Origin of the sequence: Ensifer sp. Root127 (genome assembly GCF_001425225.1) — a bacterium.
In the GTDB taxonomy this organism is placed as follows: domain Bacteria; phylum Pseudomonadota; class Alphaproteobacteria; order Rhizobiales; family Rhizobiaceae; genus Ensifer; species Ensifer canadensis.
Window position 1 is genome coordinate 403,039 of the sequence record NZ_LMDX01000023.1, and the last position, 57,148, is coordinate 460,186.

Genomic DNA, 57,148 nt, shown 5'->3' on the forward strand with positions numbered 1-57,148 from the left:
CCAGTGCGAGTTCGCCGGCCTTTGCACAGGCAGGGACCGCGGACAGTTCTGCCTCAGTCCAGTCGAGCGATCGGCGAAAGCTTGGAACGCTGGAAGTCTCAAGCGTCGGCCTTGGTGTTCAGAACATGGGCCGGACCTATCAGATGACGATCCCGTCCCGGCTGGAGATGATCAACATCATCCGTGCGGCCCACGAGCGCGGCGTCACCTTTTTTGATACCGCCGAGGCCTATGGCCCGCATGAGTGCGAGCGGATTCTTGGCGAAGCCATCGAACCGTTCCGAGATGCCGTCGTGATCACCTCGAAATTCGGATGGAACATCGACCTCCAAACCGGCGAGCGCCGTCCCGGCCTCAACAGTCGTCCGGATCACATCAAGCTTGTGGTTGACGGCATGCTCAAGCGTCTGCGCACGGACCGCATCGACCTTCTCTACCAGCACCGCGTCGATCCGAACGTTCCGATCGAGGATGTCGCTGATGTAGTCAAGGACCTCATGGACCAGGGCAAGGTCCTGCATTGGGGCCTTTCCGAAATGGGGATTAACACATTGCGCCGCGCTCACGCCGCACTTCCCGTGTCGGCCGTCCAGAGCGAGTATTCGATGCTGTGGCGTGGGCCTGAAGATCAAGTGCTTTCGGTCTGCGAGGAACACGGCATCGGTTTCGTTCCATGGAGCCCGCTTGGTGTCGGTTTCTTGACGGGTGCAATCGACGCGCGGACGCGTTTTGCCGAGGGCGACATCCGCGGGATCGAATCGCGTTTCTCGCCGGAAAACCTGCCGGCGAACCTGGCGCTTGTGACATTGTTGAATAACTGGGCTGACCGGAAGCAGGCGACCCGGGCTCAAATTGCACTTGCGTGGCTGTTGGCGCAAAAGCCGTGGATCGTACCGATCCCTGGGACGACACAGATGCCGCACCTGCTTGAGAATATCGGCGCCACGTCGATCAGCTTCAGCGCCGAAGAGACCACAGAACTCAATGCCGCAGTCTCTGCCATAAAGGTGCGCGGCCAGCGCTTGCCCGATGCCGTTCTGGCCTACTCGGCCGTCGAGGCGCCTGAGAAGAAGTAAGGCATAAACAATGAAACACAGATATCTCGGAAATCTTGAAGTGTCGGCCCTCGGCCTTGGCTGCATGGGTATGACGGGCGTCTACGGCTCCGTTGGGGATAGGAGTGAGATGATCCAGCTCATCCACGACGCGCACGACCTGGGCGTGACGCTTTTCGACACGGCAGAAGCCTATGGACCTTTCGCCAACGAGGAATTGCTGGGGGAAGCCCTTCGACCAATCCGCGACAAGGTCGTCATTGCCACGAAGTTTGGCTTCGACATCGACCTTGAGACCGGCGCGCGCAACGGCGGCACCAACAGCCGCCCCGAACATGTCAAGGCGGTGGCGGAGGCCGCGTTGAAGCGGCTGAGAACGGATCGCATCGACCTCTTCTATCAGCACCGTGTCGATCCGGCCGTGCCGATCGAAGACGTGGCCGGCACCGTCAAGGAGCTTATCGCCGAAGGCAAGGTCAAGCACTTCGGTCTCTCGGAGGCCGGCGTCCAGACCATCCGCCGCGCCCATGCAGTCCAGCCCGTGACCGCGGTGCAGAGCGAATTCTCGCTGTTCTGGCGCGCACCGGAGGCCGAACTTCTGCCGGCGCTCGAGCAACTTGGCATCGGCTTTGTTCCCTTCAGCCCGCTCGGTGCCGGTTTCCTCACCGGCAAGATAGACGAGAACACGGCTTTTGATCCGACGGATTTCCGCAACCACGTGCCGCGGTTCACACCCGAAGCGCGCAAGGCGAACATGGCGCCGGTGGGCGTGGTCAAGGCAGTGGCCGATCGCAAAGGTGCTACGCCCGCGCAGATCGCGCTCGCCTGGCTGTTGGCGAAAAAGCCCTGGATCGTCCCGATTCCCGGCACCACCAAGCTCCATCGGTTGGAAGAAAACCTTGAAAGTGCCGATCTGGAGCTGGCGCCTAATGATCTTGCCGAGATCGATGCAGAGGTCTCCAAAATCGAGGTCCGTGGCGAGCGTCTTCCCGAAGCATCGCTCAAGATGACCGGGCTCTAATCAAAGGCAGGTGAACCGTCGTGACTGATTTCGGCAATCCGACCCGGAGGGGCCTTCTCACGGCGCCGCTGTTCCTCACCCTTGCGGCGGGCAGCGCGTCCGCCACCGTGGCCCAACAGGGCAAGAAGCCGCTCGTGGCGGTGTTTTCACGCAGCGGAAACACGCGGGTTGTCGCCCGGCAGGTCCGCCGTGCCCTGGGCGCAGATCTATTCGAGATCGAGCCGGAACAACCGTATCCCGACGACTATTTCGAGACGGTCGCGCAGGCGCAATCGGAACGCGACCAAGGCTATAAGCCGCCCTTGAGGGCGACGGTGGACAACGTCGCCAGCTATGCCACGATCGTCCTCGGTTTTCCGATCTGGGGCATGACGGCGCCTCCGGTGATACGGTCGTTTCTTTCCGCGCATGACCTATCGGGCAAAACCATTGTGCCACTCATCACCCATGGCGGTTACGGGCTTGGCGATAGCCTGTCGGTCCTCGCAACGCCCGCGCCGACCGTGAACCTGGTCGAGGGCTTCTCCATGCAGGCGCCGCAGGAACGACAGACGATTGAAAGGGTGACAGACTGGCTCGACCGCTTGGGTGCCCCCCAGTGAGGTCGGGATACTGCTTTTGGTACCGGCCGCCCAGGTCGGCTTCGGCCACAAAAGCGTGACGATTGTGATGGCCGCTGTTGGCCGACAGAACCTTAACAAAGAGGGCCATGGTCCTTGGCGTTCATGGCCAGCTCTTGTTGAGGATCAAATAATCTGGATCAGACCTCTTTAAGCTTCATCGCTCCATTCAGGCTCCCGATCAACGTGGCACTCGCCTCGTTCAGGCCCAATATATCCACGGCGATACCATGCGCCTTGTAACGTCCCACCACCTTATCCAGAGCATCGACGGCGGTGATGTCCCAGAAGTGTGCCTGTGATACGTCGATCAGAACAGCCATGCCACTTGCCTCTTCTATATCGAATGCCTCGACGAAGATGTCGGCCGACGCGAAGAACACCTGGCCCGACACGCGATATGTCAAACGTCCGGCAGCAGCGTCGACCGCGGTTTCAACCCGCAAGAGGCGGGCGACTTTGAATGTGAAGAAAACGCCACTTAGAAGGACGCCCACTGCCACGCCGAGTGCCAGGTTCGAGGTAAACACCGTGACGAGGACGGTCGCGATCATGACCGCGCTCGACACCTTGGGGTGAACGATCACACTGCGCAATGAAGACCAATCGAACGTGTCGATCGACACCATTACCATGATGGCCACCAGTGCTGCGACCGGAACCTGAGACACCCATGGCTTCAGCAACACCATCAGCACCAGCAGGAAGGCCCCCGCAAACAGCGTGGATAGTCGGCCGCGTCCGCCGTACTTCACGTTGCTGATGGTCTGGCCGATCATGCCGCAGCCTGCGATCCCGCCGAACAGGCTTGCCGCGGCATTTGCAATGCCGAGTCCCGTGCACTCCCTGTTCTTCGAACTCGGTGTTCCCGTCAGATCATTCACCACACTGGCCGTCATCATAGATTCAAGCAGGCCGACCATGGCGATGGCGAGCGCCGGCCCTGCGATAATCCTCAGCGTTTCCAGTGTCAGGGGAACGGTGGGCCAGCCAAAGATCGGAAGAGAGTCAGGCAACTTGCCGAGATCGGCAATGGTCATCACCGGGAGTTGTAACGAGATCGATACCAGGGTCAGAACCAAAATACAGATCAACGGCGATGGGATCGCCGTGGTGACCCTTGGGGCAAGGTAGATGACCGCAAGTCCTGCCGCCAGCATGCTGTAGGCAAGCCAGTCGCCGCCAATGATGTGCGGTAGCTGGGCTCCAAAGATCAGGATCGCAAGCGCGTTCACGAAGCCTGTGCGGACAGATTTCGAAACGAAACGCATGAGAACGCCGAGCCGAAGGAGCCCAAACAGTATCTGGAAGATGCCCGCGAGCAATCCGGCGGCAAAGAGATAGGGCAGCCCATGCGCGTGGACGAGGGGTGCTGCGACGAGCGCGACCGATCCTGCAGCAGCGGAAATCATGGCAGGACGCCCGCCCGTGAAAGCGATGACAATGCCGATGATGAAGGAGGCGAATAGGCCGACCTGAGGATCGACGTCGGCGACGAAAGAAAAGGCGATGACCTCGGGGATCAAGGCGAACGTCGCGACGGCCCCGGCGAGCATTTCGCGCATAGGGGCGGCGGACCAATCCCGGCGGATGGAGGAAAATTGCATCTGATGTGTTCTCGCAAAGCATGGCGAACGCGCTCGATCGAGCGGTTCTGAAGTTGGCATGCAGGTTTTGCGTGGTCTGGCGGATCGGCGGCCAGAAGAGCCACCCGGAGTTTCACCGGGTCCGTGGTGAGTGATTTTTTTATGACCTCATTTATTTCGCAATGCAACATGCAACGGAGCCTGCCGCGCATCGATTTGGGAGCTGCCGACCATGCTGGCTGTCGAGACCTCTGGTTCATCGCCGCTCAAGGCGTGAGTTTTGTGGCGGTCGGCGACATACGTTGCATCCGGCTATCTTCGTAGCGGACTTACCGTAGCTCCGTGAGGGAGTCCGCCAATGTGCGCACGTTGAACGAATGTGATCAGATCGGAGATATTCGCCGTCTGCGGTGCTTTTGACCACAGTCGGAGGAAGCCCGGCACATAGGCCGGGCTACAGTGGCTAATGGCGATGCTCGGGCATCTCCTTAAGCTGATCCTTGGTCCATGTCGTGATAGCGTGGACGTCGCCGTCCTCATCCCGCATGAAATCGAGATCGGTAAGGGGAACCGCGACCGGCTTGGCGCCTATGCCGAGGAAGCCGCCGACGTCAATGATAACGCTGCTGCCGGCGCCCGCTCCATGCACATGATCAACTTTGCCAACCTTATGGTCATCCGCTCCGTAAACTGTCGCACCTTCCAGGACTGCGGGCGTGAGTTCTGTGGCTGCGAGGCGGACGTGATTAGTGTGATCCATCTTCGTTTCTCCTTTGAAATGAACTGGTGAAACCTAATTGGAAGGAAAGTGTTCCATTCGAGCGCGATTGGTACTCGGCGTCTGAGTGCGATGGCGTGCCGCGCTTAACCCGCCGAGACGGGCGGACAGCGGCAAACAGACGCTGCTATCCACTAAAGCGTTCCAAGCGCCAGCGCGCCTCCTACCGCCAATAGCCCTGCCTAGTGTCCTCGATCGACGATCGCCCCATAATGTAGCCGATCGCGAAGGCAAGGGCGCCGATCGTAAGCACCAAACCCGTTGCGGTATGTGGGTGGTCCGCGGCCGCAGCAGCCACAGCACTGGTTTCGCGCTTCACCACATCTCCCGCTGTCTTTGCTACTTTGCGAACGCCAGTAGGTGGTTCGGTGGGTGTGCCGGTGAAGCCGGCTGTAAGGTCATTCTTTGCCATGGAGTTTCTCCTTGTTGGTGTGAAGGAGGAACTGACAATGGGGTGGGGAGGTTCCACAAATGGCCGACCGGCCCTTATCAATGGCGGTGCGTCGTCTGCGTAGGGCTGCGGAGCACCCGAAAAGCCGGATTTTCGATTGAGAAGTTTTGGAACGATTTTCCGAACACGGGGTTCATATTTCAGGCGTTCTGTGACGTCACCATCTTCGGTTTGAGGAATGCAATGATTGATCCTCCAAATCAGCCCCCAGGCACATCCGAGCGGAAGGTCGAACTCGACCAGGCGGTTGACTACGCGGTGCAGCTCCTTGTCGAAGAAGCCCACTTGGTCGGATGGGGCCGTGTAGAATTTCTGACGGCTATTTTGGACGCAACCAGTGCCCGACTTGCCGCGGCGGAAGAAGAAACAGAGCTAGAGGCCGGCGGCGTCACATTGCCAAGGGCCGCATACCCGACCGATTAGAGAATGCGCTTTTTCTCAATGGCCGACGAGCCGCAAGAAAGGTCGAACATGACGATTGCGATTGAGGAAGATTCGCAGGCATGGCGCGAGGATCTTCGACTGCGACTTGAGGGGTTGGTAGACCTGTTCGTCGTGGCAGGCATTCAGCAGGAAGATGTTTTCGCCGCCATCCTTGAGGATGTCGATGGTCTGCGCAGCGCCTGGATCCGCGATCCAGACCCCGCAGACGACGACACAGCGAAGACCACTATTGATGAACCTTCAAACGATTGGCCTGCGGCCGAGGGAAGGTAATCGTCCTGTTTTCTAGGGTTCACCGGGTCGCGGATGGGGCTTTTCCTCGTTGTCTGCTGCCACTCATTTTGGTGGTCGAGGATGAGTATCTGATCCCTATTTGGCTGCATATGGCGTAGGTCATAGCCCAAACGGACAACTTGTTTCGGAAAACCCGTCGTCCTATAAAACTGGTATACGCGCATCTGTCGAGCATGAGATAACTCCACGCCGGCAATCGCGCACTGCTTTCGACTCGTGACCACGGATGTACTGGCACTAGTCTTGGAAGCGACAAAGAAAAAAGGTCGGAGCCAGCGCGCCCCGGCCTTTTTTGTTGGGCCCGATGCTTATATTTACTCCGACGCATGCGCCTCTATTGAGCGGCCGCCGTTGGCTGGCGGCGTCGCTGTTTCAGTCGTCGTCTTTCCCGGAAGCACAAGCTTAGTGGCTTGAGCCTACTCGCCACTTCGAACCCGTTCAATATAGCGCTTCCTGTCTTCCTCGGACGCACTAGCCGACATGTCCTGTCCGAGTTCGGCCCTTTGAGATAGCGGGAGCCATGGTCGATTAGGGTTCTCTCTAACCCATAGCTGTCTGGCACGTCTTTCAATTTCAGCGTCTTCCAACGTCTCCTCCTTCGATTTGAGTTCGAGTACCGCAGGGCCAGGCTCTTGCACGACTGACCTTGAATCCTTTGCAGACCAGCGGGCAACCCGAAGTATCCTGGCCTGATAAGGATCTACGTAGTGCAGACACTCGATTGCTTCGATAGGCCGCCGTCGTCGCAAGGCCGTTGAGGCGGAATTTGACGTTGTCGTCAGCTCGCAGGCAGTCAAAGCTACGACCTGACCAAACTCGTGCATCTGGATCGGCGCGGCAACGGGAAGGCTGTTCGAATTCCTGGCGTGGATCCAGGGCCAGGTGTGATTGCAGCCGAAGACGAGGACCAACCGGATAGGAAAAAAACGTCCCGCAACCGGTTTGATTCGTCGCTGATGGTCATCCTGGCCATGTCCGCGTAACGCTCGAGACGCCGGTCCTTCCAAAGCTCTCTTTGCGCATAGCGCCGGCGCCCCTGTGCCAACCAGATCTTCGTTCGGTAGGGGATCCCTCCTGACGGAGCTCAGCTGGTCATCATCGTCTGCTGTCGCGGCGTCTCAATGGGCGAGAAGCCGAAGCGCTTCTTGTAGCAGGTGGCAAAATATTGGCTCGAGGAGAAGCCGCAGTCATAAGCAACGTTGGTGACGGACTGCTGGCCACTTTCGAGCAGTTGGCGCGCCGCGTTCAGGCGCAACATCTGCAAGTAGCGCACAGGCGTCATGTTGGTCAGCACCTGGCAATGCTGGGTGAACTGGGTGCGCGAGAGATTGCATTCGACAGCCATGTTCTCCAGGGTCCAGTCTTCGTCGAGGGCATGCCTCAAGCGCTTGAGGAAAATCTCGACCGTGCGCTTGGAACTTGCGAGTGCCAGATCCAACACCGGCGCCTGGCTTTCCAGCATTTGGCGGAACTGGAGCAGCATCATCGAGATCAGCAGGCGCAGGCGCGCTTCGCCGCCATGGATGTCACGGCTCGCCACCACCTCGTGAATATCCATGAAGGTGCGCGCGACTTCGCGCGAGGCGAGATAGGAGATCTGCTCGTTCTTGGACAGAAGCTCGCTCAGCCGCCTGCGATCCCGTTCCGGCCAGCCGATCCAATCGGGCCAGAGCCAGGTTTCATGCGGGCGGCGCACGCCCATGTCCATCAGCACCCAGACGATATGGCTTGCGCCGATATTGGGGTCGCCGAGCGCATGCAATTGCCACGGCCGGACGACGAACATCTGGCCTTCGCTGAGCGTGGTCTTGCGGCCGTCCATCGTAATGGTGAGAGAGCCGCGTGCGAGATAGGCGATCTTGACGCCTTCGTTGCAATGTTCGCGCAGACCCCAGTCCTGCGGGTTCGTCGCATCCCAACCGCCGACGGAACAGACCTGCGGTAGGGCGTGGCCGAGGTCGATGCCCGGATAGCCGCGTCGCGTCCATGCGTTGAGTGAGACCTGTCCGGCAAGAGACGCCTTCATCAGGTCCTGGCAGTTCCCGGCATAGAGCAGGGCACCCGGCTCACGGAAAACCGCCGGCCGGCCGACGGCTCGCTCATTGTTGACTTTGCTCATCGTTCTCCCCCGCCGATGTTCAAAATTTACCAGTCCTCTATTTCGAACGCGGACGCTCCTTTATTGCGCAATGCTGCGTCATCATCAAGCGGCAAACGGAGGCGCTTCGTGATTTGTCGTTGAAACTCAACGGCATGGAGGAGAATCAGGGAGGATTTGCCGGTGCGGATAGGTTTCCACACGGACGCGTTCAACTCGGCTTATTGGTCGTTCGAAAAATGCTTGCAGTGGGCGAGCGACAACGATGTGCACTTCATCGAGTGTGGCCTGATAGACGGGGTCAGCTGGATTCATGGGCTCGGCTACCAGCCGCATGTCGCGCTTTACGAGGATCCCGCACTGCTGCGTCGGAAGATGGATCGCTACGGCGTGCGCTTCTCCCAGGTCGATGCCGCCTATCCGCTTTCCGGCGAAGATGGCCCGTTGCGCGGCGTGCCTTACGTGCTGAAATCGATTGCCTGGGCCGCGCAGGCCGGCAGCCCTTGCGTCGACACGACCGACGGGCTCCATATGCCGCCGGGGCTGAGCGAAGAAGAATCGATGGCGCTCATGAAGCGCAGCTACGAGAAGATCATCGAGGTCGCGGAAGCGCACAAAATCATCGTCAATATCGAGCCGCACGGGCATTTCACCACGCGCCCCGAATTCATGGAGCGCATGCTTGCCTTCGTCGATTCCCGATGGCTGCGCATGAACATGGACACCGGCAACACCTTCATCGCCGGTCAGGAGCCGACGGAGTTTCTGCCGCGCTTCGTCGACAAGGTCAGCCACGTTCACGTCAAGGATGTTTCGCAATCGCTCGCCGCTGCGGTTCGTGGCGGGCAGACCGGCATCGCGGTCAGCCATTGCGCGCTCGGCGATGGTGTCAATGCCGACAACATCAAGGCCTGCCTCGCGATACTGCGCGATCACGGCTACGACGGCGTGCTCAGCCTGGAATGCGAGGGAGCCGCCGGCCCGATGATCGAGAAATCCCTGTCTTGGATTCGCGCGACCTGCCGCGACCTCGGCATCAAGCTGCACTGAGCGCGCCATGAACCTAGGCATCAACCTTCTCTGTCTGACTGACTTCGTCGAGGACAGGCACTTGGCCAGCATCGGACGGCTGCGCGACCTCGGTTATGACGGGGTCGAGGTCCCGGTCCTTAAAGGTGCCGTCAGCCACTATGAGCGCCTGGGCAAGGAGCTCGACACGCTCGGCATCGGCCGATCGACCACGTCGATCGTTCCGACGCCGGACGCCAACCCGGTCAGTTGTGACGCGGACGTACGAGCGCGCGGCCTTGCCCATCTCGACTGGGCCCTGGATTGCGCCATCGCCCTTGGGGCCGAAAGTATGGGTGGGCCCTTCCATGCACCGATCGGGTTCTTCACCGGGGCCGGGGCCAGCGAGGACGAGCTCAAATACGGCGCCGACGCACATCGGGCACTGGCGGAGCGGGCTGCGGCAAACGGTATGCATCTGAGCCTCGAGCCCCTCAATCGCTTCGAGACCTATTACCTGAACACCATGGAGCAGGCCCGCTCCTATGTGGACCGGGTTGGGCATCCAGCCTTCAAAATCATGTACGACACCTTTCATGCCAACGTCGAAGAGCGTCGGCCGGAGGCGGCCATTCGCCTGATCGGCAGCGACATCGGCGTCTTTCACGTCTCCGAGAACGATCGTGGCATCCCGGGACGGGGACACATAGACTTCGCCGCAATGTTCAAGATCTTGAAGGAGATCGGTTATGACGGCTGGCTGACCCTTGAAGCATTCGGCGCCGGACTTCCAGCAATCGCGACGGCAACCCGCGTCTGGCGGCCGCTGTTTCCCGATTTCGAGACGCTCTTTTCCGAAAGCGCGACGTTCATTCGCAAGACATGGGCACAAGCATGACCATTCCTTCTCCCGCAATCGAGATGCGCGGCATCACCAAGAATTTTCCCGGCGTCAAAGCGCTGAAAGGTGTGAGCTTCGTTGCCTATCCGGGTGAGGTCCACGCACTGGCCGGCGAGAACGGCGCCGGCAAGTCTACGCTGATGAAGATCCTCTCCGGCGTCTACCGACTGGATGGCGGCGCCGTCGTCGTGGGCGGAGAGGAGCGACATTTCACTCATCCGCTCGATGCGATCCGCGCCGGCATCGCGGTGATCTACCAGGAATTCTCGCTACTACCCGAGCGCACCGTGGCGCAGAACATCTTTCTCGGCCGCGAGCCGACGCGGTTCGGCCTCGTCGACCACGGGGCGATGAACCAGGAGGCGCGACGCGTGCTCTCGCTGTTCGGCTCGTCGCATCGGATCGAACCCGACACGGTTGTCGCCGACCTCGATGTCGCAAGCCAGCAACTGGTCGAGATCGCCAAGGCGGTGTCGCTCGATGCACGGGTGATCGTGATGGACGAGCCGACTGCCGCCCTGAACGAGGCGGAATGCGAGGTGCTGTTCGGCCTCGTTGACACGCTGAAGATGAGGGGTGTGGCGATCGTCTATATCACGCACCGCATGCGCGAGATCACGCGGCTTGCCGATCGGGTGACTGTGCTGAAGGACGGCGAAACGGCCGCGAGCTTCGACGAAGTGCCGGAGCCCGATGTGATCGTACGCGCCATGGTCGGCCGCGATATCGGCGATTTCTATGCGGCGCCGGCGACGTCGCAGGAGATTGGTGATGCCGTGCTCTCCGTGCGCAATGCCGGCAACGAGCGGCTGAAGAACATTTCCTTCGAACTTCGCGCCGGCGAGATCGTCGGTTTTGCCGGATTGCAGGGGGCAGGGCGCGTTGCGCTCGCCCAGGCGATTTTCGGCTTTTCGCCCTTCATCAGGGGCGAGGTGCTGCTTGCCGGCAAGCCGGCGCGGTTCACCAACCCGCGCGACGCCATCCGCGCAGGCATCGGCCTTTTGCCGGGCGATCGCAAGGCCGAAGGGCTGGTGCTCATGCAGTCGGTCACGGACAATGGCATGCTGACGGCAAGGGCGCTGTCGGCTCTCGCGGGCAAGGCTGATGCGACCGCGTTCGCCTCCACTGAGGAGATGGATAGGCTGCTGCAGGACCTCGACGTGCGCGCGGGCAGCTTTTCCCAGGAAATCAAGGCGCTCTCCGGCGGAAACCAGCAGAAGGCAATTGTCGCGCGCTGGCTGGCTCTGGCGCCACGCTTGCTGATCTTCATCGAGCCGACGCGCGGCATCGACGTCAATGCCAAGGCCGGCATCTACCACCTCATGCGCGATCTCGCCCGCAAGGGTACGGCGATCATGATGATTTCGTCCGACCTGCCGGAGGTGCTCGGTGCTGCCGACCGCATCCTCGTTATGCGCGCCGGCGAACTGGTGGCAGCGTTCCAGCGCGGCGTGTCGGAAGCCGATGTCATGCTCGCTGCAACCGGCGAAGAGGCGGTGGCGGCATGAACACGGCGATCTTCACCAAACGCCCCACTTCGCGCATTGAGCGCTATTCGCCGGCCCTGCTGCTCGCTGCCGCGCTTCTGATCTACATCGCTATCGCGCTCAGCCTTGGTTTGACGCGGTTCCTGACACCGGAAGCGGCGATCTCCATCCTCAACCGCTCCATCGCGCTCGGCATGACCGCTGTCGGCCAGACCTTCGCCATTCTCGTCGGCTCGATAGACCTGTCGGTGGCGCATCTCATTTCCGCGTCGGCGGTGGTCTCGTCGGCGATCATGAACGGTGATCCGGCGATGATGGTGCCTGCCGTCCTCGCGGTGCTGCTGATGGGTGTTCTGGTCGGCACGTTGAACGGGCTGCTGATTATCAGGCTGGAGGTCAATCCGCTCATCGCGACGCTGGGCATGGCGCTCATCATTCAGGGTTGCCTTGCTTCCTTCCACGGCAAGTTCGCAGGTTCGGTCCCGGATGCGTTCCAGTTCTTCGCCTATGGCACTGTGCTGGGATTGCCATTCAGCCTCATCATGCTGGCGCTGGTCGTTCTTGCTGCCTGGGTCCTGCTGCGGTTCACTCGCTTCGGGTCCAACATCTACTCAGTCGGCGGCAATCGCGACACCGCGCGTGCAGCGGGCATCAAGACGGGCCGCGTGGTGATGGCGAGCCATATCATCTGCAGCCTGTGTGCGTCACTGGCGGGCCTTTATCTCGCAAGTCGCCTGAAGTCCGGTTCGCCCTGGATCGGCACGGAGGGTGCATACGACCTGGAATCGATCGCCGTCGTGGTCATCGGCGGGACGATCCTCTCCGGCGGCAAGGGCGGGATCTGGGGCACCGTCGCGGGCGTCATCATCTTCTCGCTGATCGACTCCATCTTTAATCTCGCCGGCGTCGACGCCTTCGCCAAGCAGGTGATGCGTGGCATCATCATTGTCGCAGCCGTCGCCTTCTACGCCGTGCGTTCGAAGAGGATAGTGGCATGATTCAGCAATCCATCGGCTCTGCAGAGACGCCCGGCACCTCGAGAAGCGGCCGCTTCCCGAAGATCAATCCCGTCTTCTTCGTGCTTGCAGCCCTGCTCGTCGCCATCACGCTGTCGAACCCGAATTTCGTCGAGCCCCCCGGATACATGAATTTCCTGAAGCGTGCCGCGCCGCTGGCGATCCTCGCCGCCGGCCAGATCTATGTCATCGTCTCTGGTGGATTCGATCTCTCGGTCGGCTCGCTGATCACGCTGACAGTGGTCGGTTCATCGATGCTGCTCAACAACAATGCCGATGCGACATGGTGGGTGATCCCTGTCATGTACGCTGTCGGGCTCGCTGTCGGCGTGATCAACGGTCTCGTCGTCAGCTTTCTGAGGGTCCCCTCGCTGATTGCCACACTCGGCATGATGATTACTCTGAACGGTGCAGCCTTCATGTGGTCGAGCGGATCGCCGCGCGGCTACCTGCCCGAGACTTTCCGCTTCTTCGGGCGCGTCAATATCCAGGGCATTCCGCTCATTCAGTTCCTGCCGGTTGCGCTGCTGGTGCTGCTTTCGGTCGGCATATGCCTGTTCTGGCTCATGCATCGCACCAATCTCGGCCGCATGCTGCATGCGATCGGCGACAATCCGCGGGCGGCGCAGATGTCGGGCGTCCCGCTCGAGCGGGTTCGCATCACCGCCTTCGTCGTGTCGTCGCTGAGCGCCGTGACGGCCGGCATTCTGCTCGGCGGTTTTGCGGGCGTCTCGACAGATGTCGGCGTCGGCTACGAGCTGCAGGCGATCACGGCTTGCGTCATCGGTGGTGCGCAGCTTCTCGGCGGGCGTGGCTCGGTGCCCGCGTCGATCGCCGGCGCGTTGACGCTGACTGCGATCTTCACGCTGCTCAATTTCATTGGCTTGCCGAAACCGGTGCGCGATGTCGTGCAGGGTGTGATCCTGATCGTCGCCGTCGTGCTTGCCACCTATCGGCGCAACCGCGCCGGTGGGACCTGAGTTTCGTCGGCCGAAGGGCCGTCGGGAGGAACTGAAAAATCATGATCAAATGGGAGTGAGACATGAAAAGACTGCTGACCGCCACCCTTTCGGCTGCCCTCATCGCCAGCACCGCGCAGGCCCAACAGCTGAACTTCGACGATCCTGCCGAGTTCGCCAGGCAGCGCGAGCTCTTGACGGCAAAGGCCAACGGCCCGGGTGGGGAGCCGTGGGCGCAATATTACGGTGACCAAATGGCCGACACCGCAAAGTTCAAGAAGGATGGTCCCTACACGATCTGCTTCTCGAACGCCGGGGTCAACAATGCCTGGCGCGTGACCGGCTGGACGAACATGCAGGCTGAAGTGAAGCTCCATCCGGAAATCAAGGAGCTCATCCATGTCGATGCCGAAGGCTCCGACGACAAGCAAATCTCCGACATCGACGATCTGATCAATGGCGGCAAATGCTCGGCTCTGATCGTCTCGCCGAATACAACCGCGGCGCTGACCCCGGCCGTCGAGAAGGCCTGTGCCAAGTTGCCCGTCATCGTCTTCGATCGCGGCGTCAACACAAAATGCCCGGTCACCTTCATCCACCCGGTCGGCGGTTATGGCTTCGGCATCCAGGCAGGCGAATTCGTGGCGGCCAATGCGCCGGCCGGCGCCAACGTGCTGATGCTGCGCATCGTGCCCGGCGTCGACGTACTGGAGACCCGTGCGTCCGCCGCCAAGCACATCTTCAAGGAAAAGGGGCTGAACGTCATCGGCGAGGAGTTCACCGAGGGCGACAACGCCAAGACCAAGTCGATCGTCGAGGACTATCTGCAGCGCGGCACGATCGACGCGGTCTGGATGGATGCCGGCGCCACCGCCGTTGCAGCGCTGGAGGCTTTCGAAGATTCCGGTCTGCCCCTGCCTGTTATCACCGGGGAGGACCAGCAGGACTTTCTGATGAAATGGAAGGCCGAAGGCTTCAAGGCGATTGCGCCGACCTACCCGACCTATCAGTGGCGCACGCCCATCATTGCGGCCGTGAACGTGCTGAAGGGTGAACCGGTCCCGGGTCCGGAATGGGTGATGCCGCAGCCGGCGATCACAGCCGAGACGCTCGACCAGTACGTCAACGACAAGATGCCGCCGCTACATCATGCCATGTGCGGCTGCGAAAAGCTGCCCGACTATCCGGCAGCATGGGGTGGTCAGTAAGAAGAAGAGGGGCTGCGCGACAGCGCGGCCCCTTCCGTCGTCTCCCTCGCTGGACCGGTCCATAGAGACGACGTTCCTCGGCCCGCGAATTGCCGGGTACAGGCCGACCGGAAATCTGAACGCGGCCATACCATCATAGCGCTGGCCGGTTACAGAGCGAAAAGGTGACGCCTTTTGCGCCCAGCCTGTCAATGTCACCAACGCCAGCCCCTTTGCTATAACCTCCGCGTCGCCGAAGGCCGATGCCACGTTGGTTGCGTCCGTCCTCATGGCGACTTGTCCCAGCTGTTTCAGGTCAAGCCACGCTCCGCCAGGTGACGGCCGCCGAGTACGCCTGCGTTCTTCGGTGAGCAGTTGCGGATCAGCCCAGAGGGTTTCAGTGCTTTGGTAGTCGAACGTCTGTGATGCGGCTCCTCTTGTGGGCAGGCCTTGTGCAGGCAGATGCCTCTACCCGGCTTGCAATCGAGCCGTCCTATTGCCGGCGCGGTTTCGCAGATCTCGATAACATGTATCTTATGATACCTGTTGACATGTTATACCAGTTGAGAAATATAGACCTACGCCGGGATCGGCGGAGGAACGTTTCGGCTGGACGAGATTGGCTCCGGTCACTTGCATTTAGGGAGGTCTTCGATGACATCGATCGCGCTGTTCGGTGCCGGTGGCAAAATGGGCTATCGGCTCGCCAAGAATCTGAAGGGTTCGCGCTTCGATGTCCGGCATGTCGAAGTGAGCGACGCCGGCAAGGCGCGCCTTTCGAAGGATCTCGGCATCGCCTGCGTTTCCGCCGATGAGGGCCTAGATGGTGCCGATGTCGTCATTCTTGCGGTTCCGGATACTGCGATCGGCAAGGTCGCGGCCGGCATTGCCGGCAGGCTGAAGCCGGGCATGATGGTCGTGGCGCTCGATGCCGCGGCCCCATTTGCCGGCCATTTGCCCGAGCGCGCGGACCTTACCTATTTCGTCACGCATCCCTGCCATCCGCCGATCTTCAATGACGAGACGGATCCAGCGGCCAAGCGCGATTTCTTTGGCGGCATCGCGGCCAAGCAGCACATCGTTTCCGCTCTGATGCAGGGTCCGGAAAGTGCCTATGCGCTCGGCGAAGAGATCGCCAAGGTCATCTGGGCGCCGGTCATGCGCTCGCACCGCGTCACCGTCGAGCAGATGGCGCTGCTGGAGCCGGGCCTGTCCGAAACGGTCTGCGCTTCGCTGCTCGTCGTTATGCGCGAAGCAATGGACGAATGCGTGCGCCGCGGCGTTTCCAAGGAGGCTGCCCGCGACTTCCTGCTCGGCCACATGAACGTGCTCGGCGCCGTGATCTTCGAGGAGACACCGGGCGTCTTCTCCGATGCCTGCAACAAGGCGATCGAGTTCGGAAAGCCCGTGCTCATGAAGGACGACTGGAAGCGCGTGTTCGAGCCCGCGGAAATCGCCGCGAGCATCCAGCGCATCACCTGATTTACGGCGGGCTTGGTCCGCGTTGACGGCGCCACGCGCCGGCAAAAAATCGCACCGGGAGGCCATTCTCAATGGGGGGATGGCCGAAGGAGACCGGGGCTAACTGGGAGGAGAAACATGAACATTACCCGTAGACTGATCACTATCGGTTTTGCTGCCGTCATGGCGGCTGGCGTTGCCATGCCGTCGTTTGCTGCCGATCTCATCGCGATCATCACGCCGAGCCACGACAACCCGTTCTTCAAGGCGGAAGCCGTAGGCGCGGAAGCCAAGGCCAAGGAGCTCGGCTACGAGACACTGGTTCTCGTTCATGACGACGACGCCAACAAGCAGTCGCAACTCATCGATACGGCAATCGGCCGCGGCGCCAAGGCGATCATCCTCGACAATGCCGGCTCGGAAGCCTCGATCGCCGCCGTAAAGAAGGCCAAGGATGCGGGCATCCCCTCCTTCCTGATCGACCGTGAAATCAACGCCACGGGCGTCGCTGTTTCCCAGATCGTCTCGAACAACTACCAGGGCGCGCAGCTTGGTGCCGAAGAGTTCGTCAAGCTGATGGGCGAGAAGGGTAACTATGTCGAGCTGCTCGGCCGCGAAGCCGACCTCAATGCCGGCATCCGCTCCAAGGGCTATCACGACGTCATGGACGAATATACGGACATGAAGATGGTCGCCCAGCAGTCGGCCAACTGGAGCCAGACCGAAGGCTACTCCAAGATGGAGACCATCCTTCAGGCCAATCCGGACATCCAGGGCGTGATCGCCGGCAACGACACGATGGCCATGGGCGCGATCGCGGCTCTGCAGGCGGCCGGCCGCAAAGATGTCATCGTCGTCGGTTTCGACGGGTCGAACGATGTGCGCGACTCGATCAAGGCGGGCGGCATCAAGGCAACTGTCATGCAGCCAGCCTATGCCCAGGCACAGCTCGCCGTCACCCAGGCGCATGAGTACATCACGACCGGCAAGGCGCCGGCCGAAGAAAAGCAGCTGATGGACTGCGTGCTGATCACAGCGGACAACGCCGGCAAGCTCGAAACCTTCGCGCTCTCCGAATAATCCTCTCGCAATGGCGCGAGGCAGGGGAAAACCCTGCCTCGCGTTTGCTGTTTATGACGGAGAATGGGAATGCTGAGGTTTCAGGCTGCCTGTACACTCATGCTTGCCGGCGCGCTTGCGCTTAGCGGCTGCAAATTCGTCAAGACCGAGGACGAACAGAAGCAAGCGGCGGCAGGCGCCTTCAATCCCGACAGGCTGGTCGCCGACATTTGGGACGCGAAGGTCGTACCCTATCTCGTCGAGCGTGCAGGCGCGTTCAAGGATGTCACCGCTCTTGCCGCAAACAATCTGGACGCGGCGGCGGAAAAATACGGCCACAAGGAAAAGCAGGGCAACGCGCCATGGACCTTTGCCGCCAAGGTCGACGGCGTGATCGTCGCTGAGGAGACGAAATCACGCGCGGCCTACGTTGATGTGGACGTGGACGGCGACAAGAAGGCGGACGTGCGCGTCTCGATCGGCCCGGCCATCCGCGGCACGGCGTTGCGCGACAGCCTGAAATTCGTGAACTTCAACGAGTTCAAGAACCAGATCGAATGGGCGCAGTACGGAAAGGCCTTCAACACCCACGTGAACCGCGCCTTGCTTGAAAAGCTTTCGCGCGAAGGGCTCACCGGCAAGACGCTCAAAGCGACCGGCGCCTATCCGCTGCCGGCCAAGGGTCAGTTGCCGCAATTCGTGCCTGCCACCATCACCGTGGGAGGTTGACGATGGCCAATCTCGACGACGGCGACGTCATTCTCGAACTGAAGGACATCACCAAGGCCTATTCCGGTATCGTGGCGCTGAAGAAGGCGGACCTGAAGCTTCGCCGCGGTGCCGTGAATGTGCTCGTCGGCGAAAATGGTGCCGGCAAGTCGACGATGATGCGCATCATCGCCGGCGTGGAGCGCCCGACGCTCGGCGAGATCTGGATGGATGGCGAACGCATCCACCTGAACAGTCCCGCCGACGCGGTGCGCCACGGCATCGGTATCGTCTTCCAGGAACTGAACCTCTTCGGCAATCTCTCGGTTGCGGAGAACATCTTTGCCACCCGCGAGATCACACGTGGCCTCCGCGGCATCGACCACAAGGCGCAGGTGGAAAAAGCCAACGAATTCCTCAATCGCCTGGAAGCAGGCATCTCCGCCGAAACGCTTGCAGAAGACCTGCCGATCGGCCAGCAACAGCTCGTCGAGATCGCTCGCGCCGTATCGCTCGACACCCGCATCCTTATCATGGACGAGCCCACCTCGGCGCTCAGCGCCGCCGAAGTCGACGTACTCTTCCGCGTGATTGCGGACCTGAAAGCGCGCGGTGTTGCGATCGTCTACATCTCGCACCGGCTGGAAGAGCTGATGCGCATCGGCGACTACATCACGGTGCTGAAGGACGGCGAGATCACTGGCCATGCCATGGTCAAGGACATCGATACGCGCTGGATCGTGCGCTCGATGATCGGATCGGATGCCAAGGATTTTGCCAAGCAGGTCGAGCACGAGCCGGGCGAAGAGGTCTTTCGCACCGAAAACATCTGCCTGCCGCGCGCGCAGGGCGGCTATGCCGTTGACCATGTGTCGATCGGCGTTCGCAAGGGCGAGATCCTGGGGATCTACGGTCTCATGGGCGCTGGGCGCTCCGAGCTTTTCGAATGCATCATGGGCCGCCACGAGCACTATACGGGGAAAATCTTCGTCGAGGGCGAGGAGCTGAAGGGGCGTGACACGACCCGCTGCATCCGCGAGGGCCTGGCGCTGATCCCGGAAGACCGCCAACGCGAGGGCCTCGTGCAGTCCATGTCGATTGCTGACAACCTTTCCATGGCAAGCCTCGGCCAGTTCCTGAAGGGTGGCTTCCACATCGATCTCAAGCTTGAGAAGAAGGCGATCCTGGACGCGATCCGCAATCTTTCGATCAAGGCGAAGAACCCGGACTTCGACGTCACCTCGATGTCGGGCGGCAATCAGCAGAAGGTCGTCATCGGCAAGGCGCTGATGACCGGGCCGAAAGTGCTGCTGATGGACGAGCCGAGCCGCGGCATCGATGTCGGCGCCAAGGCGGACGTTTTCCGCACCATGCGGCGCCTGGCGGGCGAGGGGCTCGCCATCCTGTTCTCCACCTCCGACCTGGAAGAGGTCATGGCCCTTTCCGATCGCATCGCGGTGATGAGCAATGGCCGCCTCGTGACGGTGGTCGACCGCAAGGATGCCACCGAGGAGATGGTCATCTCGGCCTCCGCAGAGGGACATAAAACCAAAAGGATGCATGCGTGATGACGACAGCAACGCAAACTGCCGCCGCTGGCAACAGCCTCTCCACTGGGGCGGCCCTGCTCACGCTCATGAAGCTGAGGACGTTCATCGCGCTCTTCGCGGTGATCATCTTCTTCTCGATCTTCGCGCCGAATTTTCTGTCGACCGCGAACATGATCCTGATGTCAAAACACGCGACGCAGAACGCCTTTCTCGCCATCGGCATGACCTTTGTCATCATCACCGGTGGCATCGACCTGTCCGTCGGCTCGATCGTCGGGCTCTGCGGCATGATTGCGGGCGGGTTGATCATGTACGGCGTGGCGCTGCCGCTCGGCTACACCGTCTATTTCAATATCGTCGAGGTCGCGATCATCGTGATGGCAGTCGGCATCCTCATCGGTGCGGTCAACGGTCTGCTGATTACCCGACTGAACGTTGCGCCCTTCATTGCGACGCTCGGCACACTCTATGTCGCACGCGGCATGGCGCTGCTCTATTCCGATGGCCAGACCCTGCCCAATCTCAACGGGCGGGAAGACCTCGGCAACCAGGGCTTCAGCTATCTCGGATCCGGCTCGATCCTCGGCCTTCCGGTCTCCGTCTGGATCCTCATCGTCGTGGCGTTGGGTGCGGCCTACTTCGCCCGCTTCGTGCCGCTCGGCCGGCACATCTTCGCAGTCGGCGGCAATGAGCGCGCCTCGCGCATGTCGGGCATCCGTGTCAACCGCGTCAAGATGTTCGTCTACATGTTCTCCGGTTTCTGCGCGGCGATCGTCGGCCTCGTCATCTCCTCGGAACTGATGGCCTCGCATCCCGCGACCGGCACCAATCTCGAGCTCAACGCTATTGCAGCGGCAGTTCTCGGTGGTACATCCATGTCCGGTGGGCGCGGCACGATCGGCGGAACGATCATCGGCGCCTTCGTGATCGGCATTCTGTCCGACGGGTTGGTGATGATGGGCGTGAGTTCGTTCTGGCAGATGGTGATCAAGGGCCTCGTGATCATCGTCGCCGTGGTGGTGGACCAGGCACAGCGCCGCCTGCAGCAGCGCGTGGCCCTGATGCAGATGGCAAAGGCAGGCTGAGCATGGCCAAGATCAAGGGCGCGCTGATCGGCTGCGGTTTCTTCGCCGTCAACCAGATGCATGGCTGGCAGGATATTGCCAATGTGGAGATGGTGGCGATCTGCGACCGCGATCCGGAGCGGTTTCGTATCGTCGGCGACCAGTTCGGCGTCGCGCGGCGCTACCAGTCGGCAGAGGCGATGTTTGCCGATGGCGGCTTCGATTTCGTCGATATCGCCACGACGGTCGGCAGCCATCGGGCACTGGTGGAGCTTGCCGCCAGTCACGCGGTGCCAGCGATCTGCCAGAAGCCGTTCGCGCCGACCCTAGAGGATGCCAAGGCCATGGTGGCTGCTGCCGACGGGGCTGGCATTCCGCTGATGATCCATGAGAACTTCCGCTGGCAAACGCCGATCCTCGCAGTGAAGGCGGTTTTGGACCGTGGCACGATCGGCACGCCCTTCTGGGGGCGCGTCTCCTTCCGATCCGGCTTCGATGTCTTTTCAGGCCAACCCTATCTCGCCAAGGGCAAGCGCTTCATCATCGAGGATCTCGGCATCCATTCGCTCGACATCGCCCGTTTCCTCTTCGGTGATGCGCACCGAATGACTGCCCGCACGGCGCGCATCAATCCTGACATTGCCGGTGAGGATGTGGCGACCATGCTGCTCGGCCACGACAACGGCATCACCTCGATCGTCGATGTCAGCTATGCGAGCAAGCTACCGGAAGAACCGTTCCCGCAGACCTTCGTCGAGATCGACGGCAGCACGGGCACGCTCCGTCTCGGCAAGGACTACAAGCTCACCGTCCATGGGCCAGAGGGCACGACGGAAAGCCTCGTCGCGCCGAAGCTGCTCCCCTGGGCCTCGCGGCCATGGCACAACATTCAGGAGAGCGTGGCGCTGATCCAGAAGCACTGGGTCGAGCGGCTGGCCGCGCGGCAGGAACCGGACACCTCCGGCCGCGACAATCTGCAAACCTTCGCCCTTGTCGAAGCCGCCTATCTTAGCGCCAGGCGCGGCGAGACCGTTTCGCTTGTGGATCTGCTGGGATGAACAAAGACGCGCTGCTGCTCTACGGGACCCGGGAGCGTGAGCCCGAAAGCCGCACGCTCATCGCCGGCGATTTGAGCGTGGCGCTTCAGGACGGTAAACTTCGCAGCCTTCGGTTCCGCGGCTATGAGGTGTTGCGCGCGATCGCCTTCCTGGTGCGCGACGGGGATTGGGGCACCTGCAATGCCATGATCAGTGCCCTTGCCGTCGAAGAGAAAGAACAGGGTTTCTCCGTCACTTACAGCGCCCGCTTCACCGCGCCTTCGGGCGCCAATCTCGATTGCGCGGTCGCGATTTCTGGATCCGAGCGGACAGTGAGCTTTTCCGCAAACTGCATCAGCGACGCTGACTTCGAGACGGCCCGTGCCGGCTTCGCCGTGCTGCACCCGGTCGTCGGCGTCGCGGGCCAGCCAGTGGAAGTCCGGCATGGCGATGGCAGTATCGAGCAGGCGCATTGGCCGGAGCAGATCGAGCCCTGGCAACCTTTCAAGGATATCGCGGCGATCACGCACCGCGTTGCGCCGGGCATCGAGGCAACAACGCAGTTCGGTGGCGACGTCTTCGAGATGGAGGACCAGCGCAACTGGACCGACGGATCCTATAAGACCTATGTGCGGCCACTGGCGCTACCCTGGCCCTACCGCGTGCCGAAGGGCGAAGCGTTCGGCCAGCGGATTACCGTAGACATCCGGGCGGAAGAGGGCGCGGCATTCGCGGTGGCGTCGGATACGGTCACACTTGCGCTGGCGCCGACGGCACTTCGCTTTCCGGAGCTCGGCGTCGGCTTGCGGCCGGAATGCTTCGCCGACCAACTCGCCTCGCTTGCCGTCCTCAAAACGATCGACGCGCGCCATCTGATCGCCTATTTCGATCCTGACGCCGGACATGGGATCTCGGCGCTGGAAGGATACGCGGATATCGCTGAGCGGTCCGGCCTCAAGGTGACACTGGAACTTGCCCTGCCATGCAAGCGCCCGCTTGAGGAGGAAATGGCCGAACTCGCCACGTTCATCGAAAAGGCTGGTCTGGCGCTCGATACGCTGTTCATTTGCCCGTCAGTGGACCGTCAGTCAACGCCGCCCGGCAGTCAGTGGCCGCAGTGCCCGCCGCTCGCGGATGTCTATTCCGCGGCGCGGGCAGCCTTTCCCGGCGTTCGGCTCGGCGGCGGCATGATGAGCTATTTCACCGAGCTCAATCGCAAGCACGTGCCCGGTGATCGGATAGACTATGTCAGCCATTGCACCAACCCGATCGTGCATGCGGCTGATGACCTTTCCGTCATGCAGACCTTCGAGGCCCTTTGCGATGTCGTGCGTTCCACGCGGGCAATCTATGGCGACAAGCCCTATCGCATCGGCCCTTCCACCATCGCCATGCGCCAGAATCCCTATGGCAATGCCACGAAGGACAATCCGGCCGGCGGCCGTATCCCGATGGCCAGTGTCGACCCTCGGCACAATGGACGTTTCGGCGCCGCCTGGGCGCTGGCCTATGCCGCAACCGTGGCCTCTGCAGGACTGGAAGTCCTGACGCTTTCGACGCTTGCAGGCCCTTTCGGGCTTGTCGCCGGTGAGGGGGAGACGACCGCGAAAGGCGAGTTGCGGCCGCTTGCACATGTGCTGGCGCGTCTCGGGGCGCTCGCAGGCGAAGAGGTTGTCGCGGTCGAGACCTCACGGCCGGATGCGGTGCTGGGGCTGGCGTCCCGGGAGCGGTTGCTTCTGGCAAACATAACGCCTGCGCCGCAGACAGTGATGCTCACTGCTACGCCGCGAAAGGTCGTGGAAATTGCGAGCGGTGAGAAAGTCCTGGCGTCAGGACAGCACGTCACTCTACCAGCCTATGGCTGCGTCGAGATCTTCATCTGAGCGTTATACCAACCTACGTTGATACTACTTCTGGCTCTTGAGGGCATAGAGTGCGCGGGAGCGCTCCAGGTGTTTTACCATCGCCTGTTCGGCAAAATCGGCGTCACCCTTTTCGATCGCGCGGATGATTTCCGCGTGTTCTGCAAGTGTGAAGTCCTCGCGGCCCGTCCATATGAGCATTTCCGTATGGTAGGACTTCAGCCATCCGAGCATCGCGCCGCTGACGGCCGCAAAGATCGGGTTGCCCGAAATCCGGGCGATCGCGTGGTGGAATTCCATGTCGGCATCGATGAAGGCATCCGCATCGCCGAGGCTCTGTTTCTGCTTTTCGAGCAGCGCGCGCAGTTCGGCGATCTGTGCCGGGCTTACCTTGGCTGCCGCCTCGCGGACCATGCCGCGCTCGAAGAAGATGCGGGCGCTCTTGAGGTGTTCCAGCGAGTCCGAAGAGCCGGAAAGCATCAGCTTTGCCGGCAGATCGACCTGCCGGAAGATGGATTCCGCGGTTATGCGCAAAACTTTGGCGCGCTCGCCTTGGGAAATCTCGACGAGGCCCTTGCCGGCAAGCGCCTGCATCGCTTCGCGGATGGCCGGGCGCCCGACGCCGTAGCGTTCCATCAGTTCGCGTTCGGACGGCATGTCGTCGCCGGCCTTCAGCTCGCCGGTCTCGATCATGAGCTTCAGTCGCGAAAACACTTCATCGGAGAGTTTCTTGCGGACGATCGGTTCGGAAACAACGTTCATGAGTCACCTGGTTTCGACAGGTTTGATTATGCATCAAGTTCCCATGCTGCAACAGGTTTCGCCGCAGCCGGCTTGCAATAACATAAATACTCATTATACCAGTTTGTAGCCGTTAACAAGCGTGCCGCACGGGATGCGGGAGGAGAGAACGTGATCCGTCTGACCTATCGGATAGAGACGCCCGGATCTGTAGAAGCGATGGCGTCGAAGATCGCCAGCGACCAGTCGACAGGCACCTTCGTGGCGTTGCCGGGGGAGACGGAAGAGCTGAAGGCGCGCGTGGCGGCGCGCGTCGTCGCCGTCCGTCCGCTGCCGCCCACGCACCAGGCCTCCTTCTCTGACGAAGCGGGTGGCGCCAAACAGTTCAACCGTGCGGATGTCGACATCGACTTCCCGATGGACGCGGTGGGCACGGATCTCTCCGCGCTGATGACCATCGCCATCGGCGGCGTGTTTTCCATCAAAGGGCTCACAGGTATCCGTATCGTCGATATGAAGCTGCCGCGGGAATTTGCGGCGGCCCATCTCGGGCCGCAGTTCGGCGTGGCGGGAAGCTTCGCGTTGACCGGTGTGAAGCATCGCCCGATCATCGGCACCATCGTCAAGCCGGCGCTCGGCCTCAGGCCGCATGAAACAGCTGATATGGTCGGCGAGTTGATCGAGGCGGGCGTCGATTTCATCAAGGACGACGAGAAGCTGATGAGCCCGGCCTATTCGCCGCTGAAGGATCGTGTCGCGGCGATCATGCCGAAAATCCTCGCCCACGAGCAGAAGACCGGCAAGAAGGTCATGTACGCCTTCGGCATCAGTCACGCCGACCCCGACGAGATGATGCGCAACCACGATATGGTCCTTGAGGCCGGCGGCAATTGCGCCGTGGTCAACATCAATTCGATCGGTTTTGGTGGTCTCGCCTTCCTGCGCAAGCGCTCTAGCCTCGTGCTGCATGCCCACCGCAATGGTTGGGATATCCTCACGCGCCATGCCGGCCTCGGCTTCGAGTTTTCCGTCTGGCAGCAGTTCTGGCGCCTGCTCGGCATCGACCAATTCCAGATCAACGGCATCCGCGTGAAATACTGGGAGCCGGACGAAAGTTTCGTACAATCCTACAAGGCCATCAGCACGCCGTTGTTTTCGGAAGACGACAGGGCGCTGCCGGTGGTCTGCTCGGGCCAGTGGGGCGGGCAGGCGCCCGATACGATCGCGGCGACCGGTGGATCGACAGCGCTTCTCTACCTCTGCGGCGGCGGCATCGTCAGCCATCCGGGCGGGCCGGGAGCGGGCGTGAAGGCGGTCAAGCAGGCATGGGAGGCGGCGGTCGCGGGCGTGCCGCTGGACGCTTACGCGCAGGATCATCCGGAACTCGCGCAATCCATCGAGAAATTTGCCGATGGCAAGGCGGCCTGAGCCATGACACGACCGCTGATCAGCTATTATGGCGACGACTTCACCGGCTCAACCGACGTCATGGAGGCGCTCGCCTCGAACGGTGTCGAAACGGTGCTTTTCCTGAAAGTGCCGGACGCGGACCTGTTGTCGCGCTTCGACGGCGCGCGCGCCTTCGGCCTTGCCGGCACGAGCCGCAGCGAAACGCCTGAGTGGATGGACGTGCACCTTCGCGAAGCCTTCGGCTGGCTGAAGACGCTCGACGCCGAACTCTGCCACTATAAGGTCTGCTCGACCTTCGATTCCGCGCCGCATGTCGGCAATATCGGCCGGGCGATCGAGATCGGCCGCACGGTCTTCGGCGAAGCGACCGTGCCACTCATCGTCGGCGCGCCCCAGATCCGCCGATATACGGCCTTCGGAGAGCTCTTCGCCGCCTATCAAGGCCGCAACTACCGCATCGATCGTCATCCGGTCATGTCGCGCCATCCGGTCACGCCGATGGACGAGTCCAATCTGCTGATGCATCTCGCGCGCCAGACAAAGCTCTCTTCGGCACTCATCGATAATGTCGCGCTGCTGGGCCGGTCGGCGCTTGAAGACGCCGACATCCTGCTCATCGACGTGCTCGACGCGTTGACCCAGGCCGCCGCCGGTGCCTTGGTCTGGAACGCGCTGCATCCCAGAAGCGGCTTCATTTGCGGATCCTCCGGTGTCGAATATGCCTTGATCCCCGCATGGCGGAACGAGGGTCTGATCGGCGACAAACCTGTCTTTGCCGAGGCCGGTCCGGTGGATCGCATCGCGGTCGTGTCCGGCAGCGTTTCTCCCACCACGGAGCGGCAAATTCGCCATGCGCTCGCAAACGGTTTTGGCGGCGTCACGCTTGATCCTCTTGCACTTTCCGGCGACGAGGCCGGAGCTGCAATTGCCGTGGCGATCGAAGCCGGCCTCAAGGTGCTGGAAGGCGGCGACAGTGTCGTGCTTTACACGGCGCTTGGTCCATCTGCCGATCGGGGCGGCGAACTCGATTCATCGACAGGCGCTCGTCATCGCCTCGGCCGCGCGCTCGGCCAAATTCAGTCGGCGCTTGTCCAGCGCGCCGGGATCTCGCGCGCCGTGGTGGCCGGCGGCGATACGTCAAGCCACGCGCTCGGTCAGATGGGCATTTTGGCACTGACGCTAAAGATGCCCCTGCCGCAGACGCCGGGCTCGCCGCTTTGCATCGCTCATGGCGGTGCGGTGGATGGCTTGCAGATCGCGCTGAAGGGCGGGCAGGTTGGCGGCGACGACTATTTTTCCATGATCAGAGCGGGCAAAGTATAACTCGGGCGGTGAGCGGCACACCAACGTTAGGCTGGAAATAAAGAGATAGAGCGTTTCCGCGCCTCCGTTTAACGCAGACGTGCGACTGGGCCGCCCGGGCGAGCTGCCGGATCATTCTTCGAAATGCTCATATTCGAAGGTCGACCTTCAGCCAGCGGACAGCGCCGGCATGATCTCCAAGATGAGATCGGGTGCGCTTGATCGGCGAAGATGTCGGTAAACCTCAGAGCGACGACTTGTTCGCTGTGGCGGCCTCGAAGCTGTCCACCAGTAGCCGTAGGGCGGGTAATGACCGGAGCTTAAGGGAAGGCCAAGGCTTTCCTGCGCAGTATGAACTGCTGGAGCGCATCAGGGCCAAGCGCGATGTGGTCTCCTGTTAGCCGCATGTGCTCGGTCAGTTTGGAAAACAAGTATGCGGCCAGATCTTCGCGCTCCACGACCAGGTTGGTCGTTTCCTGCGGGTCGCTTGCCAGCGCGTAAAGCTCAAAGAAGACCTCGTCCTTGAAGATGTCGACGATGAGCTTGTGCGATTGGTGGATGATACACCGCGAGAAGTTGCCCAGGGCGCCATTGCCGTCGAACTGAACAAAGATATCCTTATGCTCGCAAGGCGTCCCGGCGTTGATCGACGGCATCAGGGAGCGGCCGGGAAGGTCTTTGGGTTTCTCGACGTTCACGATGTCGCAAATCGTTGGCAAGACGTCGATGTGACTGACCGCTTGGTCGCAGACCCCGATGCCGGCCATGGGCGCCGGCATCTTGAACAGGAGAGGTGTGCGGATCGCCTCCTCGTACATGCACATCTTCTGCCAGAGGCGATGCGAGCCGAGCATCTCGCCATGATCGCTCGTAAACACGATCAGTGTTTCGTCGTAAATGCCTTCAGCCTTCAGCTTGGAAACGATCGCTCCGATGCAATGGTCGAGAAGAGCCACCAGCCCGGCATAGACGCGCCAAATCTCTTTCCAATCGTCGCGGCTGTAACGGGTGCCGAGGAAGCCGGGTAGATTGTAGAGCTGCAGCGGACTTTGGCCGGAGAACCATTGGCCGACATTGTCAGGCGGCTCGACCTCTCGCGCCAACGAATACCACGGCTCGGGCACATCGAAGGGGGGATGCGGCGCCAGGAACATGGCGCTCAGGAAAAGTGGCCGCGATCTGTCGCGGTTCTCGATGGCGCCGAGCGACGATTGCAGGATAAAGCCGTCGAAGAAGCTGTCGAACCCCGGCTCATAGCAGCCGGTCGCCGGCGTCGAATAGTCTCCGACCGAGGTAACGGTGCCTGAAGTCAGTTCCGGAACGATGCCGCGGAAGCGTTGGCCTCCAGGTGGACGGTGCCCCCTCGCATCGAGAAACGCGCCGTAATTCTCTTCAAGTGCATGCCACCTGACCGCCGTGCCTTCGCGCATCTCGAGCGGTGGCTGGTACATCAGATGCTGCTTTCCCGCGTGCCATCCGTCCCAATCGGCAGACAGCAGTCCGTACAGGTTGGCGAAGTCGTCACCTATGAAGCCATGCTGTTTGTCCACCTCGACCCAGGGGTTGATCAGACAACCGGTCGAATTGGGATATCGCCCGGTGAAAAACGCGCCGCGCGAGGGAACACAGAGCGGGGAAGCGCAATAGGCGTTCGGGAAAAGGCAACTGTCGGCCAGAAGCGCCTGCAGATGCGGCATGTAGGATGTGCCGATGAAATCGTAGCGAAGCTGGTCGGCCATGATGACGACGACGTTCGGTTTCTTCATGGATTATCCTCGCTAAGCCAAGGAAAAAAGGCAGCGCAATGCGTTCGCCGTGGCAGCCCGGTCAGTCAGACATCGGCGGTGGCATGCCGTCTGCAAGGGGTGAGCAGGCGTCGGTGAAGGCCTGTAGGTTTCGTCGTCGTCAGCGGGCGGGACGTTCCCTGGGCGGACCGACGGTCGCCCTTTCGATCAGTTTGACGCCCATGTTGACGCGCGTGATGCTTTCTTCGGCGTTGGCTATTCGCTTCATCAGGAGTTGAACGCCGATCCGGCCGAGCTCGATGCGATCGATGCTGATCGTCGTCAGCGGCGGCCGGCTGTGCATGGCAATCGCTACGTCGTCGAGCCCGATGATCGAATAGTCGTCGGGCACCGAAAGCCCCTGGCTCTGAAGCGCCTGCATGACGCCGAGCGCCACCACGTCCATGCTGCAGAAAAGCGCCGTTGCCTTGTCCAGCCTGCCGCTCTCGAGCGCTTGGCGCGTGGCCAATTGCGCCTGGGTTTCCAGGAAACCCATCTTGCCGAGATCAATGAGGTGCTTGTCCGGATCGAAGACAATTCCAGCTTCCTCCAGCGCCAGGCGAAATCCTTCAAGGCGACGCTGCATGGACAGTCGCCGTGGCAGCGTCACATGCATGATGTCTCGGTGCCCGGCCTCCAGCAGGCGGCGCGTCGCTAGCCAGCCCGCCGACCAGTTGTCGGGCAGAACACTGTCCATGCGCATCGAACGATCAATGCCGTTTATCAGAACGGTCGGCACACCACTTGCGGCGAGCCGGTCGATCGCGGCCCGGTCGTCCAGGCCGACCGCGATGACTGTGCTCGGCTCCGCGCCACGCAGGTATTCGTCGATCTCCGCGGTGTTCTGTTTGGTGTCGAGCGTCAGCAGCTGCACGTCGACTTTCAGCGAATGCGCCGCTGCCTCGTCCAGTGCGCCGCGGATCACATCCTCGTAGAACTGCGACCCGGAGTAGTACTCGGCCGGCACGATCAACGCGGTGCTTCCGATGCCAGCCTTGTGAAGCGATCGGGCGTTGCGCCCGAGGTAGCCGAGTTCTTCGGCAAGAGCCAAAATCTTCTTGCGGCTCTCACCGCTGACGCCGCCGCGATTGTTCAGCACCTTCGACACGGATGCGACCGAAACGCCGGCTGCATCGGCGATGTCGCGCAGTGTCAGTGTGGCGAGTTGATCATCGGTCATTGGAAACCCACTCCATCAGATTCCTGCGCTTTTTGGGAGTCGCAGCGACTGGCATTTTGTCTGCTTACCAGAAGAATTGTGTATGCCCGAGCGACCGCATCAAGGCCTCCATGAAATAGTAGTCTCCATAGGGAAGCATGGTGTCGGAATAGCCTGATCCGACATGGGCCGCGCCATGGGCGAGAAGGCCGAGTGCCGTTGGATCTTCGGTCAGGTCGCAGGTGTCGAGCAAGCCAGCGATCAAGCGGTCGGCAAACCCGCGCCAGGCTTGAGCCTCGTCGACGTCGCACTGGTCGGCGAGCATGTAGATGCCGGCTGCCATGATGGCGCCGGCCGAACTGTCGCGCGGCGCGTTCTTCGGGTTGGGGACGTCATAGTCCCACACGGGCACGAGGTCGCTGCCCATCAGCTGCTCGGCCTTGGCGGCGAGCCTGCGGGCCGCATCCAGATAGGTCCTGTTGCCGGTGACGCGCGCGCATTGCGCAAAACCGTGGATCAGCCAGGCCTGGCCGCGTGACCAGCATGATCCGTCGGCATGGCCCTGGTGGGTTTCTCCGCGCAGTGCCTCGCCGGTGCTCGGGTCGAACAGGAAGGTGTGGAAGCTGGTATCGTCGTCGCGCACCAGATGTTTCAATGTGGTGTCGGCATGGCCGTCGGCGGCCTCGCGAAAGTCGGCGCGTCCGGTTTCGCCGTAGGCCCAGTAGAGGAGGGCGAGGTTCTGCATCGTATCGGCGATGATCCGCCCGTTGGCGAAATCTGCGCGCATGGAGCCATGCGCCGGTTGCGCGTTCCACGCCTGAAGATAGCGCCCCTCCGGTCGGTACCGGCCGAGCAGCAGATTGGCGGCTTCAAGAGCGAGCGCGCGCGGCTCCTTCTCGCCGGTCATCAGCCATTCGGCGACGCAGCTGAGCGAGAACTGGAAGCCAAGATCATGGTCCTGAGCGCGGCGATGCGCCAGAATGCCCCGAAAGATCGAGCGGCGGGCGCGCGCTGCGTTCAGGAATGTCGGATCTCCTGTTAGCTGCGAGGCAAGCCATAATTGGCCGGCATGAAAGCTCACGACCCAGTCGTAGGGGCTGCAATAGGCCCAGCTATTGTCGCTCAAGCCGATCTTCGGGTTGCGAATGCCGATGATCGGCATGGTCGTGCGCAATTTTTCGATGCTGCGTACGAGCGCTGCCTGGTGGCGATCAACATGAGAGGTGGCGGCTGCCGGCACGGAGGCTGCAAAGTAGCTACTGGTTTCGATTTTCATGTGAGTGCTCCTGAGTGTGGAAATCTTTTTGCTCATTACGCAATTTTCGTCAATAGCGAAACTTTCGCTTGACGAAGAATGTTTTCGGTTTCATTCTTATGTCTAGTCTGGGCGTCCTTCGTGACGTCCACGGCGCCGATAAGGGAGGGTGAGGGAATGTCCATTACGGACGCATCGAATGCAGGGCCGCCTCTGAGCGTGCGACTGCGCAGCCAGTTGGGCGGCTACGGCTTCCTGATGCCCTGGCTGCTGGGGTTTGTCGTGCTGACCTTGGGACCGGCCGTTTCGTCGTTCTATCTCTCGCTCACCGACTTCGGCCTGATGGGGCCGGCCAACTGGGTCGGCGCCGAGAACTATGTGCGGATTGCCAGCGACGACCCCCGTTTCTGGACGGCGATGCGGGTGACTTTCACATTCGTTCTCCTGTCGGTTCCGCTCAAGCTGATGTTCGCGTTGGCGATCGCCGTGGCGCTGAACAAGGGGCTGCGCGGCCTGACGGTCTTTCGGGCGATCTTCTATCTTCCGTCGCTGGTCGGCGGCAGCGTTGCGATCGCGGTGCTCTGGCGGCAGGTGTTTGCCGGCGACGGGGTGCTGAACCAGGTTCTGGCGGCGCTTTTCGGCTACGAAGGCCCGAGCTGGATCTCGAACCCGTCCACGTCGCTCTACACCCTGGTTCTGCTCGCGGCCTGGCAGTTCGGCTCGTCGATGATCATCTTTCTCGCCGGTCTGCGCCAGATCCCGCAGGATATGTATGAGGCTGCCAGCATCGACGGGGCAAGCCGCTCCCGCCAGTTCTTCAAGATCACGCTGCCGCTTTTGACGCCGGTGATCTTTTTCAATGCGGTGATCCTGACGATCGACGCGTTCAAGGCTTTCACCTCGGCTTTCGTCGTCAGCGACGGCAGCGGTGGTCCGATCGATACGACGCTGTTCTACACGCTCTACCTCTACCAGGAAGCCTTCACCAACTTCCGTTTCGGATACGCATCAGCCCTTGCCTGGGTGCTGGTGGTCATCATCGCCATTTTCACGACGCTGTCCTTCATGTCGGCCAAATATTGGGTGCACTACGATGACTGATACCGTCTACGCGTCGAACGTCGTCGAGGCAGCTGCCATGCCCGACGGAGCCAAATCCTCGCCGCTGAAGCGGGCGTTGGTCTACGCGCTCCTGACCGCCGTGAGCTTCATCATGCTCTATCCGTTGCTGTGGATGGTCTCGAGCTCCTTCAAGCCAGAAAACGAGATCTTCGCGACGACATCGCTAATACCGCAGGAGTTTACGCTCGATGCCTACCGACGCGGTTGGAATGGCCTGAGCGTCAGCTTCGGCCACCTGTTCCTCAACTCGCTGCTGATCTCGGTCCTGGTCGTCATCGGCAACCTGATATCGTGCTCGATGGCCGCCTATGCCTTCACGCGGCTGCAGTTCAAGGGACGCGGGTTCTGGTTCGCGCTCATGCTCGGAACCCTGATGATGCCGCAGCATGCGGTGCTGATCCCGCAATATCTGATGTTTCTCAAGTTCGGCTGGGTCAACACGATCATGCCGCTTGTCGTGCCGAAGTTCTTCGCCATCGATGCCTTCTTCATCTTCCTGATGGTTCAGTTCTTCCGCGGCATCCCGCGCGAACTCGACGAGGCGGCCATCATGGACGGCGCCGGGCCGTTGCGCATCTTCCTCAAGGTGATCCTGCCGCTTTCGACGCCTGTCCTGGCGACCGCCGCAGTCTTCTCCTTCATCTGGACCTGGGACGATTTCTTTGCGCCGCTGATCTATCTGAACGACATCGAGAAATACACGGCCCAGCTTGGCCTTCGAACCTTCGTCGATGCCACGGCGCAATCGGATTGGGGCGCTCTGCTTGCGATGTCGACTTTGACCGTATTGCCGATCTTCATCCTCTTCCTCCTGTTCCAGCGGCTGCTGATCGAAGGCATCGCGACGACGGGCATGAAGCGGTAGTGCCGCGAACAAAAACCACAGAACAAGCAATAGGAAAGGGGAGCCCCATGACGACGCTCGCTTTGAAGCAAGTCCAGAAGCGCTACGGTGCCGTCGAGGTCATCCGCGGCGTCGACCTCCAGATCGGCAGCGGCGAGTTCGTCGTTTTCGTCGGCCCGTCGGGGTGCGGCAAGTCCACGCTCTTGCGCATGATTGCCGGGCTGGAGCCCATCTCCGGCGGCGAGCTGGCGATTGGCGGCGCCAGGATGAATGAGAAGGCAGCCTCCGAGCGCGGCATCGCCATGGTCTTTCAGTCCTATGCCCTCTATCCGCATATGAGTGTCTACAAGAACATGTCGTTCGGCCTTGAAACCATGCGCATGCCAAAGCCCGAGATCGATCAGCGGGTGCGCAAGGCCGCCGAAATCCTGCAGATCACGCAGCTGCTCGAACGCAAGCCAAAGCAGCTGTCGGGCGGCCAGCGTCAACGCGTCGCCATCGGCCGCGCCATCGTGCGTGATCCGAAAATCTTCCTGTTCGACGAACCCTTGTCCAACTTGGATGCCGAGCTTCGCGTGCAGACCCGTGTCGAGATTGCAAAGCTCCACGCCGATATCGGCGCCACGATGATCTACGTCACCCATGACCAGGTCGAAGCCATGACACTGGCTGACCGGATCGTCGTGCTACGCGCCGGCCGGATCGAGCAGCAGGGAACGCCGCTCGAAATCTACAACAGGCCGGTCAACCGCTTTGTCGCCGGCTTCATCGGTTCGCCCAAGATGAATTTCCTGGATGTTTCCGTGGTGGGGCGCCGCGACGACGGTGTTGTCATCGGTCTTGCCGGTGCCGATGTCGCGGTGCCGCTGGTCGAGAGAGCCGAGATCGGGGCGACCCTCAGTCTTGGCGTTCGCCCGGAGCATATCAGGGCCAACAGCGCGGGCGGCATCCATCTGGGGACATTGACGATCACCCATATCGAGCATCTCGGCGGCCAGACCATCGTCTATGGGCGTCTGCCCGACAAGCAGGCGCTCATCGTCGCCATGGAAGGCCAGACACTGCTTGGCACGGGCGAAACGCTGAGCGTCAGCATCGCGCCGGAACATTGCCATCTCTTCGACGCCGAAGGGCGCAGGCTTGCCGACTAGGCTCAGGCAAAAACGGAACCAAAGGGAGGAATTCATGCTCAATCGACGCGAACTTCTACGCAACGGCCTGCTGCTCGGCGGAGCGGCTGCATTTTCGCAGCTTCAGCTGCGGACCGCATTTGCCGACAGCGCCACGATGCGGCTCTACTGGTGGGGCACGCCTGCGCGCGCCGAGCGCACCCTTGGCGTCGCCCGGCTGTTTGAAGCCGCCAATCCGGATGTCAAGATCAACGGCGAAGTCGGCGGCAACGACTACTGGTCGAAACTGACGACGATGCTTGTTGGCGGCAACGCCCCTGATATTTTCCAGCTCGAGCCTGGCCGATTTGCCGACTATGCGCGCCGCAACACCACGCTTCCACTCAACGATTTCCTCGGCAAGTCCATTCGCACCGACAAGCTCGCGCCGGGTGTGCTGGAGCTTGGAACCGTCGACGGCAAGGTGGCGGGCATGCCGCTGTCGCTCAACGCGTTCGCATTGTTCTATGACACGGAAGCCTTCAAGCAGGCCGGGCTCAATCCGCCGGGGGCCGCGACCACGTGGGACGAGTTCGCCAAACTTTGTGTCGAACTGACCAAGGCGATCGACCGCAAGAACGTTTGGGCGGTCGGCAACGCATCACGTTACACCTATGCCTTTGATGCATTCTTGAACCAGCGCGGCAAGCGATTGTACGGCGAGGACGGCAAGATCGGTTTCGATGTCAACGATGCCAAAGACTGGTATGGCTACTGGGAGAGCCTCGCCAAGAACGGCGGCTGCGTGTCGGCCGAAGTTCAGTCGATGGACCAGATCCAGGTCGATTCAAACCCGCTGGCAACCGGCAAGGCCGCTATGGCCATCGCGTTTTCGAACCAGCTTCTCGGCTACCAGTCGGCGATGAAGAACCCGCTAGGGATCACCACCTTGCCGGTGACGGATCCATCAGGACCGTCCGGCCTGTTCTACCGGCCGGGTCTGCATTTCGGCATTGCAAGCACCTGCGAAAATCCAGAACTTGCTGCCCGGTTCATTGACTTCTTCGTCAACGATATGGCTGCCGGCAAGGTTCTCGGCGTCGAGCGCGGCGTTCCCGTCAACACCGACGTCAAGGGCGCGGTCGTTCCGCTGATCGACGACGTGTCGAAACGGACGGTCGACTACATCTCGTCGATTGCCGGCCGGGTCGGCGCCTATCCTCCGCCAGTGCCGGTCGGCGCCTCCGAATTCGACACACGCGCCTTCCGGCCGCTGGCAGACAAGGTGGCCTTTGGCCAAGTGACGCCCGCAGAAGCGGCTGATCAGTTGGTTGCGGAAGGCGGCCGAATTCTCAAGGGCTGATCGTCTCGCGACGATAGTGGCCGCTTCGCTTGTCGAAATCGCCTATGCGCCCAAGTGCGCCGCCGAAGGAGGTCGGCGGCGCACAGAAATCGAAGCTTTCGGGAGAGGACCATGCTTGGCAGACGCGAATTTTTGCAATTGGGGTTGTTGTTCGGGGGCGCGGCAACGTTTTTGCAATCGCCGTTGCGCTCGGCACTGGCGGATAGCGCAACGATGCGCCTCTTCTGGTTCGGTTCTCCCGCACGCGCCGAGCGCACGCTTGGTGTTGCCAGGTTGTTCGAGGCCGCAAATCCCGGCGTGAAGATCAATGGCGAGGTTGGCGGCAACGACTATTGGTCGAAGCTGGCGACGATGCTGGCCGGTGGCAATGCGCCCGATATTTTCCAGCTCGCGCCAAGCCGCTTTGCCGACTACGCCCGCCGCAACACCCTGCTTCCGTTCGGCGATTACCTGGGAAGCGTAATCCGTACCGACAAGTTGATGCCCGGCGTCCTCGATCTCGGGGCGGTCGACGGCAAGGTCGTCGGCATGCCCCTGTCGTTGAATGCGTTTGCTCTGCTTTACGACAGTGTCGCCTTCGACGAGGCCGCCATTGCGCCGCCCGGACCGACGACGACCTGGGACGATTTTGCCAGGCTCTGCATCGACATCACCAAGGCGATCGGCCGGAAGAATGTCTGGGCGGTCGGCAACGGCGCGCGCTACAGCTATGCCTTTGAGGCGTTTCTCGTTCAGCGCGGCAAGCGACTGTACGGCGAAGATGGCCGGATCGGCTTCGATGCCACCGATGCCAGCGACTGGTACGGCTATTGGGAAAGTCTGGCGAAGAACGGCGGCTGCGTGTCGGCCGAGGTCCAGGCAATGGACAAGCTTCAGATCGATTCCAATCCGCTTTCAACCGGTCACGCGGTGATGGCGATCGCCTTTTCCAACCAGTTGCTCGGCTATCAGGCGCTCGCTAAGAACAGGCTGGGGATCACCTCGCTACCGATCGCCGACGCGGCGGGACCTTCCGGCCTGTTCTACAAGGCGAGCCTGCATTTCGGGATTGCCAGCACCTCGAGGCAGCCGGAGCTTGCAGCCCGGTTCCTCGATTTCTTCATCAACGACCTCGCGGCCGGCAAAATTCTCGGCGTGGAACGCGGCGTGCCGATCAACCTTGATGTCAGGGAGGCAGTGACGCCTCTTGTCGACGATGTCTCGAAACGATCGGTGGACTATATTTCCTCGATAGCGGGACGGGTGGGCGCCTTTCCGCCCCAGGTTCCGATCGGGGCCTCCGAGCTGGAGGAACGCGTGTTCCGACCGATCGCCGACCAGGTTGCCTTCGGCCAGCTGACGGTCGCTGCAGCCGGCGAGGAGCTGGTCGCGCAGGCAAACCGCATCCTCAGGAGCTGACGTTTCCAACGGCTCGCCCTGGGCCCTGCACCATAAGCCTCCCAAGACAGGAATGGCCAATGACAGATGGCATATACCCCGACAGCCTGTTCCATCCGTGGTCGGGCAATGAACTGCGCACGCGGGCCGATGTCGAGCGCGCGCTGAAATCGCTCTGCGACCCGGCCGAATCCTACCGGTCGGCCGGTGGCGCGCGGTTGCGGTTCGACGCGACCGCTGCGCATTTCGATCAGGCGGCAGCCGATCTCGAGGGCTTCTCGCGGTTGTTGTGGGGGCTGGTGCCGGCGCAGGTCGGCGGTGCCGACTGGATCGACTGGAAGCCGATCGCACGCGGTCTTGCGTGTGGCACGGATCCGCACCATCCGGAATATTGGGGGCAGCCGACGGATCGCAACCAGCGCCTCGTCGAGCTCGCGGCAATCGGCTTTGCGTTGCGTCTCGTGCCGGACAAACTCTGGGCTCCTCTTGAGCCAGATGAGCGCGAGAACGTCGTCGCCTATCTCAAGTCAGGGCATGCCTGCCGGTTTTCTGAGAACAACTGGAAGTTCTTCCGGCTGCTCATCAGCCTGGGGCTGGATTCCGTCGGCGCCGATCACGATCAGGGTTTGGACCAGGCCTATATCGACGAAATCGAGACCTTCTATTTCGGTGATGGCTGGTACAGCGACGGTGACGCGCGCCGCGCCGACCACTACATTCCCTTCGCCTTTCATTTCTACGGGCTCATTCTTGCCGTGCTCGACGGCCGCGCCTACACGCAGCCCTATCGCGAGCGTGCGCGTCTCGCCGCCGGCGATATGACGCGTTGGTTTGCCGATGATGGCGCCGCATTGGCGTTTGGCCGGTCGATGACCTATCGCTTTGCCATCGCCGGTTTCTTCGGCGCTCTGGCATTCGCCGGCGAGGAGGCGCTGCCGTGGGGGCAACTGAAGGGCTTCTATCTGCGCAATCTGCGCTGGTGGGCCAAGCAGCCGATGGCGTCGAGAGACGGCATCCTGCCGGTTGGTTACGCTTACCCGAACCTTCTGATGTGCGAGACCTACAACTCACCGCAGTCGCCCTATTGGGCCTTGAAGGCGTTTCTGCCGCTGGCCTTACCGGAGCAACACCCCTTCTGGAGCGCTGAAGAGGCGGATTGCCCACCGCGCGCCGACGTCGCCGTGCACGTGCACACGGGCATGATCATCAGGAACCCTCCTGGTGATGCCATCGCGCTTTGCGGTGGCCAGCAAACGGGTCCGCAAAACACCTGGGCACGGTTCGGTGCCGAGAAATACAGCAAGTTCGTCTATTCCGCCCGCTACGGTTTCAGCGTGGAAAGTGACCCCAACCGTTTCGCCGACGCTGTCCTGGACGGCATGATCGGATTCAGCAGCGACGGTCTCCAGTTCCATGTCCGCCAGGCCAACGAGCAAGTGCTGATCGCCGATGACGTCCTCTACGCGCGCTGGCGGCCCAATGGCGACATCCTGGTCGAAACCTGGCTCTACTGTCATGGCGATTTCCATGTCCGCACCCATCGCGTCTGGGCCGAGCGAGCGGTCCTAACCAAGGAAGGCGGCTTTGCGATCGCCCGAAGCGATCGGCTTGCCGATGCACTGGAAGGTGAAGCTGGCAACGCTGTTGTTGCAACTCCGCACGACCTGTCGGCGATCGTCGATCTCGGCTCGTCGGTCATCCGTGCCGGCAAAGCGCATATCGCCCAGCCGAACACCAACCTGATTGCCGGAAGGACGCTGGTGCCGCAGTTGACGGCAGAGATTCCCCGGGGAACGAGCACACTTTTTGCAGCCGTCCTGGCGAGCGCCGATCCGGCCGCCGGGCGCAGCACGCTGACGCGCTTGCCGCCGGCCCCCGACCTGCCAGCGCTTGAAGCCCTGATCAAGGCAAACGGCCGGCCGGTCACCCTTATGAGCAGAAATACGAGTGCCTGACCGGCTGTTGACGCCGGCCTATTTTGCAAGTCGAGGACAAGAACTGATGGATATTCGCCAAGCTATACATTTCGAACAGGCCGAGACGCTCGACACCGAGGGGCTGCGCCGCCATTTCCTCGTCGAGGATCTCTTCGCAGCCGGCGAAATACGCGCCGCCTACAGCCACTATGACCGCCTGGTTCTGCTCGGCATCCGGCCGGAAGCTGCACCGCTCGCCTTCAGCGCCGAGCTCGCGAAATCCGCTGGCGTTGCCGATTTTCTCGAGCGGCGGGAACTGGCCGTCGTTAACCTTGGCGGCGGCGCGGCGAGAATATCCGTCGATGCCGTGGATCATGTCATTGCGCCTTTTGAGGCGCTCTACATCGGCAAGGGTGCGAAAGGCGTGTCCTTTGCCGCCGTGGACGAGGCATCGCCTCCAAAACTCTATGGCGTCTCGGCGCCCGCGCATGCCAGCCACCCCACCCATAAGATCCCCCAGGATGAAGCGTCTCCCCAGGCGCTCGGGACGAGCGAGGCCGCCAACAAGCGCACCATCTACAAATATGTCCATGATGGCCTGTTGCCGACCTGCCAGCTCATGCTCGGCATCACGCGGTTCGAGCCGGGAAGCGTCTGGAACACCATGCCTGCGCACCTTCACGATCGGCGCATGGAAGCCTACCTCTATTTCGACATGCCGGAAGATCGTATGGTCGTCCATCTCATGGGGCGGCCCGAGGCGACGCGTCACCTGATCGTTCGCAACGAGCAGGCGGTCATTTCGCCCCCGTGGTCGATCCACAGTGGCAGCGGCACGGGCTCCTATGCCTTCGTGTGGGCAATGGCAGGCGATAACCAGTCCTTCGCCGACATGGATTTTGTGGCAATGGAGACCCTGCGATGACCGAGATTGGGGATCTGTTCAGTCTTTCCGGCAAGTGGGCGCTGGTCACAGGCGCCCGGGGAGGGCTGGGACAGGCGATGGCTTTGGCGCTCGCGAAAGCCGGGGCCGACATCGTCGGCCTCGGCTCGACGCCGATGCCGGAAACAGGCCAGCTGATCGAAGCTGCCGGACGCCGATTCCTCGGCATCCAGGCGGATCTTTCGCAACCCAACGATTTTCGCTCTCTCGTCGGCGAGATCGAAGAGCAAGCCGGGCCCATCGATATCCTGGTCAACAATGCCGGAACGATCAGGCGTGCCGATCTGCTCGACTACTCCGAGGCTGATTGGGACGTGGTGACGAACGTCAACGAAAAGAGCCTGTTCTTCCTGAGCCAGGCCATTGCGCGCGGCATGGTTTCACGCCGCTTCGGTCGCATTATCAACATCGCATCGCTGCTCTCCTTCCAGGGGGGCATCCGGGTTCCGGCCTATACCGCCTCCAAGCATGCGGTGGCGGGGCTGACGAAGCTGATGGCAAACGAGTTGGCTGCATCCGGTGTCACCGTCAACGCAATCGCGCCCGGCTATATGGAAACTGACAACACCGCGGCCCTGCGAGCGGATCCGGAGCGACAGAGGCAAATCCTCGAACGTATTCCCGTCGGGCGATGGGGCGTTCCTGAAGATCTGGCGACCGCGGTCCTGTTTCTGGCAAGTCCGCATGCATCCTATGTGACTGGAGCTATCATTCCGGTGGATGGAGGATGGCTCGCGCGGTGATGGCACTTCGATCGTTAGGACAGTCGCTATGTCGAGCGTGCAGTTTGGGGGTGGCAGTGGAGAAAAAGAGCGCATTGCTTCACCCGAGGCGAGATCGGCATCAGAGGATCTGAAGGGTGAGAAAATCATCTCGTTCTCGCGCCAGAACCTGTCTTACACGGAGCGCTCCGAGAAGTTCGAGGAGTACGATCTTTCGACGAACGTCACTTACAGCTGCGACGACACCTTCTCGCTACAGCGCCGCGCGTCTTATAAGACGCGCAAAGGTCGCTGTAGCACTTTGAATTGCTGCATGCTTTCATCCTTAAATCGAATACGAGCGTTGGCCGTCGAGTGATTTCTGGCATAAGATGGCATCTGCTATACGCCGAGGTTGGCACTGCCCAACAGGCAGCAGATGACCGTTCCACATTGAACAGTCTGCTGTAGCAGAGGTGCGACGTTCGGATCATCACCATTGACGGTATTTGCCCGGCACTTCGCGTTATTGGTGGGAGTTGATTCATGCGTTCGCCAGATATGACCGGAATATCCCGACCCCCGCGCTGGGGGTTGGCCGCAAAGCTGTTTACGACGCTCGTCCTGCTTGGCGCCGCCGCGATCTTGGTGACCGGTGTACTCGGTTACTTCCGTGCCCGTGACGCCATCGAAAAAGCGGTTTTCGACCAACTCACGGCCGCCCGTCAGAACAAGACGCGTCAAGTCGAAACCTATTTTCGCACCATCGCAGCGGAACTGCGCCTGCTCGCCGCCTCCAAGATGGTGGTTGATGCGACGCGCGAATTCCGGATTGCAGTCGACCAGCTCGATCGCGCAGGCGTACAGCCTGACCTTCGGCAGAAGGTCCAAGATTGGTACGCTGAGAACTTCATCCCGCAGATGACGAGTATCCTGGGAAGGCAACCGGAGCTGTCCGACTATCTGCCGGTTGGTGGCGCTCCGTACTATCTGCAGTATCACTACATCGTGGAAAATCCGAACCCGGCGGAGCGACGCAAGCTTCTCGATGATGCCGGTGATGGCAGCGAATACACCAGGCTGCATGCCACCTATCATCCATTGATGCGCGCAGCCGCCTCGATGGTCGGTTTCTTCGATTTCATGATCGCCGATCCCAAATCGGGTCGACTGATCTACACAGTCCAGAAGGAACTCGATTTTACCACATCCCTGCAATTCGGTCCCTACCGCCGCTCCAACGTCGCATCCGCTGTCGCGCGCTGCGCAGAGCCCGCCGGACAATCGGCCATCTGCCTGGAGGATTTCGCTCCATATGCACCGACCGGTGGAGCGCCAATTGCCTTCATGGGAGCACCGGTGATTGATAAGGGTGTCGTCATCGGGGTGCTGGTGGCGCAACTGTCGAACGAGGAGATCGACAACGTCGTCACTGGTGGTCGCCGGTGGCGACAGGAAGGGTTCGGCGACACGGGCGAGGCATATTTAATTGGACCCGACTATCTGGTGCGCTCTGGACCGCGGACATTCTACGAGAACCGGGAGGCGTACTTCGCCGAACTCAAGTCTGTCGGTGCCTCGGACGAGGAGATCGCCGCCATTCAGCGTTACGGGACGCCGGTGATGCATCAGCGCATCGACACCGAAGCATCTCGGGCAGCACTTGCCGGTGTCGAAAACACCGGCGAGATCATCGGGTACCGTGGCGTGCCGACACTCGCCTCGTGGGGCCCGCTCGAGATACCCGGCGTCAGGTGGGCGCTCGTCGCTAAAATTGACAGCGCCGAGGCCTTCGCGCCGATCGCCCAGCTCCGCCAGGAGCTGCTGATCGTCGGGGGATTGGCGCTGTTGGCGGTGGCCGTGACGGCCGCATGGCTTTCGCGCGCACTGCTCGGACCGCTGCGTGAACTCACTGCCGGAGTAAAGCGCTTCGCGGCCGGCGACTATGGAGCCAGTGTGCCAGTTCGCACGCGCGACGAGGTGGGCCAACTCTGCTCAGCCTTCAACGGCATGGTCGAGACTCTGCACGAAAAAAATGTCGTGATCGAGAACAAGAATCGCGAGAACGAGGAACTGCTCCTCAACGTGCTGCCGGCTCCGATCGCCAATCGGCTGCGCGGTGGCGAAGCTGGGATCGCCGACGGCTTCGCCGAGGTGACCGTCGCCTTCGCGGATCTGGTTGGCTTCACGGCTCTGTCATCGGAGATGCCGCCACACGAGGTCGTCACGTTTCTCAATGGGCTATTCACGCGCTTCGATGTCGCCGCCAATGAACTCGGAATCGAGAAGATCAAGACGCTTGGTGACGCCTATATGGCGGTGTGTGGCTTGCCCGAGCCGGTGGCTAACCACTCCGAGCGGATGGTGCGCATGGCTATCCGCATGGTTCACATTACCCGAGAGCACGCGATGGAAAACAACGTCTCGATGAAGCTCAGGGTTGGCGTCAATACCGGGCCGGTCGTGGCCGGCATCATCGGCAAGAGCAAGTACATCTACGACCTGTGGGGCGATACGGTGAACCTTGCGAGCAGGATGGAATCAGGCGGCGTGCCCGACGCGGTTCAGGTGACGCGCCCTGTCTACGAAAAGCTCAAAGACCACTTCGTCTTCGAGCCGCGCGGCCCTATCGAAGTCAAGGGCAAGGGCAAGGTAGAGGCCTGGCTGTTGAGGTTGTAATGCCGGACCGGCCATATCCGGCCTGTCGATCAGGTGGAAGCGATACGGGAACGCGTCCGCAATTTCTCGCCGGCATGAACGTCTACGTCTCAACCTAATGGCAGCGAATTTGGAATGTCTTTGACCTTTATGGCCTTCGCGCGGAGATGATGTAGCTGGAATACTCCAAGCCGCGTCCTTCTCAGTCGCGTTGGCGAAACGCCTTGGCGGCCATCACTACCGCGACTGCCGGGATGTTGTCCGTCAGCCCTTCTTTCCGTTCGATGCCATCTGTATGCCGGCCGCGCGTCCGCCGCTCGGAACCACGACGATCTGCCTGACCTTGCCTTCTTTGAACGCTGTGAGGAAACGCTTGTAGTCCTTGAAGGCGACGCAGCCATGCGATTCCGCCCGGCCGCTGCGCAGCAGGTAGCTGTGGGTCAGGAAACCGTCTCGGCCGTGCTTGTTCTTTCCGTCGACAGGCAGCATGCGGACCGCCTCGACCCCATGGAAGCGCGTTTCGCGCATCTTGAGATTGTAGGTGTGCGGTGGGGTCGGTCCGGTCATCTTGACGTTTACGTAACGCGGATTGTCGGCCATCTTGCCGATGCCGGAATGGGCTTCGAGCACGCTGCCGTCGGGCATATAGACCTTCGCGGCGGTGATGTCGTAGACCGCGACGCCATTTCCTGCGCGGGCACCACCGCCGAATAGGTTGCGCAGTGCGCCGAGGCCACCGCCCGATCTTTTGTCCGCCGGATTGTCCGGCCGCACAAAGGCAAGCTGTTGCTGCTTTGGCGTTTCGCGTTCTTCGGCCTTCGGCGCTGCGTCGTCCTTGGCTCGCCGGGTCTCGGGTTTCTCTGTTTCAGCGGTAGGCTTTTGGGCTTGATCTCCGCCGGGACGGAACTGCGGCTTCGGTCCCGAAGACGGCGTGTCCTCGTAGTCTGGCAGGGCAACGGCCTCATCTTCGGCGTTCGGGTCCGGCGAGGCCGCGAGGTCGTCCTCCATTGGTACCGTCAGCAACGCCGAAAACACAGCGCTGTCCGTTGCGCTCTGAGAGGGGCCCGCATAGGCCAACGAGACCAAGGGCTTGTCGGTTGCTACGGCGCGCGGCGGCCCGAACCGTTCCGGTGCCGGCGCGTCAAGACTGGCGATCGCGCGGCCTGGCGTGACGGAATGAGAGGCCCTGAAGTGGCTGGCGAGCTGCTCGGATGTCAATGCAGCCTGCTTCGCACCGGAACTGAAGCGTGCAGCCTTGCCACTCGTCTCGGCATCTCCAAAGATATCGGCCCTGCGGGGGAGTTTCCCTTCGGCGCCGCTAAGGCTTGCGAGCACGACGGGCTCGGCCACGGCGACCAGCCTCGGCGTCTGTTCGACCCTTGCCTGCTTGACCCACGGGCGCTCTTTTTTGTGCTGCGCCGCATAGAGTTGTGGTTTGGGCAGGAGGTTGCCCGAACCGTGACCGAAATAGCTGCCCATCGCGACTGCACCCACGACGGATCCCGCGGCCGCGCCGGCAAGGGCGATGCCGCAACAGGTGATCAGCAGTGGACGCAACAGACGGCGCAAAGACTGTGAACGAACGACCTTACTCAAACGCATCTCAAGCCAGTAAATCTCGCAAACGCTTTCGGGCCGACGAGCGACCACCGCTGCGCAATTTCCCGGATTGTCCCCTTTTTGACGACGGATCGACAAAGAATGAACAAGTATGGTTAAATTTTGCTTTCCATGAATCTCACTAGATTAAAACTGGCATCAAGGCGTCCGTTCCCGGCCGTCAAGTGGGTTTGCCGGATGATCGGCGGCTGGCTACTGAAGTGGGGTAGGATGCCGGGTGTAGCCCCACCAAGGACTACACCCGGTGCGTACTCTTCAATCAGGCTACAGCACCGCGCGTCTTATCTGACGCGCAAAGGTCGCTGTAGCCCTTTGAATTGCTGCATCTTTTTATCCTTAAATCGAACAGGATTTAAGGAAACATGCAGTAGGCGACGGTTTCTATCGAGGCCGACGTGAAGGGACGGATCGGCGCGTTAGTTGAGGGGAATTGCATTATCCCCCTTGCTGGCTTGATAGACAGAAGAGAGGTCGTCGTATTTGCGGCCGATTGCAGTTGCTCTTTCCTTCAAAAGCGAATGCTGCGGTTCCGGAACTCCGTCGATCAGCCCCATGATCGACTGTCCTTTCCAGAATGAATTCGTCCGATTGTAGCCCCCTGGCTCCAGCGTGAAGACTTCCTTCAGGATCTTCAAATCGTGCGGAATGGAAAACGCATCCCGGGAATCCTCGTGGCTGAAGAAGTAAAAGAAGTTGTCGAAGCCTGCCCAGGTGATCGCCGAAAGGCACATCGAGCACGGCTCATGGGTCGACAGGAAGATGAGGTCCGTCGTATCCGGCCGCTCGGATCCGGTCATCTCATAGAAGCGCTTCAGGGTGTGAACCTCCCCGTGCCACAACGGGTTCTCGGTTTCGTTGTTGGTTTCGACGAGCACAGTGGAAAGGTCCGATTTCCGCAGCAGCGCCGCTCCGAAGATCTTGTTGCCGGCCGCGACGCCGACCTCCGTGGCGGGGATGATGCCAGCCTCCATGGCTGTCAGCAGGGCGTCGAGCAGACGCGTCGTTTCGATTTCTTCTGACATTCTTCATCTCCTTGAAATGTCGGGAAAAACTTTTGTCCGGACCAAAGTTTAGATTTCGATCCGGACAGTGATTTCAAAGCAATGCTCAGTGAGCGCCCTCAGGGATCATCGGTATTTCGATGCCTTTTTCGTCATAGAGCTTGCCGTTGAGGAAGTAGTCGCCATCGCGAAGCCGCACGATGTCCTTGTAGCGGATCGTCCGTTCTGTCCCCGCCACGAACACTGACTGCTGATCGGCATTTCCTGCTTTGAAATGGTTGAACAGCAGGTTGAGGACGATCGCCATCAACGCAGCGGAACTGATGCCGGAATGAAAGATCGTCGCGACCCAGGCCGGGAAGTGCTCGTAGAATCCCGGTGACGCGATGGGGATCATGCCGAAACCGATCGACGTCGCGACGATGATCAAGTTCATGTTGTTGTGGTAGTCGACCTTGGAGAGCGTGCGTATGCCACTTGCCGCGACCGTACCGAAAAGGACGATGCCGGCCCCACCGAGAACGGAACTTGGCACGGCTGCAACAACGCGTCCCATGACCGGCAGAAGGCCGAGGGCGACGAGAAAAAGACCGCCGGTCGCCACCACATAGCGGCTCTTCACGCCGGTTACGGCGACAAGCCCGACGTTCTGGGCAAAGGCACTCTGTGTGAACGAACCGAAGATCGGCGCGAGAATACTCGACAGCATGTCGGCCCGAAGCCCATCGCCCAGGCGGTGAGAATCAACCTTCGTTTCGACGATCTCGCCAACGGCGAGAATGTCGGCTGATGTCTCCACGAGCGTCACGATGATGACGATCAGCATCGAGACGATGGCGGCGATCTCGAAGGTGGGATAGCCGAAATGGAATATTGTCGGCAGGGCGAAGAGGGGGCCATTTCCGACTTGCGAAAAGTCGGTCATGCCAACGGCATAGGCGATGCCCGTTCCGATCACGAGCGCAAGCAGGATGGAGAGCCTTGAAACCGATGCGCTTCCAAGCTTGCTGAGCAGGAGAACGATGGCGAGCGTTGTGGCGGCCAGCTGGATATTTGCCGGGCTTCCGAAATCGGGGGAACTGTTGTTGCCGCCCATTGCCCAGAACGCGGCGACCGGCATCAGCGTTAGTCCAATGGTGGTGATGACGATACCGGTGACTAGGGGTGGGAAGAAACGGGTAATCCGTGAGAATACGGGCGTAATCAATAGCCCGATCAACGACGCCGCGATAACGGCGCCGAGAATAGACGGTATTCCCCCATTGCCGGAAATCGCCACCATTGTCGCAACCCCCGAGAACGAAACGCCCTGTACAAGCGGCAGACGGCTCCCGAAGAATGGCAATCCCAATGTTTGCAGGATGGTGGCCAGACCACCGGCAAAAAGCGACGCCGTCACCAGGAGGCCGATGTCACTTGGGCTAAGCCCCGCCGCCTGTCCGACAATAAGGGGTACGGCGACTATGCCGCCGTACATCGTCAGAACGTGCTGTAATCCATATGCGATATTGGCGCCGATGCTGAGTTTTTCGTCTTCCGGGCGCCTGCTTGATGCACTTCCCTCTTTTATAATTGCCAAGGTAAACTCCTCCATACCTTTGCTGAGTTGCGTTTTGAGTTGAACCCCATTTCGGTCAGACACGTCGGCATAGCCATCGGGGCACAGGCCTATGCCGAGCATGGGCTCATGCCTGAATGAGAGATCGTTGCCGCTTATCGTCGACGTTGCTGGAACGCGCACGAGAGACGTGTCGTCGTGCAACAGGGGCAGGGTGTCCGAACCGAATTTCAGGAGCGGTGCCCGGCGGCGCTGCGCGCTCTAAGAGGTGAACCGGATCATCGAAGAGACCGAGCGGCAAGGCAGTTTCGCCACCCTCGATCGAACGGATCCTGATTCCGCGAACGAAATCGAGGCTGCCGATAATTTTATGGATACCCTGGGACCGAGCAATGACTGTGAAACGCTTCGAGTGGACGTCGACCAGCTCTGATGCGACCACGTCGCTCTTGGCAGGGGACTTGCGACGGGCGTCAGACTGGCGCGTATTGCGGCAGATAACGCAATGAAAGCCATAGACTAACCGACCAGCGGTTGAGGTCTTCCAATCATGCTCAAAGCAAAAAATATTACCAAAGGGAAGTTCGGTTTCCATGCCCCCACCAGCTCCATAGTTGAACTGGCAATTGGCCAGTTTCGCTAGGACCCTGTTCCAGGAGTTGCGAACTCCGGATCGTCATCAACGTGGGTTGAACGGGGCAATTCTTGCGAGGCACAGGCCTACGCTTCAATTAACGATGCAATGTTTTTACAGATACTGTCAAGGGGGCCAAGGAGACGTTATCGCTTATCGAGATCGTTCCTTCACGAGATCGATGAAGGCGCGTAGTTTGGCGGGCGCGTGCCGCCGCCCGGGGTAGTAGAGGCTGAGGCCGGGATAGGCCGGGGTCCAGTCATCCAGCACCTGGATCAGCCGTCTCGCCGCCAGATCCTCGGCGACCAGGTCTTCCGTGATCAGCAACAGGCCGACGCCGGCGAGAACCGCCTCGTGCATCAATGCGGTTTCGTCGAGCGTCAGGACGCCGGGAACGTCAATCTCCACCGTCTCGCCGCGCTTCTCGAATTCCCAGCGATAGATCGAACCGGAGGACATGCGCATGCGGATGCAGACATGGCGCAGCAGGTCGGCGGGCACGCGCGGCTGTTCGCGGCCCGCAAAATAGGCGGGCGACCCGACGACGATGGAACGGATCGTCCGGCTGAACGGCACGGCGATCATGTCCGCCGGTAGGCTCTCCTGAAGGCGGAAGCCGGCATCAAATCCTTCCTCCACAAGATCGATCAGCCGATTGTCGGTCACCAGCTCGACCTTCATCTCCGGATAGCGCCGGAGATATTCGAGGATCAGCGGCGACAGGATCATCCGCGCTGCGCCGAGCGAGGTGTTCAGCCGCAGCGTGCCGGAAGGGCGCTCGCGGTGCTGATCGACATTCTCGATGGCGGCGTGGATTTGCGAAAGGGCCGGAGCGACCTCCGCGATGAACTGCTCGCCCGCCGCCGACAGCGAAACGCTGCGGGTGGTGCGATCGAACAGGCGTACGCCAAGCCGCGCCTCGAGACCCGCGACCGCGTGACTGAGGGCTGAGGAGGACATGCCAAGGTCGCGGGCGGCGGCGCGAAATCCACCGCGTCGGGCCACCGCCGCCACGGCTTCCAGTTCAATCAGGCCGCTGCGATTCATTGCGCTGGTTTCCGGGACAGTTTGCGTCTCTTTCACGGTCTTATACACGCAATCGGAAGGCGCTACATCCTGGTTTCAACAGGAGAACGACTATGCGCGATATCAACGAAATCTACATCGATGGCGCCTTCGTCACGCCGCACGGGACTGAGCGGTTCCAGCTTTTCAACCCGACTACCGAACAAGCGATCGGCGCGGTGCGCCTGGGCGACGTCGAGGACGCCCGCGCCGCAATTGCTGCTGCGAAACGCGCGCTGCCGGCGTGGTCGCAGACCAGCAAGGAGGAGCGGATCGTCCTGTTGCGCCGTTTCCATGACGTGGTCGCCGCCCGGTTCGACGATCAGCTCGACGCTATCGTCGAGGAATACGGCGCGCCGAAGAGCCGCGCCGGTTGGATGGTGAACATGGCGGCCACTGCCTTTCTGGAGGCGGCGGAAACGCTTGAGGCTTATGATTTCAACCAGACCATCGGCCGTGCGGACGTGCGCATGATGCCCTTGGGCGTCGTCGCCGCCATCACGCCCTGGAACAGCAATGCCTCCTTCATCTGCGGCAAGATGGCGATGGCTATCGCCGCCGGCTGCACCATCGTGATCAAACCCAGCGAAATGAGCGCAATCCAGACCCGGATCGTCACCGAGGCGCTGCATGAGGCGGGTGCTCCTGCAGGTCTGTTCAACATCGTCACCGGACGGGGTGATGTCGTCGGTGCGGAGTTCGCCTCTCACCCCGACGTCGCCAAGGTGACGTTCACCGGTTCGACAGCAGTTGGACGGTCGATCCTGCGGTCGGCCGCAGAGACGATGAAACGCGTGACGCTGGAGCTCGGTGGCAAGGGGCCGCAAATCATTCTGGACGATGCCGATCTCGATGAGGCGATCCCAGTGGTGGTGGCGTCCGGTTTCATGAACAGCGGCCAGGCTTGCGTAGCGGGGACGCGGGTTCTCGTCCCGGAACGCAGAATGGCAGAGACCCTGGCGAGGCTGAAGGCCGAGGTCGAGGCGGTCCGCGCCGGCGATCCGACCAACCCCGAAGTGTCCGTTGGCCCAATGGTCAGCCGGAAGCAGTGGGACCGGGTGCAATCCTATCTGAAGCTTGGACAGGAGGAAGGCGCGACGCTGCTGGTCGGCGGCGAGGGCCGACCTGAAGGCCTTGAGCGCGGCTGGTTCGTGCAGCCGACCGTCTTTGCCAACGTCACCAACGACATGCGGATCGCGCGCGAGGAAATCTTCGGACCTGTGCTGAGCGTGATCGGCTACGCCACGGAGGAAGACGCTATCGCCATCGCCAACGACACGACCTACGGCTTGCAATCCTATGTCCTGTCGTCAGATCCCGTGCGGGCGCGACGGGTTGCCGCGCGCCTGGAGGCCGGGCGAGTCGTCATCAACGGAGCACCCCACGAGCCCCTGGCACCCTTCGGTGGGTTCAAACAGTCGGGAATTGGCCGCGAACGCGGCGTCGTGGGCCTGGAGGCTCATCTTGAGCCCAAGGCGATCCTTGGCTGAGGCAATCGATGGCGTCTCTCGAGGTCTGTCTCGACCTCGAGAGACCCCTGATCGTCCTGCTGGACGCCGATCTTTCGGAAGACGCCGGAACGGATTTCTTCGCAAGCGGCGATGACGCCGTCTCCAGCTTCCAATGGTCAGCCGCAGCAGGCGAACATTGACAACATTGGCGTTCAGCTTCATGTCAGCGGTTGCATCCATGGTGCTCGAAAAGGAGCACGTTGGATGAAATTTGGATCCATAAGACCAATCCTGTGGGCGACACTCGCGGACGCATTGATCATCGGAGGGTACCTCGGCGGTATCCAGCTTTCCGGGAACTTCCACGAGGTTGTTCCGGGCGAGCTCTACCGTTCGAACCAGCCGACGTCGGCGCAGATCGCCGACTACGCCAAGCGATTTGGCATTAGGTCGATCGTCAATCTTCGTGGTGTCGACAACGGCGCGGCTTGGTATCGCGATGAGGTCGCAACTGCCGCAGCGCTCGGTCTGAAACATGTGGACTTCAGGATGTCCGCGAGCCACGAGATGACACTCGATCAATCCTTGAACCTCGTATTGCTGCTGCGCGATGTTCCCAAACCGGCCCTCATTCACTGCCGGTCAGGCGCCGACCGCACGGGGCTTGCTTCGGTCATCTATCTCCAGCAAATCGCCAAGGCCGACGAAGAGACCGCCGAAAAACAGCTGTCGATACGCTTCGGGCACATCGGGATCCCCTACCTTTCCCCCAGCTACGCAATGGATGAGAACTGGGAGATGTTGGAGAAGGTCTTCGGCCTCGCCGGTTAGGGCATTTCCAGGAAAAGTGCCAAGCGACCTTCCGTGAGGAAATGTTTGGAAACAAAGAGATGGAGCATTTCTTTCACACCGCTTAAATCGGAAGCGCTCTAACCGGCACTCTCCTCGGGGCGGGGCAGATAACGCCTGGCGATCATCCAGCAGATCGTTGCCCATGTCGCACCCGCACACCAACCGCCAAATACATCTGTCGGATAGTGAACGCCGAGGTATATCCGGCTCAATCCGACCATCAAAGTCAGCGCCAGGGCCACGGCGATGACGTAGAGACGCGTGGCGCGGTTCGATTGGACCCGCGAGAGAAGCAGGCCCAACGTCAGATAGGTAACCGCAGACAGCATCGCATGCCCGCTTGGAAAGCTGAGATCATGCACATCGACCAGGTGGGGCACGATGTCGGGTCGAGGTCTCGCAACCCCGATTTTCAGAAGCGTGCTCAGCAACCATCCACCCAGAACCGAGAGCAGTACGAACATACCGGTGGCGCGACGCGATGCGAGAACCAGATAGCCGACTGTAACGATAGTGACGAGGGTCAGTACGGTGGTGCCACCGAGGCTGGTGATGTCGGTGACCACATGCGTCAACCATCCGGGCCCGATGGGAGCGGAGAGGTTGCCGGGCTGGCGCAGCGCGCGCAGGATCGCCTCATCGAACGCGCGCGTTTCTCCCTCGACCACCTCGCTCGTCAGCCTAATGAAGACAAAGGCGCCTCCGGATGCCAGTGCAAAGGCGGCGATGCCTAGCGGCCCATACGCCCTCATGCGTCTGTAAAACCGTTCGGTTAGCGCGGCGATCTTGGACAAGGCGGGCTCCCGCTGGGTTAAAGGCGCACGGCGGCCTCGAAGCCGCCCAACCTCCCGGTCGCAGGAGATTGGAGTGCCAGGCTGCCGTTCATCTGCTCGACGAAGCGCTTGACGATCGACAGCCCAAGTCCAGAGCCGGCCGCTTGCGTTGGTCCGCGCGTGAACCGTCTCGTCAGGCCCGCCAATGTCGGTTGATCGAGGACGGCGCTTTCATTGACGACGCGGATGCCATCAGTGCCGAAATAGACATCGACGACACTGCCCGACGGGCTGTGGACCAGTGCATTCTCAAGCAGGTTGCGCACGACGATCGCGAAGGCATCCGGGCGGATTTGCCGCTCGAGGCGCGCCTCATCTGGCGCATGAAGCACGATGCGCCCCGCGCCCAACGCAGATCGCCCGATGTCTTCGATGACAACCTGCAGGACCGGGAAGAGGTCCGTTTTTTCGTCCGACACGCCGATGCCTGCTTCAGCGCGCGACATCTGCAGCAGTTTTTCCGCCAGCCGCCCCAGATGTTGAAGCGATCGTTCGATCTGTCCGACACGGGCAGACAGCGAAGGCGGCACCTCCGCGAGCAGCCGTTGGGTCTGCGCCAGCGCGCCGGCAATCGGTGTGCGCAACTCGTGTGCGCTGTTGGCGGTGAATTCCCGCTCGGATTCGAGAACGGCCCGCAGTCGATCCAGCAGCAAGTTGACGGAGCGGGCGATCGGGCGAAGCTCGACCGGGAGCCCGGCTTCATCCACCGGCACCATGTTGCCACCATCCTTGGTGCCGATATCGTCGCGCAGCCCTTCAATTGGAGACAGGGTCATACGGACGACGAGGATGATGGCAATGATGCTGGCGGGAATGAGTGCCAGGATCGGGAAAAAGAGGGCCATTCCCCCCTCGATTGCAGCCTCGCGCCTATTGTCGAGGGAGTCCGCCACTTGGATGTAGAATGAGCCGTCCGCGGTCCCGGCCGTGTATATCCGGTGCGTATCGTTCTGCGAGAAGCCGACCTCGAGGGGGGCCGGGAAGGGCTCGGCAGGCGCATCCCTCGATTTCAACAGGATCTGCCCGTCCCGACCGCGAACCTGGTAGACAAGATATTCGCGGTTGCTGGCTGCTTTTTCTGCCGGGCGTCGTAGCGCATCGCCCGCATCCCGCCCGGCCAGATCGTCGATGACGATCGGAAGCAGGCGTTCGGCGGTTTCCTGAATGCCGCTATCGAAAATCTCGGAAAACTCGTCCTGCATGATGAGGATGCCAAATCCCATGGCGACGAGCCAGAAAACCGCGACGACACTTGTGATCGCGACGACGAGCTTGCGGGTCATGCTTGGTTTCTGGAACATGGTCACTCACTTGATGCAGTAGCCCACACCCCGAACAGTTTCGATGCGGTCATGGCCGATCTTTTTTCGCAGCCGGCTGATGTAGACCTCGACCGTGTTACTTTCGATCTCGGCGCCGAAGGCGTAAAGCTCCTCGTGAAGCTGTGCCTTGGACACAATTGCTCCGGGTCTGGCCGCCAGTTTGTCCAGGACGGCCCATTCGCGGGCGCTCAAGAGCTGGACCTCATTGTCTACCACCACGTTTCGGTTGATCTGGTCTATCTCGATCCCGGGTAGGCGAATGGTCGAGGTTGGCTTGCCCGCATAGCGCCTCGATACCGCCAGCATGCGCGCAGTCAATTCGTCGAGGTCGAAGGGTTTGACGAGATAGTCGTCTGCCCCGCTGTTAAGTCCCTCGATCCGATCGGATACTTGATCGTGCGCTGTCAGGATGATGACCGGCGTTGCATCCTGACGTGAGCGTAAAGACCGGAGCAATGACAGTCCATCTCCATCCGGCAATCTCAGGTCGAGAAGGATAAGCCCGTATTCGACCGTCCCCGTTGCCGACATCGCATCAACGACGCTTAAGAACCAGTCTACGGCATGGCCCGCGGCGGCGACGTGATCACGCAGCGCCTCCCCCAGGACCTGATCGTCTTCCACAAGCAGAACGCGCAAGCTACCATCCGCCACCAAACAACCTCTGCCTATTGTCGCCCATAGGCATGCGTCAAGTCGATTGTTTTTCGATCGGTCGGATTGCTCATGAGCCATGGCTCCCTTTCAGGCCGAAACGGCGCCGAGTTGTGGATCGTAGGCTGCGGGATTTCTGACATGAACCTGAGAGGCGCGGAGGCGATGGAAGCCGTCGTCTCCGGCAGGGTGCCACGGCAGACGGCGCCCTTAGAGCGATGTCTTCGGTTCGCGAAACGCACCGTGCTTCTTGAAGTGGCTGACCAATGCGGTCGCCATGCCGACAAGCGCCATCAGGGCAGCGAGAACAAGCAGATAGGATCGCTGGTGCTCAAGGTTCTCGGCGATGGCGAACCGATACATTTCCGTTGCGAGGATGGCGAGCAGAGCGGCTGAGACAGTCGAATAATCCTTGGCGACGACGCGTTTGAAATTGAATGACATCCCGTCGATCGAGTGACGGAAGTTCTCAAGCCGCAGCGCCCAGCGCGGCACGTCTCGACAATAGGCGCGATAGGCTTCGCCGAACTTCTGCTCCAGGAAAACTTCCTCGGCATAGACGATGCATTGGTACATGAAGGCAAACAGGCCAACGCCAATCGCAATGACCAGCGGATTGCCGTGCAGCAGGAAAATGCCGGTATAGACGAGCATGTTGCCCACATAGAGCGGGTTTCGGCAGACGCCGAACATGCCTTCGGTGACCAGGTCCTTTGCGTAGACCCTCTTGTTCAACCCGCCGCGCTTAATGTAGGCGTAGCCCACCACGACCGTGCGTAATGCCAGCCCGGCGAGAACAACAGCAATGGCGGCCGCGGTCTTCAGCAGGTTCGCTGTCCCGCTGCCCCACATTTCGGTTGACGGCGGCACCAGGATGAATAGTGCCAGGATGATGGCCGGGAAGACCTGGTTGCGGTACCGGAAGAAGAAATTACCGAGCTGTATCATTAGCGTCTTCATGTCGGCGCCCTACTTGACTGCGACGATGCCGCAGAAATTGTACCAGCGGAAAAAGACTTCGACGCTGCGGAAGCCCACTTCTTTCAGCAGTTGCAGGTTTTCCTCCAGGCGATAGGGGATCAAGACATTCTCCAGGGCTTCGCGCTTCTTGGATATCTCGATCTCGGAGTAGCCGTTGCGCCGCTTGAAATCGTAGTAGTGCTGGATGAAGAGCCGGTTGAAGGTCGTATCTTCACCCGTCAGCTTCTCGACGAGAAGCAGGCAGCCTCGATCGTTGAGAGCTTGATACATCATGCGCATAACGCGTTCGCGGTAGAGCGGACGAATGAACTGCAGCGTCAGCAACATGGTGACGACGCTCGCATTGTCCATGTCCACGCCCTGATGGAGGTCGGCGACCTTGAGGTCGATCTGCCTGCGGGGTGCCGATGCGTCTATCTTCTGGCGCGCCTTGTCGAGCATGTCGGGCGCATTGTCGATGCCGACGAAGCGAACGCTCGGCTCGATGACGCCGTCGAGGCTTAGAAGGGTCGTGGCTGTGGAGCAGCCGATGTCATAGACGTTGGTGTCGGGTTGCGCGAAATCACGCGCAAGCTCGCACACCATGCGCTGCATTTCCTCGTAGTAAGGAACGGAGCGGCCGACCATGTCGTCGAACACATCCGCAACCGTTGCGTTGAAGGCGAAATCCCCGACCTGTTGGTCGTCGCGGGCAAAGACTTCGTCCTTCCCGCTGGAGCGAAGATGCAGGTGTTGTGCCTTGTTGGCCATGGGTCGCAATCCGATTGATACCTTGCGTCATGACCTTCATCGCAGGCGATGAAGGTCTACCGACATTCGCAACAGGCCATTCGAACCTGACATGAACCTGAACGACGGTTGATCCCACTCATCGGATCGTTCCGGCAGGAGAATCCGACCGCCGATCTTGTCATCCAATCGCTCGCGCTGGGCTCGCTTGAGAGGCCCGACCTAACCATCACATATCGGCGAAGCGCCGACGCTCGCGAAGTGTCATCGGCGTTCCTGCTGGATAGGACGATGGCGGTCTGCTCGCCGAAATTGATAGCCGGAAGCAGGGGGCAGCTCGAGGCCAGTGACATCCTCGATTTGCCCATCTTGCTGGACACGGCAGACGCATGGTCTTGGCGGTGCTGGTGCAGTTCTGCGGCGCTCACGTTCGAGCCTCGGGGCGGAAGCATCGCTTTCGATACCGACGAGGCGTCGATCGACGCTTGTATCTCGGGATTGGGAGTAGGACAGGCAAGCCCGCTGTTTATCGAACACGAGCTGAGATCGGGTTAGCTTAGCCTTGGCGGCGTCGGTGTTGCCGGTGGTCGGTGCTTACGAGACCTCAAGGCCCGTCGAATTCGGCATGGCAGGCGTTTTCCTGAAATGGTTGGAGAAATGGACGAACGTCGAGGTTGATTGACAGAGATTCGACGTTCATGCTTTGCGCTACGAAATCCGGCGTTTCCACTATCGCAACGGTCTCTGCCCACACGTTTGGGCAGAGACCGTTGAAATCGGTTGGCCAACTGCTTCAGGACTTGGCGGCGGCAGAACGCAGTGTGCGGTATTGTGCCGTCGGAAGCCCACCCCAGCCCCAGTTATCAAGATCGACCTCTTCGATCACGACATAGGTCGATTCAAGCGGCTTGTGCAGAACATTGAGCAGCACCTCGCTGACGCCCTTGATGATGGCCGCCTTTTCCTCCGCCGACACCGAATTGCGGCCGGGCGTGGTTCCTTCGCGGGTAACCTGTACGGTGACAATAGGCATTGCAGTCTCCTTGCCGAGAGTTGGTTCGGTAAATCATCGGATTTGGTGGGCCGGCGCGGGGATCGTCCCGAGCCAGCACCATGAG

At 61.0% G+C, this 57,148-nt stretch carries 51 protein-coding genes, 1 pseudogene and 1 other annotated feature (1 of these 53 cut by a window edge); of the genes and pseudogenes, 33 read left to right on the top strand and 19 right to left on the bottom strand.

The features are described 5' to 3' along the window. The 3 genes in view from ASD03_RS24060 to ASD03_RS24070 are tightly spaced (at most 20 nt apart) and all read left to right on the top strand, a layout consistent with a single transcriptional unit that may run on beyond the window. A protein-coding gene (locus tag ASD03_RS24060) for an aldo/keto reductase (protein ID WP_057216951.1) crosses the window boundary here: on the top strand, window positions 1–1,076 show its 3' portion. Its footprint begins 82 nt before the window's first position; 1,076 of the gene's 1,158 nt are visible here — the last part of the coding sequence; its start codon lies off the left edge, out of view; its stop codon occupies window positions 1,074–1,076. 10 nt (window positions 1,077–1,086) lie between these two features. After that, a complete protein-coding gene (locus ASD03_RS24065; RefSeq protein ID WP_057216952.1) occupies window positions 1,087–2,076 on the top strand; it encodes an aldo/keto reductase in 990 nt (329 codons plus the stop codon). A 20-nt stretch (window positions 2,077–2,096) separates the two neighbouring features. Further along, window positions 2,097–2,678, top strand: coding sequence for a flavodoxin (locus ASD03_RS24070; RefSeq protein ID WP_057207169.1), 582 nt, complete (start codon window positions 2,097–2,099; stop codon window positions 2,676–2,678). Window positions 2,679–2,836: 158 nt separating this feature from the next. On the opposite strand, the gene ASD03_RS24075 is transcribed toward ASD03_RS24070, so the two are convergent. The 3 genes from ASD03_RS24075 to ASD03_RS24085 all read right to left on the bottom strand — a co-directional run bounded on the left by ASD03_RS24075 (window position 2,837) and on the right by ASD03_RS24085 (window position 5,472). Then, the gene (locus ASD03_RS24075; protein ID WP_057216954.1) at window positions 2,837–4,303 is read right to left on the bottom strand and encodes a SulP family inorganic anion transporter; all 1,467 of its coding nucleotides are present in this window, start codon (window positions 4,301–4,303) and stop codon (window positions 2,837–2,839) included. Window positions 4,304–4,373: 70 nt separating this feature from the next. Then, window positions 4,374–4,429: a sequence feature (sul1 is cis-regulatory element that is thought to sense ions involved in sulfur or methionine metabolism; They are found in Alphaproteobacteria), on the bottom strand. A 316-nt stretch (window positions 4,430–4,745) separates the two neighbouring features. Continuing rightward, on the bottom strand, window positions 4,746–5,042 hold the full coding sequence (locus ASD03_RS38125; protein ID WP_082523550.1) for a PRC-barrel domain-containing protein: 297 nt from the start codon (window positions 5,040–5,042) through the stop codon (window positions 4,746–4,748). Between the two features lie 181 nt (window positions 5,043–5,223). Further along, window positions 5,224–5,472, bottom strand: a complete 249-nt coding sequence (locus ASD03_RS24085; RefSeq protein ID WP_057207172.1) for a hypothetical protein — start codon at window positions 5,470–5,472, stop codon at window positions 5,224–5,226. Window positions 5,473–5,982: 510 nt separating this feature from the next. On the opposite strand from ASD03_RS24085, the gene ASD03_RS24095 reads away from it, so the two are divergent. After that, window positions 5,983–6,228, top strand: a complete 246-nt coding sequence (locus ASD03_RS24095; protein ID WP_057217226.1) for a hypothetical protein — start codon at window positions 5,983–5,985, stop codon at window positions 6,226–6,228. A gap of 1,105 nt (window positions 6,229–7,333) precedes the next feature. Here ASD03_RS24095 and ASD03_RS24100 read toward each other — a convergent pair. Further along, window positions 7,334–8,368 carry an AraC family transcriptional regulator gene (locus tag ASD03_RS24100; protein WP_057207174.1) on the bottom strand — a complete coding sequence of 345 codons (1,035 nt, stop codon included), beginning with the start codon at window positions 8,366–8,368 and terminating at the stop codon, window positions 7,334–7,336. Window positions 8,369–8,530: 162 nt separating this feature from the next. Between ASD03_RS24100 and ASD03_RS24105 the strand changes: the two genes are divergently transcribed. From ASD03_RS24105 to ASD03_RS24165, 13 genes are all read left to right on the top strand, one after another. Then, a complete protein-coding gene (locus ASD03_RS24105; protein WP_162250536.1) occupies window positions 8,531–9,397 on the top strand; it encodes a sugar phosphate isomerase/epimerase in 867 nt (288 codons plus the stop codon). 7 nt (window positions 9,398–9,404) lie between these two features. Beyond that, window positions 9,405–10,253, top strand: coding sequence for a sugar phosphate isomerase/epimerase family protein (locus ASD03_RS24110; protein ID WP_057207175.1), 849 nt, complete (start codon window positions 9,405–9,407; stop codon window positions 10,251–10,253). Beyond that, window positions 10,250–11,764 (top strand): sugar ABC transporter ATP-binding protein, encoded by a 1,515-nt coding sequence (locus ASD03_RS24115; protein WP_057207326.1) that lies wholly within the window; start codon window positions 10,250–10,252, stop codon window positions 11,762–11,764. Before ASD03_RS24110 ends, ASD03_RS24115 begins: the two co-directional genes overlap by 4 nt. Continuing rightward, window positions 11,761–12,741 (top strand): ABC transporter permease, encoded by a 981-nt coding sequence (locus tag ASD03_RS24120; protein ID WP_057207176.1) that lies wholly within the window; start codon window positions 11,761–11,763, stop codon window positions 12,739–12,741. Before ASD03_RS24115 ends, ASD03_RS24120 begins: the two co-directional genes overlap by 4 nt. Next, complete coding sequence (locus tag ASD03_RS24125; protein WP_057216958.1) at window positions 12,738–13,739, top strand: ABC transporter permease; 1,002 nt, start codon at window positions 12,738–12,740, stop codon at window positions 13,737–13,739. Before ASD03_RS24120 ends, ASD03_RS24125 begins: the two co-directional genes overlap by 4 nt. A 62-nt stretch (window positions 13,740–13,801) precedes the next feature. Next, complete coding sequence (locus tag ASD03_RS24130) at window positions 13,802–14,926, top strand: ABC transporter substrate-binding protein (protein WP_057207178.1); 1,125 nt, start codon at window positions 13,802–13,804, stop codon at window positions 14,924–14,926. A 633-nt stretch (window positions 14,927–15,559) separates the two neighbouring features. Then, a complete protein-coding gene (locus ASD03_RS24135) occupies window positions 15,560–16,387 on the top strand; it encodes a phosphogluconate dehydrogenase C-terminal domain-containing protein (protein WP_057207179.1) in 828 nt (275 codons plus the stop codon). Between the two features lie 117 nt (window positions 16,388–16,504). After that, on the top strand, window positions 16,505–17,446 hold the full coding sequence (locus ASD03_RS24140) for a D-ribose ABC transporter substrate-binding protein (RefSeq protein ID WP_025430264.1): 942 nt from the start codon (window positions 16,505–16,507) through the stop codon (window positions 17,444–17,446). 69 nt (window positions 17,447–17,515) lie between these two features. Further along, on the top strand, window positions 17,516–18,154 hold the full coding sequence (locus ASD03_RS24145; protein ID WP_057216960.1) for a DUF2291 family protein: 639 nt from the start codon (window positions 17,516–17,518) through the stop codon (window positions 18,152–18,154). 2 nt (window positions 18,155–18,156) lie between these two features. Next, window positions 18,157–19,701: a sugar ABC transporter ATP-binding protein gene (locus ASD03_RS24150; RefSeq protein WP_057216961.1), complete on the top strand. Its 1,545-nt coding sequence runs from the start codon at window positions 18,157–18,159 to the stop codon at window positions 19,699–19,701. Beyond that, window positions 19,701–20,768, top strand: a complete 1,068-nt coding sequence (locus tag ASD03_RS24155; RefSeq protein ID WP_025430261.1) for an ABC transporter permease — start codon at window positions 19,701–19,703, stop codon at window positions 20,766–20,768. The genes ASD03_RS24150 and ASD03_RS24155 overlap by 1 nt, the downstream gene beginning before the upstream one ends. Before the next feature lie 2 nt (window positions 20,769–20,770). Continuing rightward, window positions 20,771–21,805, top strand: a complete 1,035-nt coding sequence (locus tag ASD03_RS24160; RefSeq protein WP_057216963.1) for a Gfo/Idh/MocA family oxidoreductase — start codon at window positions 20,771–20,773, stop codon at window positions 21,803–21,805. Then, the gene (locus tag ASD03_RS24165) at window positions 21,802–23,667 is read left to right on the top strand and encodes a hypothetical protein (protein ID WP_063997103.1); all 1,866 of its coding nucleotides are present in this window, start codon (window positions 21,802–21,804) and stop codon (window positions 23,665–23,667) included. The genes ASD03_RS24160 and ASD03_RS24165 overlap by 4 nt, the downstream gene beginning before the upstream one ends. Before the next feature lie 24 nt (window positions 23,668–23,691). Here the strand turns inward: ASD03_RS24165 and ASD03_RS24170 are convergent, their stop codons facing one another. Beyond that, window positions 23,692–24,408 (bottom strand): transcriptional regulator NanR, encoded by a 717-nt coding sequence (locus ASD03_RS24170; RefSeq protein ID WP_025430258.1) that lies wholly within the window; start codon window positions 24,406–24,408, stop codon window positions 23,692–23,694. 150 nt (window positions 24,409–24,558) lie between these two features. Here ASD03_RS24170 and oiaX point away from each other — a divergent pair, with 150 nt between their 5' ends. Further along, the gene (gene oiaX / locus ASD03_RS24175) at window positions 24,559–25,815 is read left to right on the top strand and encodes a 3-oxo-isoapionate-4-phosphate decarboxylase OiaX (RefSeq protein WP_057216965.1); all 1,257 of its coding nucleotides are present in this window, start codon (window positions 24,559–24,561) and stop codon (window positions 25,813–25,815) included. 3 nt (window positions 25,816–25,818) lie between these two features. Next, window positions 25,819–27,120 (top strand): four-carbon acid sugar kinase family protein, encoded by a 1,302-nt coding sequence (locus ASD03_RS24180; protein ID WP_057216967.1) that lies wholly within the window; start codon window positions 25,819–25,821, stop codon window positions 27,118–27,120. Window positions 27,121–27,419: 299 nt separating this feature from the next. Here the strand turns inward: ASD03_RS24180 and ASD03_RS24185 are convergent, their stop codons facing one another. The 3 genes from ASD03_RS24185 to ASD03_RS24195 form a co-directional block, all read right to left on the bottom strand. Beyond that, on the bottom strand, window positions 27,420–28,865 hold the full coding sequence (locus ASD03_RS24185; RefSeq protein WP_057216969.1) for a sulfatase-like hydrolase/transferase: 1,446 nt from the start codon (window positions 28,863–28,865) through the stop codon (window positions 27,420–27,422). 139 nt (window positions 28,866–29,004) lie between these two features. Continuing rightward, window positions 29,005–30,063: a LacI family DNA-binding transcriptional regulator gene (locus tag ASD03_RS24190; RefSeq protein WP_057216971.1), complete on the bottom strand. Its 1,059-nt coding sequence runs from the start codon at window positions 30,061–30,063 to the stop codon at window positions 29,005–29,007. A 64-nt stretch (window positions 30,064–30,127) separates the two neighbouring features. After that, window positions 30,128–31,318: a glycoside hydrolase family 88 protein gene (locus ASD03_RS24195; RefSeq protein ID WP_057207188.1), complete on the bottom strand. Its 1,191-nt coding sequence runs from the start codon at window positions 31,316–31,318 to the stop codon at window positions 30,128–30,130. Window positions 31,319–31,555: 237 nt separating this feature from the next. On the opposite strand from ASD03_RS24195, the gene ASD03_RS24200 reads away from it, so the two are divergent. The 10 genes and pseudogenes from ASD03_RS24200 (at window position 31,556) to ASD03_RS24245 (ending at window position 43,351) form a co-directional block, all read left to right on the top strand. Beyond that, the gene (locus ASD03_RS24200; RefSeq protein WP_225906239.1) at window positions 31,556–32,398 is read left to right on the top strand and encodes a sugar ABC transporter permease; all 843 of its coding nucleotides are present in this window, start codon (window positions 31,556–31,558) and stop codon (window positions 32,396–32,398) included. A 37-nt stretch (window positions 32,399–32,435) separates the two neighbouring features. Beyond that, window positions 32,436–33,284, top strand: coding sequence for a carbohydrate ABC transporter permease (locus ASD03_RS24205; protein ID WP_057207328.1), 849 nt, complete (start codon window positions 32,436–32,438; stop codon window positions 33,282–33,284). 47 nt (window positions 33,285–33,331) lie between these two features. Then, entirely contained in the window at window positions 33,332–34,414 is a 1,083-nt protein-coding gene (gene ugpC, locus ASD03_RS24210; protein ID WP_057207189.1) for a sn-glycerol-3-phosphate ABC transporter ATP-binding protein UgpC, read from the top strand. A 34-nt stretch (window positions 34,415–34,448) separates the two neighbouring features. Beyond that, window positions 34,449–35,735 carry a sugar ABC transporter substrate-binding protein gene (locus ASD03_RS24215; RefSeq protein WP_057216973.1) on the top strand — a complete coding sequence of 429 codons (1,287 nt, stop codon included), beginning with the start codon at window positions 34,449–34,451 and terminating at the stop codon, window positions 35,733–35,735. A 111-nt stretch (window positions 35,736–35,846) separates the two neighbouring features. Then, window positions 35,847–37,133, top strand: a complete 1,287-nt coding sequence (locus tag ASD03_RS24220) for an ABC transporter substrate-binding protein (protein ID WP_063997104.1) — start codon at window positions 35,847–35,849, stop codon at window positions 37,131–37,133. Window positions 37,134–37,192: 59 nt separating this feature from the next. Further along, window positions 37,193–39,067 carry a DUF2264 domain-containing protein gene (locus ASD03_RS24225; protein WP_057216976.1) on the top strand — a complete coding sequence of 625 codons (1,875 nt, stop codon included), beginning with the start codon at window positions 37,193–37,195 and terminating at the stop codon, window positions 39,065–39,067. 46 nt (window positions 39,068–39,113) lie between these two features. After that, entirely contained in the window at window positions 39,114–39,953 is an 840-nt protein-coding gene (gene kduI / locus ASD03_RS24230) for a 5-dehydro-4-deoxy-D-glucuronate isomerase (RefSeq protein WP_057216978.1), read from the top strand. After that, window positions 39,950–40,714, top strand: coding sequence for a 2-dehydro-3-deoxy-D-gluconate 5-dehydrogenase KduD (kduD, locus tag ASD03_RS24235; RefSeq protein WP_025430245.1), 765 nt, complete (start codon window positions 39,950–39,952; stop codon window positions 40,712–40,714). Before kduI ends, kduD begins: the two co-directional genes overlap by 4 nt. 106 nt (window positions 40,715–40,820) lie before the next feature. Next, window positions 40,821–40,949 (top strand): annotated as a pseudogene (locus ASD03_RS38130) (transcriptional regulator); the annotation flags it as partial. 269 nt (window positions 40,950–41,218) lie between these two features. After that, window positions 41,219–43,351 carry an adenylate/guanylate cyclase domain-containing protein gene (locus ASD03_RS24245; RefSeq protein ID WP_225906220.1) on the top strand — a complete coding sequence of 711 codons (2,133 nt, stop codon included), beginning with the start codon at window positions 41,219–41,221 and terminating at the stop codon, window positions 43,349–43,351. 243 nt (window positions 43,352–43,594) lie between these two features. Here the strand turns inward: ASD03_RS24245 and ASD03_RS24250 are convergent, their stop codons facing one another. The 5 genes from ASD03_RS24250 to ASD03_RS24265 all read right to left on the bottom strand — a co-directional run bounded on the left by ASD03_RS24250 (window position 43,595) and on the right by ASD03_RS24265 (window position 49,190). Beyond that, window positions 43,595–44,926, bottom strand: a complete 1,332-nt coding sequence (locus ASD03_RS24250; protein ID WP_244494691.1) for a DUF2778 domain-containing protein — start codon at window positions 44,924–44,926, stop codon at window positions 43,595–43,597. Window positions 44,927–45,366: 440 nt separating this feature from the next. Then, window positions 45,367–45,972 carry a nucleoside deaminase gene (locus ASD03_RS24255; RefSeq protein WP_057207196.1) on the bottom strand — a complete coding sequence of 202 codons (606 nt, stop codon included), beginning with the start codon at window positions 45,970–45,972 and terminating at the stop codon, window positions 45,367–45,369. Between the two features lie 85 nt (window positions 45,973–46,057). Further along, window positions 46,058–47,545 carry a nucleobase:cation symporter-2 family protein gene (locus ASD03_RS24260; RefSeq protein WP_107026964.1) on the bottom strand — a complete coding sequence of 496 codons (1,488 nt, stop codon included), beginning with the start codon at window positions 47,543–47,545 and terminating at the stop codon, window positions 46,058–46,060. A 91-nt stretch (window positions 47,546–47,636) separates the two neighbouring features. Beyond that, on the bottom strand, window positions 47,637–48,104 hold the full coding sequence (locus ASD03_RS39300; protein WP_146160872.1) for a hypothetical protein: 468 nt from the start codon (window positions 48,102–48,104) through the stop codon (window positions 47,637–47,639). Between the two features lie 192 nt (window positions 48,105–48,296). Continuing rightward, window positions 48,297–49,190 carry a LysR family transcriptional regulator gene (locus tag ASD03_RS24265; protein WP_057216982.1) on the bottom strand — a complete coding sequence of 298 codons (894 nt, stop codon included), beginning with the start codon at window positions 49,188–49,190 and terminating at the stop codon, window positions 48,297–48,299. A 92-nt stretch (window positions 49,191–49,282) separates the two neighbouring features. Between ASD03_RS24265 and ASD03_RS24270 the strand changes: the two genes are divergently transcribed. The 3 genes from ASD03_RS24270 (at window position 49,283) to ASD03_RS24275 (ending at window position 51,490) form a co-directional block, all read left to right on the top strand. Next, a complete protein-coding gene (locus tag ASD03_RS24270; protein ID WP_057216984.1) occupies window positions 49,283–50,698 on the top strand; it encodes an aldehyde dehydrogenase family protein in 1,416 nt (471 codons plus the stop codon). A gap of 8 nt (window positions 50,699–50,706) precedes the next feature. Then, window positions 50,707–50,859 carry a hypothetical protein gene (locus ASD03_RS39305; protein ID WP_156408061.1) on the top strand — a complete coding sequence of 51 codons (153 nt, stop codon included), beginning with the start codon at window positions 50,707–50,709 and terminating at the stop codon, window positions 50,857–50,859. A 64-nt stretch (window positions 50,860–50,923) separates the two neighbouring features. After that, entirely contained in the window at window positions 50,924–51,490 is a 567-nt protein-coding gene (locus ASD03_RS24275) for a tyrosine-protein phosphatase (RefSeq protein WP_057216986.1), read from the top strand. A gap of 98 nt (window positions 51,491–51,588) precedes the next feature. Here the strand turns inward: ASD03_RS24275 and ASD03_RS24280 are convergent, their stop codons facing one another. The 5 genes from ASD03_RS24280 to cmoA all read right to left on the bottom strand — a co-directional run bounded on the left by ASD03_RS24280 (window position 51,589) and on the right by cmoA (window position 56,051). Further along, window positions 51,589–52,263 (bottom strand): phosphatase PAP2 family protein, encoded by a 675-nt coding sequence (locus ASD03_RS24280; RefSeq protein WP_051509367.1) that lies wholly within the window; start codon window positions 52,261–52,263, stop codon window positions 51,589–51,591. 59 nt (window positions 52,264–52,322) lie between these two features. After that, window positions 52,323–53,645: a histidine kinase dimerization/phospho-acceptor domain-containing protein gene (locus ASD03_RS24285; protein WP_057207200.1), complete on the bottom strand. Its 1,323-nt coding sequence runs from the start codon at window positions 53,643–53,645 to the stop codon at window positions 52,323–52,325. A 6-nt stretch (window positions 53,646–53,651) separates the two neighbouring features. After that, window positions 53,652–54,305 (bottom strand): response regulator transcription factor, encoded by a 654-nt coding sequence (locus tag ASD03_RS24290; RefSeq protein WP_057207331.1) that lies wholly within the window; start codon window positions 54,303–54,305, stop codon window positions 53,652–53,654. A 225-nt stretch (window positions 54,306–54,530) separates the two neighbouring features. Further along, a complete protein-coding gene (locus ASD03_RS24295; RefSeq protein WP_244494692.1) occupies window positions 54,531–55,268 on the bottom strand; it encodes an isoprenylcysteine carboxylmethyltransferase family protein in 738 nt (245 codons plus the stop codon). Window positions 55,269–55,289: 21 nt separating this feature from the next. Next, entirely contained in the window at window positions 55,290–56,051 is a 762-nt protein-coding gene (cmoA, locus tag ASD03_RS24300) for a carboxy-S-adenosyl-L-methionine synthase CmoA (RefSeq protein ID WP_057207202.1), read from the bottom strand. A 108-nt stretch (window positions 56,052–56,159) separates the two neighbouring features. Here cmoA and ASD03_RS24305 point away from each other — a divergent pair, with 108 nt between their 5' ends. Continuing rightward, a complete protein-coding gene (locus tag ASD03_RS24305) occupies window positions 56,160–56,585 on the top strand; it encodes a LysR substrate-binding domain-containing protein (RefSeq protein WP_057207203.1) in 426 nt (141 codons plus the stop codon). Window positions 56,586–56,823: 238 nt separating this feature from the next. On the opposite strand, the gene ASD03_RS24310 is transcribed toward ASD03_RS24305, so the two are convergent. Beyond that, the gene (locus ASD03_RS24310) at window positions 56,824–57,063 is read right to left on the bottom strand and encodes a 4-oxalocrotonate tautomerase family protein (RefSeq protein WP_057216989.1); all 240 of its coding nucleotides are present in this window, start codon (window positions 57,061–57,063) and stop codon (window positions 56,824–56,826) included. Window positions 57,064–57,148: the final 85 nt, after the last annotated feature.

Excerpts from the sequence above, each read along its gene's own strand:
- ASD03_RS24260 (WP_107026964.1), bottom strand. The coding sequence starts at position 47,545 with ATGGAGGAGTTTACCTTGGCAATTATAAAAGAGGGAAGTGCATCAAGC.
- ASD03_RS24130 (WP_057207178.1), top strand. The coding sequence starts at position 13,802 with ATGAAAAGACTGCTGACCGCCACCCTTTCGGCTGCCCTCATCGCCAGC.
- ASD03_RS24145 (WP_057216960.1), top strand. The coding sequence starts at position 17,516 with ATGCTGAGGTTTCAGGCTGCCTGTACACTCATGCTTGCCGGCGCGCTT.
- ugpC (WP_057207189.1), top strand. The coding sequence starts at position 33,332 with ATGACGACGCTCGCTTTGAAGCAAGTCCAGAAGCGCTACGGTGCCGTC.
- ASD03_RS24215 (WP_057216973.1), top strand. The coding sequence starts at position 34,449 with ATGCTCAATCGACGCGAACTTCTACGCAACGGCCTGCTGCTCGGCGGA.
- ASD03_RS24190 (WP_057216971.1), bottom strand. The coding sequence starts at position 30,063 with ATGACCGATGATCAACTCGCCACACTGACACTGCGCGACATCGCCGAT.
- kduI (WP_057216978.1), top strand. The coding sequence starts at position 39,114 with ATGGATATTCGCCAAGCTATACATTTCGAACAGGCCGAGACGCTCGAC.
- ASD03_RS24245 (WP_225906220.1), top strand. The coding sequence starts at position 41,219 with ATGCGTTCGCCAGATATGACCGGAATATCCCGACCCCCGCGCTGGGGG.
- ASD03_RS24095 (WP_057217226.1), top strand. The coding sequence starts at position 5,983 with ATGACGATTGCGATTGAGGAAGATTCGCAGGCATGGCGCGAGGATCTT.
- ASD03_RS24310 (WP_057216989.1), bottom strand. The coding sequence starts at position 57,063 with ATGCCTATTGTCACCGTACAGGTTACCCGCGAAGGAACCACGCCCGGC.
- ASD03_RS24140 (WP_025430264.1), top strand. The coding sequence starts at position 16,505 with ATGAACATTACCCGTAGACTGATCACTATCGGTTTTGCTGCCGTCATG.
- ASD03_RS24110 (WP_057207175.1), top strand. The coding sequence starts at position 9,405 with ATGAACCTAGGCATCAACCTTCTCTGTCTGACTGACTTCGTCGAGGAC.
- ASD03_RS24085 (WP_057207172.1), bottom strand. The coding sequence starts at position 5,472 with ATGGCAAAGAATGACCTTACAGCCGGCTTCACCGGCACACCCACCGAA.
- ASD03_RS24225 (WP_057216976.1), top strand. The coding sequence starts at position 37,193 with ATGACAGATGGCATATACCCCGACAGCCTGTTCCATCCGTGGTCGGGC.
- ASD03_RS24100 (WP_057207174.1), bottom strand. The coding sequence starts at position 8,368 with ATGAGCAAAGTCAACAATGAGCGAGCCGTCGGCCGGCCGGCGGTTTTC.
- ASD03_RS24120 (WP_057207176.1), top strand. The coding sequence starts at position 11,761 with ATGAACACGGCGATCTTCACCAAACGCCCCACTTCGCGCATTGAGCGC.
- ASD03_RS24170 (WP_025430258.1), bottom strand. The coding sequence starts at position 24,408 with ATGAACGTTGTTTCCGAACCGATCGTCCGCAAGAAACTCTCCGATGAA.
- ASD03_RS24295 (WP_244494692.1), bottom strand. The coding sequence starts at position 55,268 with ATGATACAGCTCGGTAATTTCTTCTTCCGGTACCGCAACCAGGTCTTC.
- ASD03_RS39300 (WP_146160872.1), bottom strand. The coding sequence starts at position 48,104 with ATGGAAACCGAACTTCCCTTTGGTAATATTTTTTGCTTTGAGCATGAT.
- ASD03_RS24075 (WP_057216954.1), bottom strand. The coding sequence starts at position 4,303 with ATGCAATTTTCCTCCATCCGCCGGGATTGGTCCGCCGCCCCTATGCGC.
- ASD03_RS24180 (WP_057216967.1), top strand. The coding sequence starts at position 25,819 with ATGACACGACCGCTGATCAGCTATTATGGCGACGACTTCACCGGCTCA.
- ASD03_RS24285 (WP_057207200.1), bottom strand. The coding sequence starts at position 53,645 with ATGTTCCAGAAACCAAGCATGACCCGCAAGCTCGTCGTCGCGATCACA.
- ASD03_RS24195 (WP_057207188.1), bottom strand. The coding sequence starts at position 31,318 with ATGAAAATCGAAACCAGTAGCTACTTTGCAGCCTCCGTGCCGGCAGCC.
- ASD03_RS24115 (WP_057207326.1), top strand. The coding sequence starts at position 10,250 with ATGACCATTCCTTCTCCCGCAATCGAGATGCGCGGCATCACCAAGAAT.
- ASD03_RS24280 (WP_051509367.1), bottom strand. The coding sequence starts at position 52,263 with ATGAGGGCGTATGGGCCGCTAGGCATCGCCGCCTTTGCACTGGCATCC.
- ASD03_RS24255 (WP_057207196.1), bottom strand. The coding sequence starts at position 45,972 with ATGTCAGAAGAAATCGAAACGACGCGTCTGCTCGACGCCCTGCTGACA.
- ASD03_RS24125 (WP_057216958.1), top strand. The coding sequence starts at position 12,738 with ATGATTCAGCAATCCATCGGCTCTGCAGAGACGCCCGGCACCTCGAGA.
- ASD03_RS24275 (WP_057216986.1), top strand. The coding sequence starts at position 50,924 with ATGAAATTTGGATCCATAAGACCAATCCTGTGGGCGACACTCGCGGAC.
- ASD03_RS24220 (WP_063997104.1), top strand. The coding sequence starts at position 35,847 with ATGCTTGGCAGACGCGAATTTTTGCAATTGGGGTTGTTGTTCGGGGGC.
- ASD03_RS24150 (WP_057216961.1), top strand. The coding sequence starts at position 18,157 with ATGGCCAATCTCGACGACGGCGACGTCATTCTCGAACTGAAGGACATC.
- ASD03_RS24065 (WP_057216952.1), top strand. The coding sequence starts at position 1,087 with ATGAAACACAGATATCTCGGAAATCTTGAAGTGTCGGCCCTCGGCCTT.
- ASD03_RS24155 (WP_025430261.1), top strand. The coding sequence starts at position 19,701 with ATGACGACAGCAACGCAAACTGCCGCCGCTGGCAACAGCCTCTCCACT.
- ASD03_RS39305 (WP_156408061.1), top strand. The coding sequence starts at position 50,707 with ATGGCGTCTCTCGAGGTCTGTCTCGACCTCGAGAGACCCCTGATCGTC.
- ASD03_RS24185 (WP_057216969.1), bottom strand. The coding sequence starts at position 28,865 with ATGAAGAAACCGAACGTCGTCGTCATCATGGCCGACCAGCTTCGCTAC.
- ASD03_RS24165 (WP_063997103.1), top strand. The coding sequence starts at position 21,802 with ATGAACAAAGACGCGCTGCTGCTCTACGGGACCCGGGAGCGTGAGCCC.
- ASD03_RS24160 (WP_057216963.1), top strand. The coding sequence starts at position 20,771 with ATGGCCAAGATCAAGGGCGCGCTGATCGGCTGCGGTTTCTTCGCCGTC.
- cmoA (WP_057207202.1), bottom strand. The coding sequence starts at position 56,051 with ATGGCCAACAAGGCACAACACCTGCATCTTCGCTCCAGCGGGAAGGAC.
- kduD (WP_025430245.1), top strand. The coding sequence starts at position 39,950 with ATGACCGAGATTGGGGATCTGTTCAGTCTTTCCGGCAAGTGGGCGCTG.
- ASD03_RS24265 (WP_057216982.1), bottom strand. The coding sequence starts at position 49,190 with ATGAATCGCAGCGGCCTGATTGAACTGGAAGCCGTGGCGGCGGTGGCC.
- ASD03_RS24205 (WP_057207328.1), top strand. The coding sequence starts at position 32,436 with ATGCCCGACGGAGCCAAATCCTCGCCGCTGAAGCGGGCGTTGGTCTAC.
- ASD03_RS24135 (WP_057207179.1), top strand. The coding sequence starts at position 15,560 with ATGACATCGATCGCGCTGTTCGGTGCCGGTGGCAAAATGGGCTATCGG.
- ASD03_RS24200 (WP_225906239.1), top strand. The coding sequence starts at position 31,556 with ATGCCCTGGCTGCTGGGGTTTGTCGTGCTGACCTTGGGACCGGCCGTT.
- ASD03_RS38125 (WP_082523550.1), bottom strand. The coding sequence starts at position 5,042 with ATGGATCACACTAATCACGTCCGCCTCGCAGCCACAGAACTCACGCCC.
- ASD03_RS24270 (WP_057216984.1), top strand. The coding sequence starts at position 49,283 with ATGCGCGATATCAACGAAATCTACATCGATGGCGCCTTCGTCACGCCG.